This window comes from Thermodesulfobacteriota bacterium (assembly GCA_040755095.1).
Taxonomy (GTDB): domain Bacteria; phylum Desulfobacterota; class Desulfobulbia; order Desulfobulbales; family JBFMBH01; genus JBFMBH01.
Window position 1 is genome coordinate 1 of sequence record JBFMBH010000014.1, and the last position, 47,552, is coordinate 47,552.

40 protein-coding genes and 1 tRNA gene are annotated in these 47,552 nt (G+C 69.5%); 18 read left to right on the forward strand and 23 right to left on the reverse strand.

All coding sequences use genetic code 11. The features are described from left to right. Positions 1-399: LysM domain-containing protein (locus AB1634_04030; protein MEW6218689.1), on the reverse strand; the 399-nt coding region annotated here is incomplete at its 3' end. 208 nt (positions 400-607) lie between these two features. Here AB1634_04030 and AB1634_04035 point away from each other — a divergent pair. The 14 genes from AB1634_04035 to AB1634_04100 all read left to right on the forward strand — a co-directional run bounded on the left by AB1634_04035 (position 608) and on the right by AB1634_04100 (position 19,306). Further along, entirely contained in the window at positions 608-922 is a 315-nt protein-coding gene (locus AB1634_04035; protein ID MEW6218690.1) for a c-type cytochrome, read from the forward strand. A 176-nt stretch (positions 923-1,098) separates the two neighbouring features. Further along, complete coding sequence (locus AB1634_04040) at positions 1,099-2,223, forward strand: hydrogenase small subunit (GenBank protein MEW6218691.1); 1,125 nt, start codon at positions 1,099-1,101, stop codon at positions 2,221-2,223. A 2-nt stretch (positions 2,224-2,225) separates the two neighbouring features. Then, entirely contained in the window at positions 2,226-3,239 is a 1,014-nt protein-coding gene (gene hybA, locus AB1634_04045; protein ID MEW6218692.1) for a hydrogenase 2 operon protein HybA, read from the forward strand. Between the two features lie 19 nt (positions 3,240-3,258). Continuing rightward, entirely contained in the window at positions 3,259-4,959 is a 1,701-nt protein-coding gene (locus tag AB1634_04050) for a nickel-dependent hydrogenase large subunit (GenBank protein MEW6218693.1), read from the forward strand. A 14-nt stretch (positions 4,960-4,973) separates the two neighbouring features. After that, positions 4,974-5,495, forward strand: coding sequence for a HyaD/HybD family hydrogenase maturation endopeptidase (locus tag AB1634_04055; protein ID MEW6218694.1), 522 nt, complete (start codon positions 4,974-4,976; stop codon positions 5,493-5,495). A 74-nt stretch (positions 5,496-5,569) separates the two neighbouring features. Beyond that, positions 5,570-6,706 (forward strand): NrfD/PsrC family molybdoenzyme membrane anchor subunit, encoded by a 1,137-nt coding sequence (nrfD, locus tag AB1634_04060; GenBank protein ID MEW6218695.1) that lies wholly within the window; start codon positions 5,570-5,572, stop codon positions 6,704-6,706. Positions 6,707-6,932: 226 nt separating this feature from the next. Continuing rightward, positions 6,933-7,751 carry a PhnD/SsuA/transferrin family substrate-binding protein gene (locus AB1634_04065; protein MEW6218696.1) on the forward strand — a complete coding sequence of 273 codons (819 nt, stop codon included), beginning with the start codon at positions 6,933-6,935 and terminating at the stop codon, positions 7,749-7,751. Next, a complete protein-coding gene (locus AB1634_04070; protein ID MEW6218697.1) occupies positions 7,726-8,664 on the forward strand; it encodes an ABC transporter substrate binding protein in 939 nt (312 codons plus the stop codon). Before AB1634_04065 ends, AB1634_04070 begins: the two co-directional genes overlap by 26 nt. A 7-nt stretch (positions 8,665-8,671) precedes the next feature. Then, positions 8,672-10,429, forward strand: coding sequence for an ATP-binding protein (locus tag AB1634_04075; protein MEW6218698.1), 1,758 nt, complete (start codon positions 8,672-8,674; stop codon positions 10,427-10,429). 147 nt (positions 10,430-10,576) lie between these two features. Further along, positions 10,577-12,646 (forward strand): response regulator, encoded by a 2,070-nt coding sequence (locus AB1634_04080; GenBank protein MEW6218699.1) that lies wholly within the window; start codon positions 10,577-10,579, stop codon positions 12,644-12,646. A 78-nt stretch (positions 12,647-12,724) separates the two neighbouring features. Next, positions 12,725-14,938 (forward strand): TonB-dependent receptor, encoded by a 2,214-nt coding sequence (locus AB1634_04085; protein MEW6218700.1) that lies wholly within the window; start codon positions 12,725-12,727, stop codon positions 14,936-14,938. Positions 14,939-14,989: 51 nt separating this feature from the next. Then, positions 14,990-17,221, forward strand: a complete 2,232-nt coding sequence (locus AB1634_04090) for a TonB-dependent receptor (protein MEW6218701.1) — start codon at positions 14,990-14,992, stop codon at positions 17,219-17,221. Between the two features lie 130 nt (positions 17,222-17,351). Next, entirely contained in the window at positions 17,352-18,689 is a 1,338-nt protein-coding gene (locus tag AB1634_04095; protein MEW6218702.1) for an ATP-binding protein, read from the forward strand. A 155-nt stretch (positions 18,690-18,844) separates the two neighbouring features. After that, positions 18,845-19,306: a DsrE/DsrF/DrsH-like family protein gene (locus AB1634_04100; protein MEW6218703.1), complete on the forward strand. Its 462-nt coding sequence runs from the start codon at positions 18,845-18,847 to the stop codon at positions 19,304-19,306. Between the two features lie 32 nt (positions 19,307-19,338). Here AB1634_04100 and AB1634_04105 read toward each other — a convergent pair whose 3' ends face one another. The 7 genes from AB1634_04105 to AB1634_04135 all read right to left on the reverse strand — a co-directional run bounded on the left by AB1634_04105 (position 19,339) and on the right by AB1634_04135 (position 26,273). After that, a complete protein-coding gene (locus AB1634_04105) occupies positions 19,339-19,758 on the reverse strand; it encodes a type II toxin-antitoxin system VapC family toxin (GenBank protein ID MEW6218704.1) in 420 nt (139 codons plus the stop codon). Next, complete coding sequence (vapB, locus tag AB1634_04110) at positions 19,758-19,988, reverse strand: type II toxin-antitoxin system VapB family antitoxin (GenBank protein ID MEW6218705.1); 231 nt, start codon at positions 19,986-19,988, stop codon at positions 19,758-19,760. The genes AB1634_04105 and vapB overlap by 1 nt, the downstream gene beginning before the upstream one ends. 96 nt (positions 19,989-20,084) lie before the next feature. Beyond that, positions 20,085-22,295 (reverse strand): response regulator, encoded by a 2,211-nt coding sequence (locus AB1634_04115; GenBank protein ID MEW6218706.1) that lies wholly within the window; start codon positions 22,293-22,295, stop codon positions 20,085-20,087. Next, on the reverse strand, positions 22,292-22,942 hold the full coding sequence (locus AB1634_04120; GenBank protein ID MEW6218707.1) for a response regulator: 651 nt from the start codon (positions 22,940-22,942) through the stop codon (positions 22,292-22,294). The genes AB1634_04115 and AB1634_04120 overlap by 4 nt, the downstream gene beginning before the upstream one ends. Next, complete coding sequence (locus AB1634_04125) at positions 22,917-24,812, reverse strand: response regulator (GenBank protein MEW6218708.1); 1,896 nt, start codon at positions 24,810-24,812, stop codon at positions 22,917-22,919. The genes AB1634_04120 and AB1634_04125 overlap by 26 nt, the downstream gene beginning before the upstream one ends. 36 nt (positions 24,813-24,848) lie before the next feature. Further along, complete coding sequence (locus AB1634_04130) at positions 24,849-25,541, reverse strand: VTT domain-containing protein (GenBank protein MEW6218709.1); 693 nt, start codon at positions 25,539-25,541, stop codon at positions 24,849-24,851. Positions 25,542-25,646: 105 nt separating this feature from the next. Beyond that, positions 25,647-26,273 carry a V-type ATP synthase subunit D gene (locus AB1634_04135; GenBank protein MEW6218710.1) on the reverse strand — a complete coding sequence of 209 codons (627 nt, stop codon included), beginning with the start codon at positions 26,271-26,273 and terminating at the stop codon, positions 25,647-25,649. 234 nt (positions 26,274-26,507) lie between these two features. On the opposite strand from AB1634_04135, the gene AB1634_04140 reads away from it, so the two are divergent. Further along, positions 26,508-27,626: an RNA-binding domain-containing protein gene (locus AB1634_04140; GenBank protein MEW6218711.1), complete on the forward strand. Its 1,119-nt coding sequence runs from the start codon at positions 26,508-26,510 to the stop codon at positions 27,624-27,626. 38 nt (positions 27,627-27,664) lie between these two features. Here AB1634_04140 and AB1634_04145 read toward each other — a convergent pair whose 3' ends face one another. The 10 genes from AB1634_04145 to AB1634_04190 all read right to left on the reverse strand — a co-directional run bounded on the left by AB1634_04145 (position 27,665) and on the right by AB1634_04190 (position 36,015). Beyond that, the gene (locus AB1634_04145) at positions 27,665-27,874 is read right to left on the reverse strand and encodes a UPF0175 family protein (protein ID MEW6218712.1); all 210 of its coding nucleotides are present in this window, start codon (positions 27,872-27,874) and stop codon (positions 27,665-27,667) included. Positions 27,875-27,993: 119 nt separating this feature from the next. Next, positions 27,994-29,310: a V-type ATP synthase subunit B gene (locus AB1634_04150; protein MEW6218713.1), complete on the reverse strand. Its 1,317-nt coding sequence runs from the start codon at positions 29,308-29,310 to the stop codon at positions 27,994-27,996. Next, positions 29,310-30,938: a V-type ATP synthase subunit A gene (locus AB1634_04155; protein MEW6218714.1), complete on the reverse strand. Its 1,629-nt coding sequence runs from the start codon at positions 30,936-30,938 to the stop codon at positions 29,310-29,312. Before AB1634_04155 ends, AB1634_04150 begins: the two co-directional genes overlap by 1 nt. Continuing rightward, positions 30,935-31,249: an ATPase gene (locus tag AB1634_04160; GenBank protein MEW6218715.1), complete on the reverse strand. Its 315-nt coding sequence runs from the start codon at positions 31,247-31,249 to the stop codon at positions 30,935-30,937. Before AB1634_04160 ends, AB1634_04155 begins: the two co-directional genes overlap by 4 nt. After that, entirely contained in the window at positions 31,246-32,058 is an 813-nt protein-coding gene (locus AB1634_04165; GenBank protein ID MEW6218716.1) for a hypothetical protein, read from the reverse strand. Before AB1634_04165 ends, AB1634_04160 begins: the two co-directional genes overlap by 4 nt. Continuing rightward, positions 32,027-32,605, reverse strand: a complete 579-nt coding sequence (locus AB1634_04170; protein MEW6218717.1) for a V-type ATP synthase subunit E — start codon at positions 32,603-32,605, stop codon at positions 32,027-32,029. The genes AB1634_04165 and AB1634_04170 overlap by 32 nt, the downstream gene beginning before the upstream one ends. Before the next feature lie 20 nt (positions 32,606-32,625). Continuing rightward, positions 32,626-32,841: an ATPase gene (locus AB1634_04175; GenBank protein ID MEW6218718.1), complete on the reverse strand. Its 216-nt coding sequence runs from the start codon at positions 32,839-32,841 to the stop codon at positions 32,626-32,628. Between the two features lie 12 nt (positions 32,842-32,853). Then, positions 32,854-34,743 (reverse strand): ATPase, encoded by a 1,890-nt coding sequence (locus AB1634_04180; protein MEW6218719.1) that lies wholly within the window; start codon positions 34,741-34,743, stop codon positions 32,854-32,856. Beyond that, a complete protein-coding gene (locus tag AB1634_04185; GenBank protein MEW6218720.1) occupies positions 34,733-35,062 on the reverse strand; it encodes a hypothetical protein in 330 nt (109 codons plus the stop codon). Before AB1634_04185 ends, AB1634_04180 begins: the two co-directional genes overlap by 11 nt. A 140-nt stretch (positions 35,063-35,202) precedes the next feature. Further along, positions 35,203-36,015, reverse strand: a complete 813-nt coding sequence (locus AB1634_04190; protein ID MEW6218721.1) for a sulfite exporter TauE/SafE family protein — start codon at positions 36,013-36,015, stop codon at positions 35,203-35,205. Positions 36,016-36,040: 25 nt separating this feature from the next. Here AB1634_04190 and AB1634_04195 point away from each other — a divergent pair, with 25 nt between their 5' ends. Next, entirely contained in the window at positions 36,041-36,937 is an 897-nt protein-coding gene (locus tag AB1634_04195; GenBank protein ID MEW6218722.1) for a hypothetical protein, read from the forward strand. Positions 36,938-37,085: 148 nt separating this feature from the next. On the opposite strand, the gene AB1634_04200 is transcribed toward AB1634_04195, so the two are convergent. Together AB1634_04200 and AB1634_04205 are read right to left on the reverse strand one after the other, a co-directional pair. Then, positions 37,086-38,825: a methyl-accepting chemotaxis protein gene (locus AB1634_04200; GenBank protein MEW6218723.1), complete on the reverse strand. Its 1,740-nt coding sequence runs from the start codon at positions 38,823-38,825 to the stop codon at positions 37,086-37,088. Positions 38,826-38,838: 13 nt separating this feature from the next. Next, on the reverse strand, positions 38,839-39,738 hold the full coding sequence (locus tag AB1634_04205; GenBank protein ID MEW6218724.1) for a phosphate ABC transporter substrate-binding protein: 900 nt from the start codon (positions 39,736-39,738) through the stop codon (positions 38,839-38,841). A gap of 301 nt (positions 39,739-40,039) precedes the next feature. Here AB1634_04205 and AB1634_04210 point away from each other — a divergent pair. Further along, a tRNA-Lys gene (locus tag AB1634_04210) sits at positions 40,040-40,115 on the forward strand. A 128-nt stretch (positions 40,116-40,243) separates the two neighbouring features. Here AB1634_04210 and AB1634_04215 read toward each other — a convergent pair. From AB1634_04215 to AB1634_04225, 3 genes are all read right to left on the reverse strand, one after another. Beyond that, on the reverse strand, positions 40,244-41,365 hold the full coding sequence (locus tag AB1634_04215; protein ID MEW6218725.1) for a DUF2786 domain-containing protein: 1,122 nt from the start codon (positions 41,363-41,365) through the stop codon (positions 40,244-40,246). Positions 41,366-41,450: 85 nt separating this feature from the next. After that, on the reverse strand, positions 41,451-43,079 hold the full coding sequence (locus AB1634_04220) for a hypothetical protein (GenBank protein ID MEW6218726.1): 1,629 nt from the start codon (positions 43,077-43,079) through the stop codon (positions 41,451-41,453). A gap of 119 nt (positions 43,080-43,198) precedes the next feature. Then, positions 43,199-46,861 carry a DEAD/DEAH box helicase gene (locus tag AB1634_04225; protein ID MEW6218727.1) on the reverse strand — a complete coding sequence of 1,221 codons (3,663 nt, stop codon included), beginning with the start codon at positions 46,859-46,861 and terminating at the stop codon, positions 43,199-43,201. Between the two features lie 324 nt (positions 46,862-47,185). Here AB1634_04225 and AB1634_04230 point away from each other — a divergent pair. Beyond that, positions 47,186-47,552 (forward strand): nucleoside monophosphate kinase (locus AB1634_04230; GenBank protein MEW6218728.1); only part of this gene is annotated, 367 nt, incomplete at its 3' end.

The window sequence follows — 47,552 nt, forward strand, 5'->3', positions numbered from 1 at the left end:
CGCCGCAGCAGCCGCAGCCGCTGGTGCCGCCGGCTTGGCCGGAGCCGCCGGGGTGGCTGGTGCGGCCGGCTCGGCAGCCCGGGCTGGCGCCGCTGCCGCTGCTGCGGGGGGCGCCGGGCGCCCTGCCGCCATGCTGGGGAAGCGCAGCCTCTGGCCGACCCGGATGCGGTTGAGATCCATCAGCTCCGGGTTGGCGGCCTTGAGCATGGCCGCGATCTCCGCGTTGTACGTCTTGTACACCTTCAGGCTCAGGCTGGCCACCGTGTCGCCCTTCTGCACGATGACCTCCTTGACCTCGGCGGCCGCGGCGACACCGGCTACGATCAGGCCTGCCACCAGCAGCACCACCTGCACCAACGCCCGCCATCCTCTCCTCCTGCCCTTTCCCGCGCGCTCCATGACTCTCCTCCTTCTCGCAGCCTTGGCTCCCCGGTCCTCCGGGGCCTGGACGCGGACCGCGGCCAGTGCCCCACGACCCATGGGCGCCATTGTGGCACAGCCGGCGTCCCCATGTCCAGCCTCCCGTTCCTCTCCCCACTTGTCCGCCAAGCCCAGCCTGTGGCATCCTTGGCCGGTGCTCGGCCACATCCCAGGGAGATGCCGTCCCATGTCATCCTTGCCCCGTGCTGCCTGCCGGTGGGCGGCTGCCGCCCTGCTCCTGGCCCTTCTGGCGGCCGCCTGCGCGGTCCCGGACGGCGCGGCGGTCTATGAGCGGGAAGGCTGCGGCGACTGCCACAGCGTCGCCGGCCAGGGGGGCCGCCTGGGGCCGGACCTCACCGCCGTGGCCGGCCGGCTGCCGCCCGCCGCCATCCGGGCCTACATCCGGGATCCGGCGGGGCAGAATCCGGCAGCCCGCATGCCCGCCTACCCGCATCTGAGTGAAGCGGAGCTGCACGCCCTGGCCCGCTTCCTGGAGCGCTGATTCCCATTGGCCCGGCCCGGCCATCCCCAGCTGCTCTCCTTCAGGAGCTACGCGAAAAAGGGTCCTTGCCTTTTCTCGGCTGCGTTTCATACCATGTTGCTGGGTTCGCCGCCGGCTGCCAGAGGCTGGCCGGAGGCCCGATTGGCGACAACAACCCCAGTGCGGAGGAACGAGCCATGAGGTGGAAGGACGCATGCTTCCCTGCGGACCGATGCGGCGTGTCCCGGCGGGATTTCCTCAAGGTATGCACCGCGGCGGCGGTGTACATGGGCCTGCCGGCCAGCCTTGGCGCCACCATTGCCGAGGCGGCCACCTCGCCCAAGCGGCCGGTGGTCATCTGGCTGTCCGGCCAGGAGTGCACCGGCTGCACCGAGACGCTGCTGCGCGCCACCCATCCCACGGTGGAGCACCTCATCCTCGATCTCATCGCCCTGGACTACTCGGAGACCCTCAACACCGGTGCCGGCCACCAGGCGGAGGAGTACCGGGCCAAGTCCATCGCTGCCAACCGGGGCCAGTTCATCCTGGTGGTGGAGGGCTCCATTCCCACCAAGGACGGCGGCATTTACTGCCAGGTGGCGGGCCGGCCGGTGCTCCAGATCCTCGAAGAGACGGCGTCCCAGGCAGCAGCGGTGATCGCCCTCGGCTCCTGCGCCGCCTGGGGTGGGGTGCCGTCGGTGGGTCCCCACCCCACCGGCGCCACCCCGGCCTACCGGATCCTTCAGGCCAAGGGCATCGGCACGCCGCTCATCAACATCCCCGGCTGCCCGCCCAACCCCTACAACTTCCTGTCCACCGTCCTTTATTATCTGACCTTCGGCAAGCTGCCGGCCCTCGATGACAAGCTGCGGCCCAAGTTCGCTTACGGCCGGCTCATCCACGAAAACTGCGAGCGCCGGCCCCATTTCGATGCCGGCCGCTTCGCCCAGGCCTTCGGCGACGAAGGCCACCGCCAGGGCTGGTGCCTCTACAAGCTGGGCTGCAAGGGCCCGGAGACCTACAACAACTGCCCCACCCTCCTCTTCGGGGACGTGGGTGCCGGCGCCTGGCCGGTGGGCACCGGGCATCCCTGCTTCGGCTGCTCCGAGGAAGGGGTGGGATTTGCCGTGCCCATCCACGCCCCGTCCCGTCCCATCAACGTCACCCCGCCAGCCCAGTTCGTGACCTTGCCACCGGAGCCGGGCGCCGGGGCCTCGGCCCTGGCGGCCGGCGCGGCTGGCGCCGCCCTGGGTGCGGCGGTGGTGGCGGTGGCCATGAACATCGGCAGCCACGACGAGCACGATGAAGGCAAGGAGGGCTAGCCATGACGCTGTCACGACGAGACCTCTTGAAAGGCGCGGCCGGAGGCGGGCTCCTGTGGGCCGCCGGGGTCGGCTCGGCTGCCGCTGCCACCCGGGCGCCGCTGCCCCCCGAGGCGGTGGGCATCCTCTACGACGCCACCTTGTGCATCGGCTGCAAGTCCTGCATGGTCAACTGCAAGCGGGTCAACTCCCAGGAGCCTGGTGGCGCCCTCTACGAGGCGGGCAAGGCGCCGCCCTACGAATTCAACACCCCGGAACGGATCTACGATGCACCCCTTGATCTGTCCGACCAGACCCTGTGCATGATCCGGGCCTTCCGGCACGGCTCCGGTCTTGCCAAGGACCGGGCGGAGAACGGCTACTCCTTTGTCAAGAGCCATTGCCTGCACTGCCTGGACCCGGCCTGCGCCGCGGTCTGTCCGGTGGCCGCCTTCTCCAAGGATCCCAGGACCGGGGTCGTCTCCTACCGCCCGGAGCGCTGCATCGGCTGCCGGTACTGCCAGATGGCCTGCCCCTTCGGCATTCCCCGCTTCCAGTGGGGCAGCGCCAAGCCCAAGCTCGTCAAGTGCCAGCTCTGCCACCACCGGTATGGGACCGGCGGCTATGCCGCCTGCTGCGAATTCTGCCCCACCGGCGCCTCCATCTTCGGCCGGGTGGCCGATCTCCGGGCAGAGGTGCAGCGCCGGCTGGCCGCATCCCCCGGTGCCGACTTCGACTTCCCGGTTCAGACGGTGGGCTCGAGCTTCCGCCTGCGGCGGCCCCTGGCCTCCTATGTCAACCGCGCCTACGGCATGAGCGAGGCCGGCGGCACCCAGTACCTGCTCCTGGCCGGGGTGCCCTTCGACCTTCTGGGCTTCAACCCCCGCATCACCGATGAGCGCTATCCCGACTCCACCTGGGCCTATGTGGAGAAGGTGCCGGTGCTCATCGCCACCCTGCTGGTGGCCGGCACGGCCCTGCGCTTCTTTGCCACCAGCCGGGATGACAAGAGCCAACAGACGACCTCCAACACCTGAGACGGAAAGGAGCATGAACATGGGCAAGCGAATCACCATTGACCCGGTAACGCGCATCGAAGGCCATCTCCGGATCGACTGCGAGATCGATGGCGGCAAGGTCACCAATGCCTGGTCCTCCGGCCAGATGTGGCGCGGCTTCGAGGTCATCCTCAAAGGCCGGGATCCCCGGGACGCCTGGGTGATCACCCAGCGCTTCTGCGGCGTCTGAACGTCGGTCCACGCACTGGCTTCAGTGCGTTCGGTGGAGAATGCCCTGGGACTCGCCATCCCCAGGAACGCCCAGTACATCCGCAACCTCATCATGGGCGCCCATGCCGTCCATGACCATATCGTCCACTTCTACCATCTGTGCGCCCTGGACTGGGTGGACATCGTCTCAGCCCTGTCCGCCGACGCCCGGGCCACCGCCGCCCTGGCCGAGAAGCTCTCCGACTGGCCCAGGAATTCCTTTCAGGAGATCAAGGCGGCCCAGGAGCGCCTGCAGGGGCTGGTGGATTCCGGCCAGCTCGGCATCTACGGCTCCGGCTACTGGGGCCACCCGGCCATGAAGCTGGCCCCGGAGGTCAACCTGCTGGCCGCCACCCATTACCTGCAGGCCCTGGAGTACCAGCGCTCCATCAACCGGGTGGTCTCCATTCTGGGCTCCAAGACCCCCCACATCCAGAACGTGGCGGTGGGCGGGGTGGCCAATGCCATCAACCCGGACAGCCCCTCCACCCTGAACATGGAGCGGCTCTACTTCATCAAGACCATCATCGACGAGGTGGGGGCCTTTGTGGAGAAGGTGCTGCTGGTGGACGTGGCGGCGGTGGGGGCCATGTACGCCGACTGGACCGGCCATGGCGCCGGGGTGATGAACTACCTGTCTGCCCCGGACATGCCCATGGACGAACAGGGCACGGTCTTCGCCCTGCCCGGCGGCTACATCCCGGGCGGCGATCTCGACCGGTTCACCGCCATCAGGAGCTACCAGGACAAGTTTTTCGAGGGCAACGTCCAGGAGAGCATCAAGCACTCCTGGTACGACGGCGACTGGACCCGCCATCCTTATGAAGAGGAGACGGTGCCCAAGTACTCGAGCTTTGCCGACAACGGCAAGTACTCCTGGGTGAAAGCCCCCACCTTCCAGGACAAGCCGGCCCAGGTGGGTCCTCTGGCCAACATTCTGTGCATGCTGGCCGCCAAGCATCCCTCGGCAGTCAAGCACGCCACCCGGGTGCTGGACACGGTGAGCGCCCTGGCCGGCAGCACGGTGGGGCTTGCCGCCATGCACTCCACCATCGGCCGCATCGCGGCCCGGGCCATCCGCTGCGCCGTGCTCTACGACACCTTGAACGAGCAGTGGCAGGCCCTGGTGACCAACATCGCCAAGGGCGACGTCACCACCTTCAACCCGCCGGTGTTCCCCAAGGGCGAGCAGCGGGGCTTCGGCTTCCACGAGGCGCCCCGGGGCATCCTCTCCCACTGGGTCGTCATCGACAACGGCAAGATCAGGAACTACCAGGCCGTGGTGCCCTCCACCTGGAACGCCGGGCCCAGGAACGGCAAGGACGAGCTGGGGCCGTACGAGGCCGCGCTGCTCGGCAACCCGGTGGCCGATCCGGAGCGGCCCCTCGAGGTCTTGCGCACGGTCCACTCCTTCGACCCCTGCCTGGCCTGCGCCATCCATATGGTGGACAAGAACAAGGGGCCCATCGTCCGGGTCCGGGCAGTGTGATGGGGGACGCCGTCATGAGCGTCCTGGTCCTGGGGGTGGGCAATGTCCTGCTCACCGACGAGGGGGTGGGGGTGCATGCGGTGGAGGCCCTGGAGCGGCGCTATCTCTGCCCGCCCGGCGTGGCGATCCTGGACGGCGGCACGGCCGGCCTGGAGCTCCTGGGCCACATCCGCCTGCAAGACCAGCTCATCCTCATCGATGCCCTGACGGGCGGCGAGCCGCCGGGCACGGTGACCCGGCTGGCGGGGGAGGCGGTGCCGAAGGTCTTTCTGACCCGCATCTCCCCCCACCAGCTGGGGATCTCGGATGTTTTGGCCGCGGCCACCCTGGCCGGCGAGCTGCCAGGCCGTATCGTTCTCTTTGGGGTGGAGCCGGCGGATCTGTCCCCCGGCCTGGGCCTGTCACCACCGGTCTTGGCCGCCATGCCGGAGCTGTTGTCCGCCGTCCGTTCGGAGCTGGCGGGCCAGGGTCTGCCCCTGGTCCCCCGGTTGGAGCCGAGGCCGGCGGGCGCCAGCCTGTGGAGCCTCAATCTGTAAGAAGAGAGGGCGGCAAGCCAAACGATTTGGGACAGCGCCGGCCCCGCGGCGGGCCGGCCAAAGGGAGGAGAAGCATGGAGAGAAGCCAGGAGATCAAGACCTTCACACCCTCCACGGTGGGCCTTCTCCTTTGCATCGCCATCGGCGCCGGTGTGGCCCTCTACCGGATGATCCACGGTCTGGGCCATCCGGTCACCGGCCTCAACGACGTCTACCCCTGGGGCTTCTGGCTGGGGTTCGACGTCCTGGGCGGGGTGGCCATGGCGGCAGGGGGCTTCATCATCGCCTGCGCGGTCTACATCTTCAACTGGAAGAAGTACCGGCCCATCACCCGACCGGCTATCCTCACCGCCTTTCTTGGCTATCTCATGGCGGTGGTGGCGATCTTCTTCGACATCGGCCACCCGTTTCGCCTCTACCACCCGGGCATCATGTGGCAGTATGGCTCGGTGATGTGGATCGTGGCCATGCATGTCATGTTCTACACCACCACCCTGGCCATCGAATCGAGCCCGATGCTTTTTGAGAAGCTGCGCTGGGAGCGGGCCCGGGTCCTGGTGGACAAGATCCTGGTCGGCGCCGTCATCTTCGGCGTCATGCTCTCCACCCTGCATCAGGCCTCCCTGGGCGCGGTCTTCCTCATCGCGCCGCCCCGGATGTCGCCCCTGTGGTACACCCAGTTCATCCCGTACCTCTTTCTGATCTCGGCCGTGGCCATGGGGCTGGCCATGGTCTCTGCCGAGGCCTACCTGTCCTCCAAGGCCTTCCATCACGAGGTGGACCCGGAGATCTTCTATGGTCTGGCCCGGGGGATGGCCGTCACGCTGGCCATCTACCTGGGCTGCAAGCTCTACTTCCTGTTCACCAACGCCGGCCTGGCCGCGGCCTTCGACGGCTCGCTGGCCGCCAACATGTATCTTCTGGAGATGGGCATCGGCGTCATCCTGCCTCTGGCGCTGCTGGCGGTGCCCGCGGTGCGGCGCTCGGCCAGGCGGATCTTCACGGTGAACATCATCGTCATCTCCGGCATCCTCCTCAACCGGATCAATGTCTGTGTGATCTCCATGGAGGGGTACACCATCCCCCGGGGTGGCAGCTACCTGCCCTCTGTCCTGGAGCTGTTGATGTCGTTGGGCATCGTCTGCCTGGGTGTCTTTCTTTTCAAGATGGCTGCCAAGCACCTGCCGCTCTTCGCCCACGCCGAGCACTGACCTGGCCTTGCGGGCCGGGGGGAGGCCGCCCCCCCGGCCCGGAAGAAGCCAACGATCCCCCTGCCCGCGTCCCGCGTCCTGCCTGGCCTATCGGCTGGGCCTATCAGCTTGGGTCTTGCCTTTCCCTCCCGACTGTGGGAAGAATAGCCTGTCCGTTCTGTCTCCGGGCTTCGGCCCGGCGGGCAGCGGCGCCTGTCTTGTCACTTTCTCCGGGGGATCGACCGCGTTGACCCACCCGCCCCACAGATTCTGGCCCTGCCGCCTGCTGGCCGTGGCGCTCAGCCTGATCCTGGCGGTTCTCGCCATTGCCCGGCCCGGTGCTGCCCAGCCCTTCTATTACTTCTATCCCGACTCGCCCCAGAGCAACATCGGCCTCCTGAAGCGGGAGATGGACCGCTTCCTGGCCAGCGTCGATCCGCACCTCACCTTCCAGCCTTTCGTGCATCTGGTGGATCTGGAGCGGCAGCTGGCCGCGGCGCCGCCGGCGCTGGCGGTCATGCCCGCCTGGCTTCTCAGCCGCCACGGCGCGGCCCTGGGCCTGGTGCCTCTGTTGCGGCCGGTGCAAGACGGCGCCACCAGCTACCGCAAGGTGCTGCTGGTGGCCAAGGACGCCGGTCTCACCCCCGGGACCCTGGCCGGCCGCACCGTCGCCACCACCTCCCTGGGGGCGACCCCGGGCGACCTTCTGGAGGCGATGCTCCCCCCGGACAGCGGGGTTCGGGTGCGAGAGCTGCGGGTGGTGACCGTGCCCAAGGATTTCGATGCCCTCCTGGCCCTGGTGTTTCGCCAGGTGGATGCCGCCCTGGTGGTCAAGCACAACCTGGCGGCCATCAGCGCCGCCAATCCGACCCTGACGGCCAACCTGCTGCCGCTCCTGGAGACGGGGGAGATGCCGCTGCCGGTGCTCTGCTACCGGCACGGCATCCTGTCCGCCGACCAGCTGGAGCGCCTGCGGCATGCCCTGGCGGCCACGGAAGCCTCATCCTCCCGCATCCAGCTTCTGGAGGCGCTGCAGATCGATGGCTGGCAGACGATTGCTCACTAGCTGCCTGGTGCTTCTCGCCCTGGGACAGCTCCTCTGGCCGGCCGTGAGTCGGGCTGGGGGGGTGGCGGTGCTGCTGAGCGATGCGGAGGCCGCCTACCTCGCCCCGTTGGCTGCCTTCAAGAGCGAGATGCCGGTGCCGGTTCGGACCTTCGATCTGGGCGGCCGGCTGGACCGGGCGCCCCAGGTTATGGCCGAGCTCTTGGCCAGCGAGCCCCAGCTTGTCTTCGCCCTGGGCGCCAAGGCGGCCGCTGTGGCCAAGGCCTGGACCAGTGAGCGGCCTGATCTGCCGGTGCTTTTCGCCCTGGTGCTCAACTGGCAGCGCTACAGCCTGGGTGGCCAGGCCAACGTGGCCGGTATCGCCCAGGATGTCTCCCCGGGGGTGCAGTTTGCCAGCGCCACCCTGGTCCGGGCCGGCGTCCGGCGCCTGGGAGTGCTCTACAACCCGACGTTCTCCGCGGAAACGGTGGCGGCGGCCCAAGGCGAGGCCCAGGCCCTGGGCCTGCAGCTGGTGGCGCGGCCGCTGGCTGATCCGGCCCGTTTCCGCCAGGAGCTGCGCCGGCTGGCCGAGGAGGTGGACGCCCTGTGGGTGCTCCCGGATCCCATGCTCTACAGCCTGGAGCATCTGGCCCTCATGGAGACGGAGTGCGTGCGGCGGCGCCTGCCCTGTGTGGGGCCGAGCCGGCAGGCGGCCTCGGCCGGCCTGCTCCTGGCCCTGGATGTGGATGAGACGGGCGTCGGCTACCAGGCAGCGGCCCTGGCCAGGGATCTGTTGGCGGGCCGCGCCACCCCGGCCGCCATCGGCGTCCGGCCACCCCTGGCCACCCGCTCGGTTCTCAACCTGCGGACCGCCCGGGAGATGGGCCTCAAGCTCGATCCCGCGGTGATGGGCCTGACCAGTGAGATCATCGACTGAGGGCTTTGTGCCCTCGTTGCGCGTTCTCCTGGTGGCCATGAATTGCATCGTCCTCGGCCTGCTTTTCCCATCCTTGAGCCTGCTCTACATGCACAAGGAGAGCACGTTCCGGGACCAGGAGCTGGAGCGCAGCATCAGCCAGCTGCGGCAGGACCTCCGGGATCGGGGGGCGGCCCTGAGCGGGAGTGTGGCCATGGCCGCGGGCCAGGCCCTGGCCGGCTTCGACTACGCCTTCTTGAACCTCCTGCTGCGGCAGGTGGCGGAGGGTGATGATCAGGTGGTCTACTGCATCCTCATGCGGGCTGACGGCATGGCCGTGGGCCACAGCGATCCCGGCCTGGTGGGCCGTTTTCTGGATGATCCCCTGGCGCGGCCGGCAGCGGCCATCACCGCCAAGGGCCCGCCGGAGGGCGGTCCCGGCTTCGTGCGCCCCCGCTTTCTCGAAGGGATGGTGGCGGTGGGCGACCACCTGCAGCCGGTGCTGGAGGCCGTCATTCCGGTCTGGAGCGGCGCCCTGCCGGCCGGGGTGCTGCGCTGCGGCTTTTCCCTGGCGAGCATCAACCGGGAGATCGCCGCCGAACGGGCAGAGTGGGCGGCCAAGATGCGGGATCTGCGGAATTCCTTCCTGGTCCTTACCGCGGTCTTCACCTCCCTGGGGGTCCTGGTGGCCTTCTTCTGCACCCGCTATCTGCTGCGGGGGGTGGCGGTGCTGGCCGAGGGCTCCCGGCTGGTGGCCGGGGGCGATCTGGCCCAGGAGCTGCCGGTCGCCGGCCTGGGCTGCGCCGAGTATGCCCGTCTGGCCCGGGCCTTCAACCACATGACCGGCCAGCTGCGCCACAGCTACGCGGCGCTCGATGAGGCCAACCGGCAGCTGGAGGCGCGGGTGGTCGAGCGGACCCGGGAGCTGGCCGAGGCCCAGGAGCACCTGCTGCACCAGGCCCACGAGGCGGGGATGGCCGAGATGGCGGTGGGAGTGGTGCACAACATCGGCAATGCCATGACACCGGCGATCATCGCCGTCTCCGGCCTGTTGCGCCGGCTGCGCGGTGCGCCTCTGGCCGAGCGGGTGGCCCAGGCCGCCAGCGAGCTGGCGGTGGCGATCCGGGGGGGAGCCGATCTGCCGCCGGCGGAGCGGCAGCGTCTCCTCGATATCCTGGAGCTCCTGCCCGGCACGGTCGCCGAGGCTCTGGGGCAGGTGATCGTCGATCTGGAGCGGATCAACGAGCGGCAGCGCCACATCGAGGCGATCATCGCCCTCCAGCTCCGCTATGCCCGGCTGATCGGCGAGCGGGAGCCGGTGGATCTGGCCCGGCTGGCGGTGGACTCCCTGACCATGCTGGAGGAGTCCCTGGCCAGGCGGCAGGTGCGGGTGGAGACCCGGCTGGCCGCCACCCCACCGGTGGGCATGGAGCAGGCCAAGCTCATGCAGATCGTGGTCAACCTGATCAAGAACGCTTACGAGGCCATGGACCCGGTGCCGCCGGCAGACCGCTGCCTGACCGTCACCACCGGGGTGGAAAGCGGGCCGCCGGCCCAGGTCTTCCTGGCCGTCAGCGATACCGGCGTGGGCTTTACCGCCGAGGAGAGAAGCCGCCTCTTCCGCTTCGGGTACTCCACCAAGCCCCGGGGCTCCGGCTTTGGCCTGCACTCCTCGGCCAACTATCTCATCGCCAACCACGGCTCCCTGACCGCGGAGAGCCCGGGCCGCGGCCAGGGGGCCAGCTTCGTCATCCGGCTGCCGCTGGCCGATGGGCTGGCGACCTGAGGGAGGCATGGGCATCATGGCAGCCATGGGAGGGATGGCACCGGGAGCGCCCCGGCGAAGGGCGCCTCCATCCCTTGATTCCCAAGGGCTCCCCTTGTCGCCCCGTTGAGCCGGCACCCCAACCTCAACCCACGTTCACCCGAAGCCATGGACAACGCCACCCGCATTTTGATCATCGATGACGACCGGGATGTCTGGCAGGCCTTCCGGGATGTCCTGAGTCCGGAAGAGACCGAAGAGGGCACGGCCAGCCGGCGCATGGACAGCCTCCTGGGCCGGCGGCCGCCGGCGGTCGGCCAGGCCCCGGCCTTCGAGCTGGTCTTCGCCGACCAGGGCGAGGACGGCTACCAGAAGGTGGTGGAAGCCCGGCAAGAGGATCGACCCTATGCCGTCGCCTTTGTGGACGTGCGCATGCCCCCCGGCTGGGACGGGGTCAAGACCGCCACCGCCATCCGCGCCACCGATCCGGCCATCGAGCTGGTCATCGTCACCGCCTACGCGGACCGCAGCCGGGAGGAGATGGTGGCGGCCATCGGCGCCCCGGAGCGGCTCTTGTTCCTGCGCAAGCCCTTCGATGCCGACGAGCTGCTCCAGATGGCCCTGTCCCTGTCCAGCAAGTGGCGGTTGGCCCGCCAGGAGGAGGCAACCCGCCAGGAGCTGGCCTCGTCCCGGGCCCGCTTCCGGGATCTCGTGGAGACCATCAGCGATTTTGTCTGGGAGATGGACAGCCAGGGCCGCTACACCTACTGTTCCCCGGTCTGCAGCCGTCTGTTCGGCCGCAGTCCGGATGAGCTCCTGGGGCAGTTTTTCAGCCAAGCCCTGCTGCCGGAAGTGGATCGGCAGACCTGCCACCAGCATCTGCAGCACTGTGTCGCCACTGGCCGCGGCTATGCCGGGCTTGAGCGCAGCTGCCTGCACGCCGACGGCCGGACGGTGTTCGTGGAGTCCAGTGCCATGCCGGTCCTCAACGAGCGGGGGGCCCTGATCGGCTTCCGGGGCATCGACCGGGACATCACCGAGCGCAAGCGGGAGGAGATCGCCCGCGCCCAGCTGGAGGAGCAGTACCGGCAGTCCCAGAAGATGGAGGCCCTGGGCACCCTGGCCGGCGGCATTGCCCATGATCTCAACAACGTGCTGGCGCCGATCATCATGAGCGCGGAGCTGATCGCCATGGGACTCGGGCCGCAGGATCCGGTGCGGGATCGGCTGCGGGTCATCACCGAAAGCGCCCAGCGGGCCGCGGACCTCATCCGCCAGATCCTGGTCTTCTCCCGCAAACAGGTGCTGGAGCCCAAGGTGGTGGACCTCAACCGGGTGATCAACGCCTTTTTCAAGCTCCTGCGGCGGCTGATGCGCTCGGATCTGGAGATCGTCCTCGAGCTGGAGCCCGAGCTGTGGCCGGTGGATGCCGATGTCTCGATGATGGAGCAGGTGATCCTCAATCTGATGGTCAACGCCCGGGACGCCATCCACGGCCAGGGCCGCATCGAGCTGCGGACCCGCAACGAGACCGTGGAGCAGCCGATACCGGACGTGGAGCACCGGCTCTTTGCCGGCTCCTTCGTGGTCCTGTCGGTGACGGACGACGGCTGCGGCATGAATGAGGCGGTGCAGGCCCGGATTTTCGATCCCTTTTTCACCACCAAGGCTGCGGGCAAGGGCACGGGTCTGGGGCTGTCCACGGTCTACGGCATCGTCACCCAGCATGGCGGTCACCTGCGCCTGGTCTCCCGGCCAGAGGCCGGGTCCACCTTCTCCGTCTACCTGCCCCGCTCGGCCCACACCACCCAGGGCGCCGAGGCGGCCATCCACCAGGTGCCGCGGGGCGGCACCGAGACCATCCTCCTGGTCGAGGACAACGACGAGGTGCGGCGGATGGCCGCCTCCACCATGGAGGCCTACGGCTATCGGGTGCTCACCGCGGTCAACGGCGCCCAGGGGCTGGAGGTGTTTCGCCGTAATCCCGGCCTGGTGCACCTCTTGCTGACCGATATCGTGATGCCCCAGCTGGATGGCCGCAGCCTGGCCGACATGGTGCGCGCCGAGCGGCCGGAGCTGCCGGTGATCCTCATGAGCGCCTATCCGCCCGACTTCGTGGCCGAAAACGTTGCGCCCTTCCCCTTCCAGTTTCTCCAGAAGCCCTTCCGGCCCGCCGACCTGGCGCGGCTGCTGCGAAACGTCCTGGATCAGGAGCGCAAGGGCACTTGGATGGCGTAGGCGGGAAGGAGGAAGGAGGAAGGAGGAAGGCTGAAGGGGGAAGGATGGCCAGACCGTCAGACACCGGGGAGGCAAGCCATGATGGCACGAGGCGTTCGGTTCGGGCTGGCGGCTGTGGCCTGGGTGGGGGGGCTGGCCGGCCCCGTCCGGGCGACCACGGACGAGGAGCGGCTGCAGCAGGTGGAGGCCCTGTTTGCCTCCCCCTACAGCGAGGAGATGGTCTACCGCACCGACCGGCTCCTGGAGAGCAGCACCGGCATCCTGGAGTCGGTCCGCACCGCACCGTCGGTGGCCACGGTCATCTCGGCTGCCGATCTGCGGGATCTGGGGGCCACCACGGTGGAGGAGGCCCTGGCGATGGTGCCGGGGCTGCACGTCCTGCCCGGCTCCACCAACCTGTTGCTGCCCAGCTACAGCTTTCGCGGCCTGCTCACCGGCCTCAATCCCCAGGTGCTGGTGGCGGTGAACGGCCAGCCGATCAGCCTCGGCTATCACGGCGCCCGGCCCTATGTCGTCCACCTGCCGGTTGCCGCTGTTTCCCGGCTGGAGGTCATCCGGGGGCCAGGCTCGGCCCTGCACGGCGCCGATGCCTTTGCTGGCGTCATCAACATCATCACCAAGGCCGGCTACGAGATCGAGGGCAGTGAGATCGGGGCGCGCTACGGCTCCTTCGACACGGTCGAGACCTGGCTCCAGCACGGCGGCGACCACGGCGGCTGGGATCTGGCCCTGAATCTCGACCTGCGCCGCGGCAGCGGCGATCCCCACCGGATAGTGGAGCGGGACCTGCGCACCGCGATGGATGCCGTCTATGCCCCCTTTGGCCCGCCGGCCAGCCTGGCCCCCGGCGAACTGCCCACCGGCTACGAGAACCTCAATGCCTACCTGAGTCTGGCCCATGGCGGCTGGCAGGCCCGGCTCTGGGGCGGGCTCCAGCACGATCGCGGCCTGGGCAACGGCATCAACCAGGTCCTCGACCCCTATGGCTCGATGGACAGCCAGTGGCTGGCCCTGGATCTGGGCTACCGGCGGCCCCAGCTGCTGCCGGACCTGGATGGCGCCCTGCGGCTGACCGCTTTCCACCAGCGCGTTGACGGCTTCTACCGCCAGTTCCCGCCCGGCTCCATCCTGGCCATGACGGCAGACGGCAACATCTCCCCCAGCCCTGCCACGACCGTGTATCGGGTGCGCTTCACCGAGGGCCTCTTCGGCGAGCCCATCGTTGCCGAGGGCCAGGTCGGCCTGGAGGCCGTGGGCCTGTACTCCGGCTGGGCGAGCCATCGCCTGCGCTGCGGCGGCGGCCTGCGCTACCTGGCCGATCGGACCGACAATTTCAAGAACTTCGGCCCCGGGGTCCTGGACACCAGCGGCTTTCTGACGACGGCGGTGAACGATGCCGGCGGCACGCTGACCTATCTCAATGGCGACAGCCCGTACATCTTCATGCAGGACCAGGAGCGGCTGATCTGGTATGGGCTGGCCCAGGATCAATGGGCCCTGGCGCCGGCCTGGGAGCTGTCCGCGGGCCTGCGCCTGGACCACTACTCCGACTTCGGCCTCACCGCCAACCCGCGGCTGGCCCTGGTCTGGGAGGCGACGCCTGCGGCCACCTGGAAGCTCCTCTACGGCCGGGCCTTCCGGCCCCCTTCTTTTGCGGAGCTCTATCTGATCAACAACCCGGTCACCTGGGGCAGCCGGGACCTGGAGCCGGAGACCGTGGACACCCTGGAGCTGGCCTACGCCCTGGACCCGGGCCAGTCCTGGCGGCTTTCGACCAGCCTGTTTGCCTATCGGGCCAACGGCCTGATCGAGTTTGTGCCTGACCCGAAGCCGGCGGTCACCGCCACCGCCGCCAACTTCCGGGACATCGAGGCGTACGGCGGCGAGCTGGAGCTGGAGGTGCACCTGACCGGCGACCTCCGGCTGCGGGCCTCCTACTCGTACCAGCACGCCGTGGACGACGCCAGCAACCTGCCGGTGCCGGACACCCCCCGCCACCTGGTGAAGCTGAACCCGCACTGGGCCTTTCTGCCGGACTGGTCCCTGGATGGCCAGCTCCTCTGGGTCGCCGGTCGCTCCCGGGTCGAGACCGACACCCGGCCGGAGATGGACGACTATGCCCTGGTGCACCTGACCCTGCGGCGCCAGCGGCTTTTGCGCCACCTGGAGGCGGCGTGTGCGGTGCGGAACCTCTTCGACACCGGCGCCCGGGAGGCCACCGACGGCAAGATCCCCGGTGATATCCCTCTGGAAGGGCGGTCGATCTGGGTCGAGCTGCGGCTCGCCTTCTAGGCTTGGAGGACGCAGGGCGCCGCGGAGCCAACAATGGCAAGGAGGCTTGGGATGAGGAGACGGGGTGCTGCCACCCACCCGCTGTCGAGGAGTCTTTCCGCCGTCGCCGCCTGGGCCTGGGGCGGCGTAGCGGCCCTGGTCACGGGGCTTTTGACCGGCACCGCCGGGGCGGCCACCGACGAGGAGCTGCTGCAGCAGGTGGAGGCACTCTTCGCCTCGCCGTACAGCGAGGAGATGGTCTACCGCACCGACCGGCTCCTGGAGAGCAGCACCGGCATCCTGGAGTCGGTCCGCACCGCGCCATCGGTGGCCACGGTGCTCACCGCCGCCGATCTGCGGGATCTGGGTGCCACCACGGTGGAGGAGGCCCTGGCGATGGTGCCCGGGCTCCACGCCCTGCCCAGCTACGCCAACGTCCTTCTGCCCGGCTACGCCATCCGCGGTCTGTGGACCAGCATCAATCCCCAGGTGCTGGTGGCGGTGAACGGCCAGCCCATCACCTTCCACTACAACGGCACCCGGCCCCACGGCTTCAACGTGCCGGTGCCGGCAATCTCCCGCATCGAGGTCATCCGCGGCCCGGGCTCGGCCCTGCATGGCGCCGACGCCGTGGCCGGGGTGATCAACATCATCACCAAGGCCGGCTACGAGATCGAGGGCAGCGAGGCCGGGGCCCGCTACGGCTCCTTCGACACCGTCGAGACCTGGCTCCAGCACGGTGGCGACTACGGCGGCTGGGATCTGGCCTTGAATCTCGACCTGCGCCGGGGCAGTGGCGATCCCGATCGGGTGGTGGAGCGGGATATGGCCGCGCGGACTGGCGGCAGCCTGGCCCCCGGCGAGCTGCCCACCGGCTACGAGAACCTGAATGTCTATCTGGGCCTGGCCAACGGTGGCTGGCAGGCCCGGCTCTGGGGTGGCCTGCAGCACGACATGGGCCTGGGCAACGGCGTCACCCAGGTGCTGGATCCGTACGGCTCGGTGGACGCACGGTGGCTGGCCCTGGATGTGGGCTACCAGCGGCCCCGGCTGCTGCCGGACCTGGACGGCTCCCTGCGCCTGACCTTCTTCCACCAGAACTGGGATGCCTTCGGCCGCATGTTCCCGCCCGGTGCGGTCCTGGGCATCGGCGCGGACGGCAACCTCTGGCCAGACCCCCGCACGCCGCCCCCCTTCCTGGCACGCTTCACGGACGGCCTGTTCGGCGAGCCCATCATCGAGGAAGACCAGATCGGCCTGGAGGCCATCGGCCTCTACTCGGGTCTGCCGGGCCACCGCTTCCGCTTCGGCGGCGGCCTGCGCTACGTGGCCGACCATACCGACAATTTCAAGAATTTCGGCTACGGCGTCCTGAGCACCGCGGGCTTTGCACCCTTCCCGGCCCTGAACGACGTTGGCGGCGGCCTCACCTATCTCAATGGTGACAGCCCGTACATCTTCATGCAGGACCAGGAGCGGCTCATCGGCTACGGCCTGGCTCAGGACCAGTGGGCCCTGGCCCGGGATTGGGATTGTACCGCTGGCCTCAGGCTGGACCACTACTCCGACTTCGGCCTCACCGCCAACCCCCGGCTGGCCCTGGTCTGGGAAGCAACGCCGGCCCTCACCGCCAAGCTCCTCTACGGCCGGGCCTTCCGGCCGCCGGACTTCCTGAGCCTTTACGGCCGCAACAATCCCGCCTACCTGGGCAACGGGGATCTCGATCCGGAGACAGTGGACACGGTGGAGCTGGCCGGCGAGCTGGTCCTGGGCCAGGCCTGGCGCCTTACGGCCAGCACCTTTGCCTACCGGGTCAACGGCCTCATCGAGTACGTGCCGCCGGATGCTGCCACCAAGACCGCGTCCAATTTCCGGGATATCGAGGCCTATGGCGGCGAGCTGGAGGCGGAGGCGCACCTGACCGACAGCCTCCGGCTGCGGGCCTCCTACTCGTACCAGCATGCCGTGGACGACGCCAGCAACCTGCCGGTGCCGGACGCCCCCCACCACTTGGTGAAGCTGAACCCGCACTGGGCCTTTCTGCCGGACTGGTCCCTGGACGGCCAGCTCCTCTGGGTGGCCAGCCGCTCCCGGATCGAGAGCGACACCCGGCCGGAGCTGGATGACTACGCCCTGGTGCACCTGACCCTGCGGCGCCAGCGGCTGTTGCGCCACCTGGAGGCGGCGTGTGCGGTGCGGAACCTCTTCGACACCGGCGCCCGGGAGGCCACCGATGGCAGGATCCCGAACGACATCCCCCTGGAAGGGCGGTCGATCTGGGGCGAGCTGCGGCTGCGCTTCTAGGGATCTGGGGATCTGGGGATCTGGGGATCGGGGGGTGCTGGTCGAAGGCCGGCCTAGTGGAGCGTCTTGATTTTATCGCCCTGTCCAGCGATAATAGCATGCCGTTGAATCGCTCTGCCGGGAGGTAATCATGAACAAGGAGACCTTTTCCACCGTCCTCTTCGAGTGGCAAGGCCTGATCAGGAGGCGCGGCGGGGTCTGTCGCGACCTGGAGGCTGGGCTCCTGAGGGCCATGGGATCACGACCGATCAAGATCGTGACGGGGTTTCGCCGTAGCGGCAAATCGTTTCTGGTGCAGCAGGTGGCCAGGCGTCTTCTCGACGCCGGGCAGATTGAGCCGTCCAACCTGCTCTACCTCAACCTGGAAGACTTCCGGCTCATGGAAGTGACCAGCCCGGAACGGCTCAACGAGCTCTACGAGCTGTTCTTGAGCAGCTCGGCCAAGCCAGGAAGGAGGCTTCTCATCTTTGACGAGATCCAGAATGTCAGCGCCTGGGATCGTTTCATCCGCACCATCTATGAGCGGGACGGGGAGACCGTCGAAATTGTGCTGACCGGCTCCAACTCGGAGCTTCTTTCGTCGGAGCTGGGGAGCAACCTGGCCGGACGCTTCATCGAGTTTTCGCTGCTGCCTTTCAGCTTCAGGGAGTTTCTGGCCTACCGGGGGTTGCCGATCAGGGAAGAAGCGGACTATTTCCGTGCGCGTCAGGAGGTGAGCCGGCTTTTTTTCGAGTACCTGGCCCACGGAGGCCTTCCCGAGGTGTTCGATATCCCGGCGCCGGAGGCCAAGATCTCGTATCTTACCGGGGTCGTGAGCAAGGTCATCCTCGATGATGTGGTGCGTCGTTTCCGCGTCGACAATGTCTCCCTGCTCGAAAAGCTGTTTCATTATCTGATGGCGGGTGCGGGATGTGTCACCACCTACGCATCCCTCGCCCGGCGCGCCCAGGCCCTCGGCTTCCGGACCAAGCCGGAAACGATCATCGCCTACTGCGGTTATCTGCTCAAGACCTTTGCGCTGTGTGAGGTCAACCGCTTCAGCTGGAAGCAGAGCCGCGTCTTTGCCGACACCCGGAAGTACTTCAGCATCGACCCCGGACTCATCACCCTGTACCGCCCGCCGGAAGAGGGCCTGGCCCTGCGCCTGGAACATGCCGTGCTGCTGGAGCTGCGCCGGCGCGGCGCCAAGGTCTGTTTCGGAACGAACGATTCCGGCCGGGAGCTGGATTTCCTGGCCGCCACAGGGGGGAGGAGCTTTGACCGCTATCAGGTCGCGGTTAGGCTGACGGCGGATGACGAACGGCGGGAGCTGGGGGCCTTCGTGCTCGCCGACCCGTACCTGCAGGCGGGGAAGAATCTGCTGCTGACCCTGGACGAGGGCGAGGAGACCCGCAACTGGCAGGGAATCCCCATCCGGCGCTGCCACCTCATCCGCTGGCTTCTCGGCTTTCCGGACGTTGCGCCCTGAATGTTCCTGCTCTTGGCCCCGTACCCGTAGCGTGGCCCTGCCATCCGGCGCTTCTTGCCTTTGCCGGCGCCGCCGTGCGACAGTACCGGTAAGCCGGCCCCGGGAAGGGCCCCGGCCGGCCGCCCTGCTCGCACCGCATGCAAAGGAGGGAAGCCATGAGTCAGCAGCCGGAAGCCGCCGCCAAGCAGGAAACCGCCGCCTTCATCACCTCCCGGGACACCCTGGACGGGGCCTACCCGGGGCTCATTCTCGGCATCAATGCCCGGCGCCTGGGCATGGACGCCGTCGTCTTCTACACCTTCATGGGCATCAACGTCATCCGCAAGGGCTGGGTGGAACGGGCCAAGTTCCAGCCGCCCGGGTTCATGGGCGCCATCCCCGGCATGTCGGCAATCGCTACCTGGATGATGAAGGACCGGATCGCCAAGGCCAACATCCCCACCCTGGGCGACCTGCAGGAGATCGCCATCATGGAGGGGGTACGGTTCGTGGCCTGCAAGATGACCGTGGACATGATGCAGCTTTCGCCCGCCGACTTCGTCGAAGGGACGACCATCCAGACCGCCGAGGAGTTTCTGAAATACGCCAAGGACTGCAAGATCCTGCTCTTCACCTGACGGCTGGCCAGGGGAGGGGACGATCTGGAGGCTCACGGCCCGGGGGGCGCGGCCCAGTTTTCCCAGCGCAGGCCCGCGATGCGGGCGAATTCCCGCTCGTTGTTGCTCACCAGGCACAGGCCGGCGGCACAGGCGTGGGCGGCGATCCACAGGTCGTTGTTGCCGATGGGTTGTCCCATCCGTTCGAGGGCGGCGCGGATACGGCCATAGTGGCGACCGGCGTCTGCCGGCAGGGCCAGGACAGCCAGGACCTCGGTCAGGCCTTGCAGGGCGGCTCTCGCCCGCTCTGGGGCAAGGCTTTTTTCGGCCCCATGCCACAACTCCCCGCAAGTGACCACCGACATGGCCAACTCTCCGGCCGGGTGCCGGGCAAAACGCTCCCGGACCTGGGGAGGACGCTCCTTGGCGATATAGATGCAAATATCCGTGTCCAGCAGGAACAAAGGCTCCATCAGAGCGGCTCCCGCTCCTGGGGGGGTGCATCCTCTCTGCCGCAGGCCATGAAGTCCTCCGGCAGCGCCGTCAGGCGATCAAAGATCGCCGTGGCGCTGGCCGGGTGCTCCCGCAGCACAATCTCGTCGCCGCGACGGAAGATCTCCACCTCCCGTGCCCGGAGGCGGTATTCCTTGGGAAGACGGACGGCCTGGCTGTTGCCAGACTTGAAGACACGAGCGATAGCCATAAGAGCCTCCCTGAGGGTGAGTATACGGCCAGTATATACTCCTCGGACGGAACAGCCAAGGCTCCGGGCGAGGCCACAGTCTGTCCCGGTCTGCCATCAGGATGGCCCGCCGGGCGGAAAGGAGGCGGTGGGCCGGCAGCTGGTGGCGCGTGCCAGGGCTGCCAGCAGGTCCGGGAGCTGGAAGGGCTTGGACACATACCCATCCATGCCGCTGGCCAGGCAGGCCTCCGGATCTTCGGGCAGGGCGCTGGCGGTCATGGCGACAACAGGGGTATGGGTCATCCGGATCCGGTTGCTGAGCCTTGACAGCAGGTCGGCGTGGACATGGTCCCTGGGCAGGCTCCCCTCCTCGCACTGGCGGATGAGCCTGGTGGCCAGAAGGCCATCCATCTCCGGCATCCGCACATCCATGAGGATGGCATCCACGTGCCGCCGGGCGAGGATCTCCAGGGCCTCCCGGCCATTGCCGGCCAGGGTCACCCGATGGCCGGCCTGGGTCAGCACCGCCTGGACCAGCTCCCGGTTCATGATGCTGTCATCCACCGCCAGGACCTCCCAGGACCCTGCCGGAGGCCGGGAGGCCACAGCCCGTCCAGTCCATCCTGGATCCGGCCGGCCACCGCTCAGGACCTCTCGGAGCAGGGGCCACAGGGTCTGGGCCAGGATCGGCTTGTCCAGGCAGAAGCAGCCTCGGGCCCTGGCCCTGGACCGCAGCCTGGGATCGGTGCCGGTGACGGTGAGCAGGATCACCGGTGCCTGGCTCGCCGGCCGATCCTGGATGCGGGCCACAAGACCCAGACCATCCTCCCCCGCCAGCCCCTGATCCACCAGAAGGAGCCGGTGGGGCTCGCCCCGGCTGGCGGCCGCTGCCAGAGCGGCCAGGGCCTGGCCGCTGTCCGCAGCCGTCTCCGGCACCAGCCCCCGCCTCGCCAAGAGCTCCGCCAGGATCTGCCGGCTGCCGGCATGATCGTCCACCACCAGGACCGGTAGCCGGGTCAGCCAGGCCGGCACCAGACCAGGGGCCGGCGGCTGCCGGCGGCAGCGGGCCGTGCACCGGAAGATCGAGCCCTGCCCCGGCGCGCTGGAGACCTGGATCGTACCACCCATGAGGCCGGCCAGCCGCTGGCAGATGGTCAGCCCCAGACCGGAGCCGCCGTACAGGCGGGTCACCTGGCGATCCGCCTGGGTGAAGCTGTCGAAGATCCTGGCCTGGCTTTCGGCGGCGATGCCGATGCCGGTGTCCTGCACCGAGAACTGGAGAAGCACGGTCTCCCGGTCCTCGGCCCTGGTCTCCACCTCAAGGAGCACCGTGCCGACCTCGGTGAACTTGACGGCGTTGCTGAGCAGGTTGAGAAGGATCTGGCGCAGGCGAAAGGCGTCCCCCACCAGCCTGGTGGGTATGGTGGCCGGAAGGTGACAGAGGAGCTCCAGGCCCTTGCGGTGGGCCTCCAGGGTCACGGTCCGCATCGCCGTGGCCACGACCTCCGACAGATCGAAGGCCGCCTCCTCCAGCTCGATCCTGCCGGCCTCGATCCTGGAAAAATCCAGAATATCGTTGAGCAGGACCAGGAGGGACTCCGCGGCGGTGCGGGCGATCTCCAGGTGATGCCGCGCCTCCCGCTCCAGCTCGCTGTCCAGAGCCAGAGAGGTCATGCCGATCACCGCATGGAGGGGGGTGCGGATCTCGTGGCTCATGTGGGCCAGGAATTCGCTCTTGGCGCGGCTGGCAGCCTCGGCGGCCTCCTTGGCCTGGGCCAGGGCCTTTTCAGCCTCCTTGCGCTGGCTGATGTCCCGGAAATCCTCGATGATGCCGAGGAGCTCGCCCTCCGGCCCCCGGAACGGGGTGGCAGTGACGATGCAGGGCACGCGGCGACCGTCCTTCCTGGGCAGCTCCAGCTCGAGCTCGACCCGCTCCTCGCCGGCCACGATCCGGGCCAGCGGGCAGGCCTCTGTGCGGCAGCAGTCCGGACCGGGGCCCACCTCGTGGCAGGGCCGGCCGACCAGCTCGTCGAGGCTGCAGCCGGTGAGCTGCGCCAGGGTTCGGTTCGCCCGCCAGACCGTGCCATCCCGGGCCACCACCCGCATGCCGTCCGCGGCCCGGTTGAAGATCTGATCCAGCTCCACATGGGAGCGCTGGAGCGCCTTTTCGGCCTTCTTCCGCTCGCTGATGTCGGTGGCGATCTCCAGCCGCACCATGCGGCCGTCCCGCCAGGGGATGGCCTGGTCCCGGAGGTCGTACCAGCGGCCGGTGATCGGGTTCCCGTGCTCCCAGCGGATGATGCCGGCCGGCTCGCCCTCGGCCGTCAACAGGCGGGGGTTGGTGCAGAAGGCGCAGGGGCCGCTCTGATCCTGCTGCAGGACCTGCCAGCAGACCTGTCCGGTCTTCTCGCCGAACTGCCTGCGGCCCTGCTGTTGGCGTGGATCGCCCGGGCAAAGAGCTCCTTGCCGGTTCCGGTTTCGCCGGTGATGAGGACATTGGCCTCGCTGGCCGCCGCCTGGGCCAGAAGATCGAGGCAGCGCCGCATGGCGGGGCTGTTGCCGACGATGCCGTTGCGGACCAGGGCCACCGGCGGACTGGCCGCCCGCCGCTCCTGCCGGTACTGCAGGGCCCGGAGGATGGGCAGGGTCATGGCCTGGAGGGAGGCCGGCTTTTCGATGTAGTCCCAGGCACCGCTGGTGATGGCCAGCTCGGCCCCGGCCGGCTCGCCGCGGCCGGTGATGATGACCACCTCCGGCCCGCCGGGGGTCTGGCGGAGAAGGGGCAAGGCCTCCAGGCCGTTGCCGTCCGGCAGCCGCACGTCCAGGAGCACCACGTCGAAGGGCCGGGCCTCGGCCTGGGCCACCCCCTCCTTGAGGGTGGCAGCCGTGGCGACCTCATGGCCGAGCCGGGCCACCAGGCTGGCCAGGGTGTAGCACATGCTGGTGTCGTCATCGATGATCAGGATCAAGGCCATGGTCGAGGACCTGACGGATGGTGCGGGCGAGGTACGGGGTATCCACGGGCTTGACCAGAAAGGCGGCAATGCCCATGGCACAGGCCTTCTCCAGGCTCACCAGCTCGCTGAAGCCGGTGCAGAGGATGATCCTGGTCCCGGGCCGTGCGGCCAGCAGCCGGCGGGCCAGCTCCACCCCGGTCAGATCCGGCATGGCCTGGTCGGTGATGACGAGGTCGAAGCCCGAGGCCTGGTCACCAAGAAGCTCCAGGGCCTCCAGGCTGCTGGTGGTGCCCACCACCTGGTAGCCGAGGCGGCCCAGGGCCTGCATGAGGGACCAGACCAGGGCCTCTTCGTCATCCACCACCAGGAGGCGCTCCCGGCCCTCGGGCAGCTGCCGGAGGTCGGCCAGCTCCCCTTTGCCGGTCTCGGCGTCCGCGGCCAGAGGCAGAAGCACCTCGAAGAGGCTGCCCTGGCCAGGGGTGCTTTGGACCTTGATCCAGCCATCGCAGGCCTTGACAATGCCGTGGACGATGGCGAGGCCCAGACCGGTGCCGTCCCCCTGCTCCTTGCTGGTGAAGTACGGCTCGAAGATCCGATCCAGATGCTCGCAATGGATGCCCTCCCCGGTATCGGCCACCGACAGCCGCAGATAGCCGGTGCGGCTGGCCGGCAGCTGGGGCGGCAGCTCCGCGGCCTCTGCCGGGACATGGATGAGCCCCACGGTCAGGACGCCCCCGTGCTGCCGCATGGCATGGCCGGCATTGCTGCCCAGATTCATGACGAGCTGGCAGATCTGGCTCGGGTCGGCCAGGACCGTGTCCTCCTGGGTGTCCAGGTGCTGGCGGATCTCGATGAAGGAGGGCAGGGAGGCCCGGAGCATCGCCAGCACCTCCTCCACCAGGGGGGTGACCCGGATGGGCAGGCGCATCTGCTCGGTGCGGCGGCTGAAGGTGAGGATCTGCCGGACCAGGGTCTTGGCCCGCTGGCTGGCCTTGTGCACCTCCTCCAGATGGCGGTGGACCAGGCTGCCGGCCGGGGTGTCCAGGAGGGCCAGCTCGGTGCAGCCGATGATCGCCCCCAGAATGTTGTTGAAGTCATGGGCAATGCCGCCAGCCAGGGTGCCGATGGCCTCCATCTTCTGGGCCTGGCGCAGCTGCCTTTCCAGCATCTCCCAGTCGGTGATGTCCCGGGCATTGACCACGATGCCGACCACGGCGCCCCCGGCGAAGAAGGGATAGTAGGTGGCCTCGAGATGCTGCCGGCCGATGGCCGGGAAGGTGTACCAGAAGTCGCAATGGACCTCCTCGCCCGCCAGACATCTTTCCAGCCCCGGCTGGATCTCCTGGGCAAAGACGACGGGGTCGAACACCTCCGGCCAGCTGTGACCGATGATCTCGTTCCGCTTCTTGCCCAGGGCGGTGAGATAGGTGTCGTTCACCGCCTGGTAGACGTAATCCCGGTCCATGAAGGCCATGAGCTCCCGGGAGAGGGAGACGATCTGCTCGTAGCGTCGCAGCTTCTCCTCGACCAGCTTGCTGTCGGTGATGTCGACAGCCATCTCCGCCCGGACCATGCGGCCGCAGGTCCAGGGGATGGCCCGGTCGATGCACCGGTACCAGCGCTGCCGCCGCTGGTTCCTGTGCTCCCAGATATGGACCCGGCCGGTATTGGCCCCCAGGATCAGGTGGTTGGTGCAAAACGGGCAGGGCGCCTCCAGGCCCTGGAGGGCGGCGTAGCACTTCTGACCCAGCACCGCGCCGAAATGCTCCGTGACCGTCCGGTTGGCGTAGAGGATCTCATGGGAGTCGGGATCGCTTACATAGATGACCTCGGTGATGCCGTCGAGGATGGCCTGAAGCTGCTGCCAGCCCAGCGCGTGGTCCGCCATGGTCACGTCCCGGGGGCGCGCTTGGGGCCGCCAGGCCTAGCCGCGGCGCCGGCCCTTGAGCACGGCCAACAGCCTTTTCAGGCCCAGAGGCGCCAGCCCCAAGAGGGCAAAGGCGATGAGCAGCCGGGGGGAGAGGATGCCGGCCAGGGAATCCAGGCGGGCCAGTTCCTGGCCGGCGTTGATGTAGACCACCGTTGCCGGCAGCATGCCCAGCTGGGACACCCAGTAGAAGGTGCGCAGCGGGATCGGGGTGAGGCCCATGGCCAGGTTGATGACGAAGAACGGAAAGATCGGCACCAGGCGCAGGCCGAAGAGATAGAAGGCCCCCTCCCGGCGGATTCCCTCGTCCATGGCCGCCAGCCGGTCTCCCAGCCGGGCGGCCACCCAGTCCCGCAACAGGAAGCGGGCCACGGCGCAGGCCAGGGTGGCGCCGATGGAGCTGGCAAAGGAGACCACCAGGACGCCCGCCCCCAGGCCGAAGAGGGCGCCACCGGCCAGAGACATCGCCGCCGCTCCGGGCAGGGACAGGGCGGTGACCAGGATGTAGGCCAGGGCATAAAGGCCCAGGACCAGCCAGGGGCTGGCCTGATAGAGGGCAAGGAGTCGGGCCTGGGAGGCCTGAAGGGCGGCCAGGGACAGGTGCTGGTGCAGGCCGAGAACGAAGAACAGGCCGGCCAGGGTGGCGAAGAGGCCAACGATGGCCAGGCGGATCAGGTCGGGGCGGCGCATGGCTCCAGGGGGCAGGAAAGGTGAGCTGGGCTGCAACAAATTTTTACCATACCACAGTCCCCACCCGGCGGCACCGGCTTCGCGCCGGAATGGAACGGCCCGTTCTCAGCGTTCTTCCTGGGCCCGGCCGCGGCAGCGCTGGCGCCGGTACAGCTCCTCCCGCTCCCGTTCCCCCAGGGCCTGGCCGATGCCGCGGATCTCGGCCTGGACAGCGGGCAGGAGGCGCTCTTCCAGGACCCGCAGGCGGCGGGTGGTCCGGCCGATCTCCTCGGCCAGGCGGGCCAGCTTGTTGTCGTGGGCCGCGAACTCGATGAGGGCATCCACCACCGCCTCGAAGCGGTCGATGGCCGCTGCGGTGGCCGGTCCCAGGAGTCCCTCGTCGTGGCCCCGCCGGTCGGGCTGCCGGCGGGCGGTCTCCCGGGACTCGATCTCCTTCAAGCTGAGACCCCAGAGGCGCCGGTTGCGGACCTGCACCCGGAAATCCCGCCGGCAGGCCGGCACCAGGGAGGCGATCACCTCCCCCCCCTCCTGGCCGGTGGCCACGGCCAGGAGGCCAATGGCCTCGGCATAGAGTCGGCTGATCCCGTCCCGGGAGGCCAGATAGGCAACCGAGCAGGCCAAAAGCTCGTGGATCAGGGCCCGGCGCCGGGAGCGCAAGAGGCCGCGGCTGGACGCCACGGCGGCGGCCTTGTCCTTCAGGAGCAGCAGGTTGGCGCGGGTGGGGGGCAGCATGGGCAGGGCCTCGCCGGGAAGATCGACACCAGCACCGGCGTGCCTCCATCATAGCCGGCCGTTGGCCGGCCAAGTCAAGGCCGCGAGGATTGCCAGGGAACTGGCGCTGATGGTATGGTCGCAACACGTGCTCATCGTGGGCCGGTTCTTTGATCCGACCGGTCCGGCGCGCCCGCTGTGTCCACCATGCTCCCTGGGCCAGCATCCACCGTTCCCGTCATGACGGCATCGGCCATGAAGATCCCTGCCAGCGAAGGCCCCTATGTGGAATTCAAGTCCGAAAAGGTGCGGGCCAAGGAGCTGGCCGAGGAGATCGTTGCCCTGGCCAACGCCGAGGGCGGGGAGATCTGGCTGGGGGTGGATGACGACGGCCGGCCGAGCGGCCTTATGCGGTCCTACGAGGAGGACGTCATGGCCATCTGCCGCACGGCGGTGGTGCCTCCCCTGACTCCCTCCTATGAAGAGGGAGCCGCCGGCGGCCGGCGGGTTGCCCGGGTCATCGTGCCCAAGGGGGCGGATCGGCCTTACGCCACAACCTCCAACAAGTACTTCATCCGGGTCGGCTCCACCAAGCGAGCCGCCTCCCGGGAAGAGCTGGTACGGCTCTTCCAGGCCTCAGGGCTCTTCCATTACGACCTTGTGGAGCTGGGGCAGGCGACCGAGGCCCATCTGGATCTGTCCGCCGTGGATGCCTTCTTCCATCGCTACGATTTCCGGTTCTCCGGCGAGAAAGAGGAGGAAAAACGGCGGCTGCTCGCGGCCAGCGACATCATCGGCCGGGCCGGCCGGCCCACCGTGGGTGGTCTTCTGGTCTTTGGCATCGCCCCGGAGCGCCTCCTGCCCCAGGCCGGCATTGCCTTGGCCCATTTCCAGGGCCGGGAGCTGGACGCCGAGCTGTACGACAAGAAGTCTTTCGGCGGCAGCCTGCCCCGGCAGGTGGACAACGCCCTGGCAGCCATCCGCGCCAACCTGCCCACCCCGTCGGTGATCGAAGGGACCAGGCGCATCGATGCCCCCGGCTATTCGGATCGTGCCTTGCGGGAGCTCCTGGTCAACGCCGTGGTGCACCGCAACTACAGCATTACCGGCTCCACAGTCCGGGTCTTCCTCTTCGCCGATCGCCTGGAGATCGTAAGCCCCGGCCGACTCCCCAACACGGTCACCATCGACAAGCTCCCGGTGGGCACCAGCTTTGCCCGCAACCCGCTCATCGTCCGCCTCATGGAGAACCTCGGCTACATGGACCGCCTGGGTCGAGGCCTGCCCATGGTCTGCCGGGAGGCCCAGCGCCTGGGCAAGGCCATCGCCTTCCAGGAATGGGGCGAGGAGTTCCGGGTGACCTTGGAGCGGTAGGGGTGCGGGGAAAGCCTTATCCTCGTCTCAGCTCCTTCTCAAGGGAAAGAGTCCAAACCCGCCCGGGCCAGCGCCAGGAGGAAGTCGGTCCGGTCAAGGCCGGCGATTCGGGCAGCCACCTCCTGGGACACCCTCCCCTGCTCGTACCATCGAGCGGCCGCCAGGAAGAGCACCTGGCGGATGAAATCCTCGGGCTCGGTCCTCAAGGCCGCCAGAGCGGCATCGGGAACCTCCACGCATACTTGCATGCCGTGCACCTCCTCTGCTCTGCCTTCACACCAGGGTTGATAGTCCGGACCAGCTCCCTGACCACCATAGCCCACCGGCCCCTCTTCCTCAACGGGATTCCCCCGGTCGCCGCGGGCTGTTACCCGTGCGACCACACCCCGAACCGCTCCAGGAGTCCCCGGCCCAGGTCCAGGGTGCAGCCTACGGCCCGGCGCTCGTCGCCCTGGTGGATGAATTCGGCCTCGAAGGCGGCAGCGAAGTCGAGCAGGGACTGGTCGCGGGCGGCCAGGCCCTCCCGGCCGACGATGGCGGCCAGGCGCCGCAGCTCCCGGCCCCGGGCATAGCTGCTGTACAGGCTGTCGGCGATGGTCCGGTGATCCTCCCGGGTGCGGCCGGCGCCGATGCCCTTGCCCATGAGCCGGGAGAGGCTGGGCAGGATGTCGATGGGCGGGTCGATGCCCCGGCGCCAGAGGTCCCGGGACAGAACCAGCTGGCCCTCGGTGATGTAGCCGGTGAGGTCGGGGATCGGGTGGGTGATGTCGTCCTCGGGCATGGTCAGGACCGGGATCATGGTCACGGAGCCGGGACGGCCCTGGAGGCGGCCGGCCCGCTCGTACAGGGCCGCCAGATCGGAATAGAGGTAGCCCGGATACCCCCGGCGGCCGGGCAGCTCCTCCCGGGTGGAGGAGATCTGGCGCAAGGCCTCGCAGTAGCTGGTCAGGTCGGTGATCACCACCAGCACATCGAGGCCCAGGTCGAAGGCCAGATACTCGGCGGCGGTGAGGGCCAGGCGGGGGGCCAGGAGGCGCTCCATCACCGGCTCGTCGGCCCGGTTGAGGAAGGCGACGCAGTCGGCCCGGGTTCTGTCCAGGACCGCCAGATAGTACGACAGCTCGTGGAAGGTCAGGCCCAGGGCGACAAAGACCAGGGCAAAGCCGGGACCGGCGCCGTGCAGGAGGCGGCCCACCAGCTCCTTGGCCGGCAGGCCGGCGCAGGAGAAGACCGGCAGCTTCTGGCCCTTGACCAGGGTGTTGAGGCCGTCCACGGCCGAGATGCCGGTCTCGATGAATTCCGCTGGCGCGGCGCGGCCGGCCGGGTTGATGGGCCGCGGGGTCACGGCCCGCCAGGCCTGGGCGAGATAGCATGGCCGGCCGTCGATGGGCTGGCCGGCGCCGTTCAGGGTGCGGCCCAGCATGGCCCGGCTGACCGGCATCTTCTGCACGGCGCCGGTGAGCTCGATCTCGGTGGCGGCCAGGTCGAGACCGGCGCTCTCCCCATAGAGCTGCACCAGGATGGTGTCCCGGTCCAGGGCCAGAATCTCGCCCAGGATGGCGCGGCCGTCCGCAGAGCGCACCGTCACCAGCTCGCCGACCCGGGCGGCCAGGATGCGGTTGGCCACCAGAAGCTCGCCGGAGAGCCTCGTGACCGTGCGGTAGCGGTGGCGGGCCAGGCGCATCACGGGATCTCAAGGAGGGCGGCGGCTTCGGCCAGCGGCCGGCCGGCGGCACTGGCCGCCAGGGCGGCGTCGCCGGCCTCCAGCAGCCGGCGGGCCAGGCCGGCGGTGGCGGCGAGCGAGCTGGCGGTCTCGGTGCCGTACGCGCTTTGGGCCAGGAACCGGCGCCGCAGGAGCCGGGCGGCCTCCATGGTCAGCCGGTCCCGGTCCTGCAGCCCATCGAGGCCCACGATCTCCGCCACCTCGGCCAGGGATTCCTCGGCCCGCAACCGGGCCTGGCAGCGCTGCCTGAGGGAGGACCAGTCGGCGGCCACCGTCTCCTGGCAGAAATCGCGCACCTCGGTCTCGAAGAGGGAATAGCTGGCCTGGGGGTTGATGGCCGGGAAGTGGCGGCTGTGGGCCAGGCGGGTGTCCAGGATCAGGCTGGCGCCGCAGGCCCGGGCCAGGGCCTGGGTGACCGGCTCGGTGCAGTCGCCCCCCGGCGGGGAGACGGACAGGATCATGGACAGGGATCCGGGGCGGCCGCCCAGGGTCTCCACCGCGCCGGCCCGCTCGACAAAGGCCGCCAGGCGGCCGGCCATGGCCGTGGGGTAGCCCTCCTCGCCGGGCATCTGGCCGAGGGCAGCACCGATCTCCCGCAAGGCCTCGGCCCAGCGGGAGATGGAGTCGGCCAAGAGCAGCACGTCCAGGCCCAGGTCCCGGTAGTACTCGGCCACGGTCACCGCCGTGTAGATGGAGGCCTCCCGGGCCGCCACCGGCATGTTCGAGGTGTTGGCCACCAGCACGGTGCGGTCCAGAAGCGGGCCGCCGGTGCGGGGATCCGCAAGGCCGGCGAAATCGGCCACCAGCTCCGCCATCTCGTTGCCCCGCTCGCCGCAGCCGCAGTAGACGACCACATCCACCGCCGCGTGCCGGGCGATGGCCTGCTCCAGCACCGTCTTGCCGGTGCCGAAGCCGCCGGGGATGATGGCCGCTCCCCCCAGGGCCAGGGGAAAAAGGAGATCGATGATCCGCTGGCCGGTGACCAGGGGCCGCCGGGCGGCGAGCTTTCGGGCATAGGGCCTGGGCCGGCGCACCGGCCAGCGCTGGCCCAGGGGGATGGCGGTGCCGTCCGCCAGCCGGGCGACCGTGGCACCGGCGGTCAGGGATCCGCTGGCCAGCTCGGCGAGGACGCCGGATCGTCCCGGCGGCACCAGGATGGGATGGCGGAGCCGGCCCTCGCTCACCCAGCCCAGCTCGTCGCCGGCCGTCACCGTCTCGCCGGGACGGCGACCGGGGGTGAAGGGCCAGCACCGGCGGTCATCCAGGGCCGGCAGCGCGCCGCCGGCCTCCAGGAACGGACCCTGGCTGGCCAACAGGCGGTCCAGAGGCCGCTCGAGGCCGTCCAGCATCCGGCCCAGAAGGCCTGGCCCGAGGACGACCTCCAGGCTGCTGCCGGAGCCGGTCACCGGCTCACCCAGGGCGAGCCCCCGGGTTTCCTCGTAGACCTGGATCACCGCCCCTGCTGCCTCCAGCCGCACCACCTCGCCGGTCAGGCCCTGCCGCCCCACGGCCACCCGTTCGTGGAGGGCCAGACCGGCGGCGTCGCTCCTGACCGTCGGCCCGCAGACTCCACTCACCCGGCCGCTCATCGGGCGAGCCTCACCGCGTAGCCGATGGCACGCCGCAGCAGGCGCTCGACATAGCCCTCCCGGGGCCGGGCGGCCAGGGCTGGCGCCGGCAGCACCACCAGGGCGCCGGCAAAGGGGAGGGTAGGCAAGGATTCCTCCAGCGCCGGGTCCAGAAGCCGTTCGTCCACGGCCACCAGGCCGGCCGCAGGATCGGTCACCGCCTGGGCGAGGAGGGCGGCGGCCTCGCTCCGGCTGCCGGTCTTCTGGCCGACCCCGGCCAGGGCAAAGCCGGGGCTGGCATCCGCGGGCGTGAGCACGGTCACAGTCTTCATCGCAGGAGCAGGGCCCCCACCCGCTCCGGCGCCACGGCAGCCGCGGCCAGGATCAGGCCTAGGTTGTGGCGGTACCGGAAGAGGGTCCACAGGTAGTGGAGGAGAAAGCCGACCCCGCTCCCCTCGGAGCGCTGGCGCCGGAGCCAGACCGTGATGGCGGCCAGCCCGGCCGCCTCGGCGACACCGCCGTCTGCCGGATCAGCCCGTTGCCGGGTGTGCACCAGCACCCCGGCCAGGCGGTCGAGCCAGGAGGCGACCAGCGGCTGCCCGGCCCGGCTGGCCATGAGCTGCCACCAGAGGTCGGCCAGCCGTCGCTCCGCCCCCCGGCCGCCCTCCCGGCCAAAGGCCGCCGCCAGACCGCCCAGGCCAGGGGCCAGGCCGGCCAGGTACCGGTCCAGCCGGGCCAGCATGGCCGCCGGCTCGCCCGGCTGCGCCAGAAGGCCGGTGAGGTCCGGGTCCAGAAGTCGGCTGCCAGTCGCCGGTGCCAGGCCGGCCAGGCGCAGGCGGAAGGTTGCGGCCAGCTCCGGCAGGGCCAGCCACAGGAAAACCGGGGCCAGGCAGCGGCGCAGGCCGAGGCTGGCCCGCCGGTATACCCAGAGCGCCTCCTGCCGGCAGAAGCGCCCCACCCCGGCAGCGCCTGCCTGGGCCGCCAGGGCCGCGGCCGGCCCCCGCAGCTGCCAGGGGACCGTGCTGGCGGCGAGGTCCCACTCGGTCCAGTCCACAGCCAGGGCCGGCAGCCGGCCGTGGAGCCGGGCGACCAGAAAGTCCGCCGGCAGGCTACGGTCCGGCAGGGGGGCCAGGGGCCGCATGGGCACACCTCTCCAGGATCTCCGCCGCGGCCCGGGTCAGGATCTCGGGCCAGAGGGCGGCCAGACGGGTGGCCAGGGAGTTGTCCACCCGGATGCAGCCGTCAGCGCTTACCGCCACCAACCCGCCGGCCAAGGCCGGGTCCATCTCGATCCGCGCCGCCGGGAACAGCTCCCGGGCCAGGCCGGCGTCGGCCGGCGCCACCCGGATGACGGCCCAGGGGGCAGGGGGCAGCTCGGCGGCCAGGCACTGGAAGGTCTGCCGGTCATCGTCGTCCCGCAGCCCGGCCAGGAGCTGGCCAGCGGCAGCCCACAGGCGGGCGGCCAGGGCCGCGACGGCCTCCAGCTCCTGGCGGGCCGCGGGCCGCTCAGCATCGGCCAGGATCCGGTCGTGGGCCTGGCGGCAGAACACGGCGGTCTGCCGGTCATGCTCCTCCTGCCAACAGGCCAGCTCAGCGGCCAGCTCCCGGCGGAGCCGCTCCCCTTCTGCCTCGGTCTCCCGCCACAGGGTACGGACCTCCTCCTCGTGCCGCGCCCGGAGGCTGGCCAACAGCGCATCCAGGCCCACCGCTAGCCCCCGAGCAGGATCATCACCGCCACCACGAAGCCCAGGATGACCATGGTCTCCGGGATGGCCACCAGAAGGATCATGGTGCCGGACAGCTCCGGCTTTTCCGCCAGAGCGCCGGCGCCAGCGGCGCCGATCCGGGACTGGGCCCAGGCGGTGGCCAGGGCCGGCAGACCGATGGCCAGGGCAGCGGCGAAGGCGATCCAGATCTTGTCCATGGCATCATCTCCTCATGGTCCCGGGGGGTGGTGGTCGGCCTGGAGCGGCTCGTAGCGGCGGCCGCCGGTGTGCAGGAACTTGTCGAAGAACTCCACGTAATGGAGGCGCAAGGAATGGATGGTGGGGGAGAAAAGGCCCAGGAAGAGGTTGACCAGATGGAGGAGGCTCGCGGCCACCACCCCCAGCACCAGATCGCCGGTCAGGCCCGCCATCTGGTTGGCCACCGTGGCCAGGAGGGCGGAAGTGAGGCCGATGGCCATGATCCGGGCATAGGAGATGATGTGGCCCACGGTCTTCAGCAGCTCCAGGGGGGCCAAGAGACCGCCGCTCCACAGGAGGAGGGGGGCCAGGAGCAGGGCCAGGGCCAGAGCCGGCCGGGCCAGAATCTGGGGATAGAGGCCGAGCCCGGAGAGGATGAGGGCGGCCAGGGCCGCGATGAGGCCAATGGTGACCAGATCCGCCACCGCCTTGCGGCCGGTACGGCGGCGTACCGCGGCAATGGCCGACAGGGCCAGGCCGCAGAGGATATGCATGCAGCCCACCGCCACGGCAAAGAGCAGCATGGGCAGGATGGCGGTCTGCCGCTCCACCAGAAAAGGGACGAGGCCGAACAGCCGGTGGCCCAGGTCGCCCAAGAGCTCGCCATAGGCCAGGCCGAAGAGGATGGCGTAGGCCGCGGCCACCCCCAGAATGCGGCCAGCATCCCGGAGGCTGCCGGTCCGGCCGCGCCAGACCAGGCCGGCCGCCACCCCGGCGAAGATCACGCCGTAGCCCACATCCCCCAGGATCATGCCGAAGAAGAGCGGAAAGAACAGGCCCACGAACGGCGTCGGGTCGAAAGAGGCGTAGCTGGGCAGGGGCAGGAGCCGGGTCAGGAGCTGGAAGGGCCGGAAGTAGGCGGGGTTTTCCAGGAGCACCGGCACCTCGTCCAGGTCCTGGTCCGCCACCGCCAATTCCGACACCAGGATCTGGCCACCGAAGCGGGCCTCCAGGAGCGCGCGCAGGTCGGCCAGCCGGCCGGCCGGCATCCAGCCGTAGAGGAAGAAGCACAGCTGGCTGGAGAAGACCGCTGCCGACGCGGCCAGGAGCCCCAGCCGGGAGCGGATCCAGGAGGCCGTCTGCCGGTAGATGGGTCCCCAGCGCTGGGCCAGGAGCACTGCCTGCCGGTCGAGCCCCTCCCGGGTACGGGCCAGGGCGGCCAGCCGCTCACGAAGGGCCGGCAGGGCGGCGGCCAGGGGCAGGCCTTGCAGCGCCGGCGGCAGGGCGTAGGGCGCCACCCCCTGGCCGGTCAGCTCGCGGTCCAGGCCGAAAGGCGTCTTCTTCCCCAGCACCAGGAGGCCCACCAGAATGCCGCCGGCGGCCCGGCGGACGGCGAGGGTGAAGGCGCCACCGGTCAGCCGCTCCAGTTCCCGGCGCAGGATGGCGGCTGCCCGTTCGTCCCGGAGCACCAGCCCCATGATCTCCAGATCCGGCGCCTCCGGCAGGCCGGCCAGCATGTCGGCCACCGCTTCCAGAAACTGGCCATGGCGCTCCAGCTCTGCCGACTCCTGGGCGGTGGCCTCCTGCCGGCGGGCCAGCTCCTGGGCCGTGGCCAGATGCCGGTCGACGCTGCGGCTCAAGGTGGCCAGGATCGGCTGTGGCGAAAGCAGGCTCTGCCGGACCGGCACCGCCGGCAGCAGCGCAAAAAGGGCCTGGATGCGGCCGGCCAGATCCTCCAGGAAGAGGGCCTCGAAGAGCTGCTCCGGGGGCAGGAGCTGCCGGCGGAGGCGGTCCGGCTCCTGGCTGGACCGCCCCTGCCTGGGCTCCAGGTGGACCAGCCCTGCGTCCCGCACCAGGCTGAGGACCGGGGTGAGGAGTGCCTGGGGGCCGGCGATCTCCACCTTGGCCATTCTAACGATCATGGCCAGCCTCCGGCAGGATGGCGGTCAGGTGGCGCCGGAGAATGGCTTCCAGCAGGGCCTGGGGCAGATCCCGCAGCCGGGCCGCCAGGCCTGCCGCCTGCTCCAGGCGCCAGGCGGCGGCCCGGGCCGCTTCCTCTTCGCTGCCCGCGATGGCGGCGGCCCGGCCGGCGGCCTTGCGGGCCGCCGCCTCCTGCCGCTGCCGCTCGCCGTCCAACCGCAGGCCATCGAGCCACCGGCTGGCCCGCTGGCGCTCGGCGGCCAGCTGCTGCCGGATGACCTCTTCCGCGGCCAGGATTTGCTGCAGGGCCTCTTCGTCCATGGGCTGCCCCCGAGCCTTCCAGCGCCCTGCCCGGCCCAGGCGGCCCCGGGCCGGCTGAGCACCAGGCCTCTGTGGCTTACCCTTAGCATGGGCCGCGCCGGCAAATCCAGCCCTTTGCCGGCCCGGACCGAAAGGGGGGGTCAGGCCCGGGCCGAGGCCAGCATGGCCAGTCCCATGACGAGGAGCAGCACCAGGAGGGCGCGCAGGAAGGCGGTCTGGTCCAGGCGGCGGGAAAGCCGGGCGCCGGCGAGCACCCCAAGGGTGACGGCGGGCCAGGCTACCGGCAGCAGGGCCAGCACCTGGCTGGTGATGAGCCCTGCCAGCGCATGGCCGGCGATCACCATCAGCCCGCCCAGCAGGAAAAAGGCGGAGAGGGTGGCCTTGATCTCGTCCTGGGACCAGCCGGTGAGGGAGGTGTAGATGACGGTGGGCGGGCCGCCGGTGGAAAAAGCGGCGCCGATGACGCCGGTGGCAAGGCCGGCCCCGTACGCCCAGAGGGGGTGGAGCGGGCGAGCGGGCCGCGGCCGGGCCGCCAGGCGAAAGCCGGCATAGAGCACCAGGAAGAGCCCCAGAGCCAGGCGAAAGATCCGGTCGTCCACGCCCTTCAGAAACGCCGTCCCCAGGACCACCCCGGGCAGGCAGCCCAGGAGCAACGGCCGGATCCGGGTGAAGGTCAGGTGCCGCCGCAGCTGCCAGGAGAGGATGCCGGTGATGGCCAGGCCCGCCAGGGAGCACAGGGGCACAGCGGTGCGGGCCTCCACCAGGAGCGCCAGCAGCGGGATGGCCACCAGGGCCGAGCCGAAGCCGGTGAGGCCCTGGACCAGTCCGGCCAGAAAGAAGACCACAGCGATGGCAGCGAGGGTGAGCATGTCGGCGGGACGAGGTTTCGGGAGGGTGACCAGGGCCTGGTGGACGACCGCCCGATACTGGGTCACAATGGGGTGGTCTGTCAAGCCCTGCTGGGCCCGAGGAGGAGCCATGCCCCGCCGATTGCCGCCCCCCACCGTTGCCCTGGCCCTGACCGCGATCCTGGTGGTCGGCAGCCAGGTGGCCATCATCGCCGCCCAGGGGGAGGCCCTTTGCCTCAACACCGGCTGCCGGATCGTGGAGGGGCTGACCGCAATCAGCCCCCTGGCCTTCAATCTGCTGGGACTGGCCTACTTCGCGGCAGTCCTCGGCCTGGCCCGGATGGGGGCCGGCTGGGCCGGGGAGCTTCTGGGTCCGCTGCTTTTCGCCGGTGCCGCGGTGGAGGGGGTGTTGACCGCCTACCAGGGTCTGGCCGTGGGGGTCTGGTGCTCGTACTGCCTCCTGGTGGCAGGCCTGGTGGTCCTGCTCAATCTCAGCCAAGGCTGGCGCCACGCCCTGGCCGCGGCCTTTGTTCTGGCTGCTCCGGTTGCCATCATGGCGGCGCTCTCCTTCGGCCCTGGCCTGACCATGGCCCGGTTGGGTGCCGTCCCCGGGGTGGCGGCGGTGCGGCCGGCCGCCGCTGGCCGCCCCCAGGCCGACCTCTTTGTGGCGGCCAGCTGCCCCCATTGCGAGAAGCTGCTGCAGGACCTGCCAGCCTTTCCCGATTGCACCATCCAGCTGCGGCCGGTGGACCAGCTGGCCGCTCTCCCGGCCGGACTGGCGGCGGCAGGCCCCTGGCAGCCGGAGGGCAACCGCCTGCTCCTGGCCCTCCTGGGCGTGGAGACCGTGCCGGCGTTGCTGGTGCAGGAGGAGGAGGGGATACGGCTTCTCAAGGGCCGCCCTCGCATCGAGGCCTGGCTGGCCGCCGCCTGCCAGCCGCCACCGGCCGCCGGCGAGGCCGGCCAGTCGCTCATGGATCTCGACGAGGACGGCGAGTGCCCGGTGGCGGTGGAGTGCCCACCCCCCTGACGGGAGCCGGGCGGGTCAAAAGGGGGGGCCGGCTCGCGGGGCCCCCATGAGGCTTGCAGGTGTCACAGGTCCCATAGGTCCTATAGGACGTATGGGACCTATAGGACCTGTGGGCGTGGCGCCGCGATGCGGGCCGGGCTCGGACCCCTCAGCCGGCCTTGCCGGCTGCCACCAGGGCGGTGCTGCCGGCGCGGCGGCCGCTGCCGCCCACCAGGGCCTGCAGCTCGTGGATGGAGCTGTCCAGGCGCTCCACCTGTTCTTTCATGACCGTGGCGGCGGAGGCGGAGTCCTCGGCGGTGCCGGCGTTGCGCTGGGTGACCTTGTCGTTTTCGACGATGCCCCGGCTGACCTGCTCGATGGCCCGGCTCTGCTCAGCCGAGGCGGCGGCGATCTCGGCCACCAGGAGGCCAGCCTTCTCGGCGACACCGGTCACGGCCTGGAAGTCCCGGCCGGTCACCGTCACCAGCTGGCTGCCATCGGCAACCCGGCGGGCGGTGTTGTCGATGAGGGTGGCGGTGCTCTTGGCTGCCTCGGCCGCCCGTCTGGCCAGGCTCCTCACCTCGTCCGCCACCACCGCAAAGCCTGCTCCGGCCTCGCCGGCCCGGGCTGCCTCCACCGCGGCGTTCAGGGCCAGGAGGTTGGTCTGGAAGGCGATCTCGTCGATGGTCCGGACGATCTTCCGGGTCTCGGCGCTGGCCCCCGCCACCTCGTTCATGGAGGCCGTCAGGCGCTCCATGTTGTCGAAAGCCCGCCCCACCGCCTCGTTGGCCTGCCGCATCAGGCCGTCGGCCTCGCCGGCGTTGTCGGCGTTGTTGCGGGTCATGGCGCCGATCTCCTCCATGGAAGCAGACATCTGCTCCATGGCAGCTGCCTGCTGGGCGACGCCGGCGGCCAGGGCCTGGCCAGCGTCGTTGACCTTCTGTGCCTCGCTGGTGAGCACGGTCGAGGCCTGCTCCATGTCCGTGATGGCCTGCTGCACCGGCCGGGTAATGCCGCGGACCAGGAGCCACAGGGCGCCGCCCGCCGCGGCCAGGGCCGCCGCCAGCACCAGGACGGCGGTGAAGAGCATGCGGCGGAGCACGGCAAAGGCCTGGGCCTCCTCGATGCCCAGGGTCAGTTGCCATCCCAGGCCAGGCAGCTCCTGGCCGGCCACCAGCCAGCCGGCCGCCTGGCCAGTGCCGAGGGCGGCCTGCGCTTCGGGGGCCAGGTCCGGCGAAGCGGCTACCGGCCGGCCGCCGCTGTCCTGGATCACGAAGGCCATGCCCGCAGCCTGGGCCCCATTGGCCAACGCCGCCAGGGCCGGGGCCAGGGGCTGGCGCAGCCAGATGAGGCCCTCGGTCTGGCTGTCCACCACCACGGCGAGGGCCGACACGAGCGCCCAGCTGCCGTCCTCCTGCTGGCTGGCTTGCAGGAAGAGGGGGGCCGCGCCATCCGCACCGCTCTTGCCCTGGAGCGCCTCCAGGGCCGCCGCCTGGGGAAAGGCCACGAAGGTCTCCACCCGCTGGCCTTCCTGAATCTGCAGGACCGGCCGGCCATCGGCAGCGGTGATCTGGATCACCTCATACTGGGGCTTGGCCGCGCCGAGATTGCGGAAAAAGAACTCCAGGCTGCCCTCGGCCGTGGCCATGCCGTCCGCGTCCTCGAAGAAACGGGCGGTGAAGTAGTCATCCAGGGCCTTGTGGCTGCGGAAGACCGGCAGGTCCTGGCCGGTGACGGTCAGGATGTCTGCCAGGACAGCCGCCTGGTCGGCGGCTGTCCTGGCCAGCTGGCGGGTCGCCTCGCCCTGGAGGGCACCGGAGACCATGACCTGGTTGACCCCGGCCTGCGCCACCAGGACCACCAGGATGAGGGCGGAGACCGCCAGGAAGATGCGGGTGCCGATGGTCATGAAAGGCTCCTTCCTAGAGGCCGAGGTCCTTCTTCTTCTGCTCCCACAGGGCGGCGATGGTCTTGCCCTCTTCCAGGTTGACCGTGCCCTGCTGCGAGATGATGGCCTGGCCTTCCGGGGAGAGCATGAAGGCCAGGGCCTTTTGCACCTCCTCCGCGGGGTTGGTGTGGTGAGTGATGTACAGGGGCCGGAAGAGGGGGTAGGTGCCGGAGGCGATGTTCTCCTTGCTGGGTGCGACGCCGTCCAGGGACAGGATCTTCACGGCCTGCTTCTTGGCCGAGGAGACGCCATCCAGGCCCAGGCCGGTGCCGGTCTTCTCCACCTTCTCCTCCACCGCGCCGGAGGCCTTGACCTCCAGGGAGCGGGCTTTGAAATCGTAGTTGGGGTCGCCAAAGACCAGCCGCCGGAACATATGGCCGACCCCGGACTCCTTGCCTTCCCGATCGATGAAGGCGATGCGCTTGTCCTCCCCTCCCAGTTCCTTCCAGGAGGTGATCTGCCCGTCCACCACCTTCTTGAGGTTGGCGGTGGAGATGTCGGAGACCGGGTTGTCGGGATGCACCACCACCACGATGGCGTCCCAGGCCACCTGCACGAGCACGGCATCCTTTTCCTCCGGATGCTTCTGGCCAGCGGCGTCGTAGAGCCAGTGCCGGCAGGTGCCGCCCATGTCGCTGGTGCCCGCCGACGCGGACCGGATGCCCTTGGTGGCGCCGCCGCCGGACAGCACGATCTTCGTCCCCGTCTTGGCCTCATAGGCCTTGGCGATTTCGTCCATGAAGGCGTTCTTGGTGATGCCGCAGCCGGTCCAGGTGAGGTCCGCCGCCTGCCCGCTGCCGGTCACCAGCAGCATGGCAGCGCCCACCGTCATCCCTGCCAGCCGCCAGCCCCATCTCTTCATCGTCGCTGCCATCTGCCACCTCCTTTCCTGGGTTGGGAATAGGGGGACCGCTCCCCCTCAGAAAAAGGCCCCGCGCCGGACTAGGCCGTCGCCGGCCATCTCGGCCAATAGACGAGAGTATAGCATGACGACACAGCGCGGAACAGTCCCCCCGCCGGCCTGGACTGGGGGGCCGGCGCGACTGCTAGTCGCGACGGCCGGATCCGAGGCGGCATCGCGTAGCGGCTGTGTTCTTCCCCTTGACGCTCGGGTCCGGGGTGTGCTACTTTACGGCCCTCGATGCCACCGGCCGGCCGGCCGCTGGCATCGCCACGGGCCGTTAGCTCAACTGGTAGAGCAACTGACTCTTAATCAGTAGGTTTGGGGTTCGAGCCCCCGACGGCCCACCAGGAAGAAGAGAAAGGGGGCCAGACAGCAATGTCTGGCCCCCTTTTTGCGCTGTTCGGGGCCTGGGGTGCGCGCTTGCCTGCCAGCCAGGAGCAGGAGTGCCGTCCCGGGGGCAGCGCGCTCCTGGTCCTCATCCCTCCGGCAGTAGCCGGCCGCCGGGACCCTGGCGGGTGATCCCCCGGTGCAGCGTGAGCTCTCGGCCGGCGGCAACCCCGGCCGTATAGCCGGCGGCGTCGAAAAGGGCCGGGCCGGAGCGACGGCGGACGAGGTGCGGATGCCGCTCCCGGACCAGGGCCTGCAGGCGGGGATCCTGGGCGCAGACCACCAGACTGGTGCTGGACTGGCCGGCGCTGCGGGCGGCGGACCCGGGGGGCTGGGCCTGGCTCATCAGCCGTTCCCGGAAGCCGTTCAGCACCCCCAGCTGAAAGGAGCGTCGCGCCCCGCCCGGGCAGCCGCTTTTCCGCCGGTGCCCCTGCCAGAGCCCGTCCAACTGGCGGATGAGAAAGGCGTGCACGTACTCGGCCACCTCCAGGTTCTCCTGCCGGCCCAAGAGCTCCAGGGTCCGCACCGACTGATCCAGGGCCGGATCGTAGATGGAGGAGAGCACCACCTGCACGAAGAAGAACTCGGTGAGCAGCGAGGCCACCCCCTTGTGGACCCGGTCCACCCGCTGGCCGCCCAGGCGGATGATCCGGTAGTCGTAGGCGCCGTCGCCGGTCTGGGACTGGCCCTCCAGGTTGTAGCGGGCCACCAGGGCGTTGGCCTTGGCCATGGCCAGGCCGGCCTCGTGCTCGTTGTCGGAGCCGGCCAGGGCCAGGAGCTTCTCCAGCCGGGCCAGGTGCCGGACGGCAGCCGGGTCCAGCGCGGTGCTCGGGGCCAGGCCCTGGCAGTCCAGGGGACCGGTGGCCCGGCGGAACCGCTCCGGCACCCCCAGCAGGCGGCAGGCCGTTTGAAAGCTCTGGTCATGGCCGGCCGGCATCCGGAAGAGGTCGGTGACCGCCTGGTGGGCCATCTCGTGCCGGAGCACCCCCACCAGGACGTCCCAGGACTGCTCCGCCACCAGCCGGACGGCCAGGCGGATGGTGCGGCTTACGGCATCCCAGCTGCCGACGACGCTGGCCAGGTCCGCGAGCTCAATGAAGGGGGTCCGGAGGGGCACCCCATGGTCGCGGCAGATCTGGGCATGCTCGTAGTAAAGCTGCCGGGTCCAGGCCCGGCGGCGATTGGCCTCGTCGGCGATGTGAAGGCTCATGGTTGGTCCTGTCTGTCCGGCGGCCGCCCAGGGGGGCGGTCGGGCTGGAGTTGGCGGGGTGGCTGCGGAGAGGATCTCGCAGGCTTCAGGCCAGGGACAGATCGGCCAGCTGCTGGCGGCAGGCAGCGGCGAAGTCTTCCGGGAAGTGGCCGACGATGAAGCGCAGCTGCGTCTCGGAAAAGGCCCCTGGCGACTGGGGCAGGCGGGGCAGCAGGCGGTAGAGGAGGGGCTGGTCCGCCTCGCCGCCCACGAAGCGCTTCCCGAGCTCGACGCCGGTCACCATCCGCGCCCCCAGACGGTCGAGGATGCGCATGGCCAGATAGAGCGCCCGGTCCAGGGCGGCCCGGCAGGCCTGGTCCGCCTCCAGGATGTTGCCCACCCCGCCGCCGCACATCACCTGCAGCTCCCAGCCCGAGGTCTGGGCCTTGGGCACGAAGAGCAGCACCCCATCCTCCTCCCAGACCACAAGACTGGCCGGCCGGTCGTTTCGGCCGTCCAGCCGCCGGTTGGCGCGTATGGCCGCAAGGTAGCACGCGGCAAACGATTGCCCGGTCTCGGCCCGGAAGCGGCGGCAGACCGCGGCCAGCTGATCGCCATAGGCGTAGGGGGTCAGATCGTCCTGGCCGTCTGCGGCGGCCATCCGGGCTGGCACCAGGGCGAACTGCTGGTGGATCTGCTGGTGCGAGGCGTGCAGGCGGTAGCCGCTGGGGGCGAAGTCGAAGCCGTAGTTCCAGCCCCAGAGGGAGGCGGCAAAGGGAAGGGTGTCGGCAGCGGTGGGCTCGGCCAAGGCGGCCAGCACCGCCCGCCGCAGGGCCTCCAGCTCAAAAGGCGCCAGCTGGCGGCCAGCCGGGGGCAGCGGCAGGGCCAGGGCCGCGGCCAGCCGCAAACAGGTGCGCTGGTAGTAGAGGTGGCGCAGGCCGCCAAATTCAGCAGCCGAGAGGGCCGCCACCCGGTAGCGCACCACCTCATGGGCCATGTTGGAGGCAAAATGGCCCCAGGGGATGTAGGAATTGCGGCGCAGGTACTCGAAGGCCAGGGTCCGGCCCTCCTGGTCCGTCCAGTCGCCCACGATCTCGTTGGCGCCCTGGGCTCCGGGATTGAGGACCATGGCCCGCTTGTAGTCATCCGGCAGATGCGGGTTGTTGGCCACCGCCTCGAAGAGATCGTGGCTGTGGATGACCGGCCGCAGGCCCCTTGGGGTCCGGCGATAGCGCAGCCCCACCGGCCGGCCGCTGGCCGCATTGATCTCCAGGCAGCAGGCCAGCCGCGCCAGGGCGACGAGATCGGCCGGGTCGGTGGACACGGTGGCCAGGGCCAGGAGAAGCGGCGCCGGCAGCTCGGCCAGAAGGCCGGCCGGATCGTCCCCCGGCGGCAGCAGGCGCCAGCGATCCAGGAGCGCGGTCAGGGAGACGGCGGGCGGGGAAGGCAGCCGGAAATGCTCCGGCGTGCTGGCGGCCGCCTCGGCCCAACCGGCGGTGATGTAGGTGGTGCCCAGGAAGGGCAAGGGGTTCGGGATCTCGTAGACCGGCTCCCCGGGCGCGACGGGCAGGTCGCCGCACGGGAAGTTGGCCGCGTTGCCCAGACGCTGGCCCTCTTCGTCCCGTCCCAGCTCCAGGGGATGCACCCCGGCCCGCTGGCTCCTCACCCCGAAAGCCGGCCGATGGACACCGCAGACAAAACGGCCGTCCGACCCCACGCACGACGGCAACGTCATGGGTCCTCCTGGCAGACACTCGCAAAAGCACGTTGATGGACGAGCGAAGGCGCAAGGATCTTCCGGCCGGCCGTGCCCAGGAAGATACCGTGGCTGGCTATTCTACCGCGGGGCAGGCGCTACGCAAGAGGGGGCTCTTCCCAGCGCAGGATCTCCATGATCTCGGCCCGGGTCAGGCGCTTGATGATGCTGGCATCGTCTTCCCGGACCAGCTCGTTGGCCAGGCTGCGCTTCTTGTCGATGAGCTGGTGGATCTTCTCTTCCACGGTGCCGGTGGTGACCAGCTTGAAGACCTGCACCACGTGCTTTTGGCCCATCCGGTGCACCCGGGCGGTGGCCTGGTCCTCCCGGGCCGCGTTCCACCAGCGGTCGTAATGGATGACCACCTGGGCGCCGGTGAGATCGACCCCCACGCCGCCAGCCAGGAGGCTGGCCAGGAAGACCCGGCAGCGGGGATCGGTGTTGAAGCGGGCGATGAGCTCGCCCCGGCGGTAAAGGGGCATGTCGCCGCGGATGCCGGCGTGCCCCACCCCGGCGGCCCGCAGATGGGCAGCCATGATGTCCAGCATCCGGGTGTACTGGCTGAACACCACCACCTTGAGGCCGTTGTCGAGACACTCCTCCAGGAGGGCGGCGAAGAGCTCCCACTTGCCGCCGCCGACCCCGGCCAGCTCCGGATCGTCCGCCACCAGAGAGGGGTGGTCGCAGATCTGCTTGAGGTAGCTGATCACCGCCAGGATCTCGATGTAGGGCAGGCGATCGTCCCGGCGGGCGGCGGCGATCCGGTCCAGGAGGCTGGCGCCGTCCCGGGCCAGAATCTGCCGGTAGAGGGTCTCCTGCTCCGGGGCCAGGCCGCAGTAGCGCACGTCCTCGATGACATCCGGCAGCTCCTTCAGGACCTGGGTTCGGGTACGGCGCAGGAAGAAGGGGCTGATGAGACGGGCCAGGAGACGCTTGGTGCCCTGGCGATCCCCCTCTTCCAGAGGATCGATGAAGCGCCTTTTGAACCAGGCGTCGGTGCCCAGAAAGCCCGGGTTGCAGATGTCCAGGAGATTCTTGAGATCCGCCACCGAGTTCTCGAGGGGGGTGCCGGTCAGGCCGATGATCACCCGGCCGCGCAGGATGCGGGCAGCGCCGTGGGCGTCGGTCTTGCGGTTCTTGATGTACTGCATCTCGTCCAGGAGGATGCAGTCGAAATCGATGGCGGCCAGCTCCTCGATGTCCCGGCGCAGAATGCCGTAGGTGGTGAGGATGAGGAAACGGCCGCCGGCGTCCTCCAGGTCACGCTTGTTGCCGTGGTAGACGTAGGCGGACAGGCTCGGGTAGAAGGATTCGATCTTGCTCGCCCAGTGGGAGACGACGGTGGCAGGGCAGACCACCAGGAAGCGGGCCGAGCTGCCCTTGGCGGCCCGGACCGCGGCCAGGAGGGCCAGGGCCTGGTGGGTCTTGCCCAGGCCCATGTCGTCGGCGAGGATGCCGCCCAGACGATGCTGGTACAGGTGCCACAGCCAGGACAGGCCGTTGCGCTGGTACGACCGCAGATGCTCCGGCACCGCCGGGATGGCCTCCTCGGCCCTGGTGGCGTCGAAATGGAGGAAGCGCTTCAAAGGCTGGTGCGCCGTGCCCCGCCCGGCCGGAAAGATGACCTTGGGTCCCAGGGCATGCAGCCGCAGCAGCTCCTGCCGGTTGAGGCGGATGCCGGTCTCCCGGGTCTCGGGATGGCGCCAGCTGTGGGTGGAGATGAGCTGGTAGAGCCATTCCGACTGGTGGGCCGCCAGGTTGATCCAGCGCTTCTTGCCCGGCAGATAGGTACGGCCGGCGGCACAGGCGTCCCGGAGGAGATCGAAGGAGACCTTGCGGTCGCCGAAGCGCAGGTTGCCGGCCAGAAAGCACCAGTCCTCGTCCAGGCTGCCGGCCGTGATCTCCAGCCGATCGGCGGCCTCGGCGATCTCGAAGTGCCGCAGGCTCTCATCAACATCGTTGTCCGGTGCCGCCAGGGCTGCCTGGTGGACAGCCACGAAGTCAGGCACCTTGTCGGCAGGCAGGACGGTCTTGCAGTACCAGTCCAGGTCCGGGATCCGGGCTGCTCCCTCCTCCGCCACCGGCAGGAAGCCCTCCTCGGGCAGCCAGTAGAGGTCACCGTAGCGGCAGGGCTCCAGCGCCGCTCGCTCCAGCACCCGGCCGTCCGCCAGGCGCAGGCAGGGCGAGATCTCCAGGCTCGCCCCGTCGCCCGCAAAGCGCACCCGCAGAAAGGTGCTGGCCGGCGGCAGGGTTGGCCAGCCGATTCCCAGGCTGGACAGCCCGGCCAACAGGCCGGCGCCTCCCTCCCGGTCGACGACCAGATGGAAGATGGGGTAGGCGGCGGTGACGCCAGCCACCTTGCACTCGAACAGCCCATCGCTGGCGCGGCGGCCCAGGGTGAGGCCGTCATTGGCCGCGGTCATGAACAGGTGGCGCGCCAGCCACAGCCACAGGCTCTCGTCCCGCTCCTGGCCCCGGCTGCGCCGGCCGGCCGCGTTGAGCTCGATCTCGCTCTCCAGCCGGCAGCGGGCCATGAGCCGGGTGGACAGCTCCCAGACCTCCTGGTCGAAACGGGGCGGTGGCGTCTGGCCGGCCAGGGCTGGTGCCGGCCGGGCAAAGAGATCGGCCATCTCCCGGCGGCCCTGGTCGGAAAGCAGGCAGGACAAGACGGTCTGCCCCTGGCTGTCGGCGGCAGACACCCGCCAGCGGCCTTCGCCGGCCGGATGCACGGACAACGCCTCCAGGCTCTGGCTGCCGAAGACCTGGAACAGGTAGGAGCCCACCAGCCGCCAGGGGCCCTGATCGAAGAGCAGGGGCAAGGGGGTGGGCGCCGAGGCCGGATCGCTCATGCTGCGGATCAGGGCGTGCATGGCCACCGCGGCCGAGTGGACGCAAAGCCCCCGGTCCTGGGCGCCGATGCCGCACCGGTAACAGCGGGCCTGGCTGATCTCAAAGCCGGCGGCGCTGCCGGGCGCGCGGTCGAAGTGGACCAGAATCTGGCCGCTGGCCGCCCCTTGCAGAAGACCGGCCACGCCGTTGCGGAAGATGATGAGCCGGCGCACCGCTCCCGCCAGGAGCAGCTTTTTGGCCTCGGCCATGGTCTTCCGGGAGAACCAGGGGATGAGAAAAAGGTCTGCCCGGCGGAGCGCCATCTCCGGGATGGGCCGGGCCTCCTCCTGGACCGGCGGCGGCGCCTCGGCAGGAGGGAAGGGGTCGTTCTTCAGAAACAGGTAGTCGAAGGTGAGGGCCAGGGTGTCGCCCAGAAGCTTGGGGCCGATGCCCCGGCAGTCCAGGAGCTTCTGCATGGGGTAATCCAGAAGCTCCCCCACGGTGGTGATCTTGAGCTCACCGATGATGTTATGGATGCCGGTGGGAAAGAGAATCTTGCGGATCGAGCGCTTGCGGAAAGAGGACGGCAGCTGCACCGGCCGGCCGAAGAGCTTCCACAGGGCATCCCCCACGGTCTCTCGCTCGTCGGCTGGCAGACAGTGGCGGAAATAGGCGCGGTTGAATGGCGGATGGCCCAGAAGGCTGCAGCCGAGATCCAGGACCTCCTTCTCCGCGCCTTCGCGCTCCTTCTCCTTGATGGAGAGGCGGCCGATAAGGCAGGCCCGGAAGGCCCCCCGCAAGGTGGTGTAGCCCATCTCGGTGAGGACCCGCTTGGTATCCTCCGAGATTTTGAGGGACGCGACCGGCGAGCCCAGGATCTGCTGCCGGGGCGTTTCCTTCTTGCTGGTCTCGGACAAGACGGCCTGTGCCATGCTCCTGGTTCCGGTGTCGGGGTCTGGCGCCCGCAGGGTGTTGCCGACCCGTAAGTGTGTGATGATAAACGATGTCGGTTCCCCGAGGGGAGACATCCAGGAAAGAGAGTCGATGAACTACCAATCATAGTCGCAGTGAGGCAATCGTGCAAGGCTGTTCTGGCGTGCCGGACAGCCGCATCGCCCTGGCCCGGCGACCGCCGGTGTGCCGCGGCGGCAAAATGGGGTATAGTGCCGCACCGGCGCCGCCGCGGCCGGCGCCGCCGCGGCCAAGCCAACCGCCATTGGTGCGCACATCATTATTCAGAGGAGGAACGAACAGTCATGCGACTCATTCTGCTGGGGGCTCCCGGCGCGGGCAAAGGCACGGTGGCCAAGATGCTCACCGCCATCGACAGCTCGGTCCAGATCTCCACCGGGGACATCCTGCGGGGGGCGGTGCAGGCCGGCACCGAGCTGGGCCAGCAGGCGGACGCTTTCATGAAGCGGGGCGATCTGGTTCCTGATGCCCTCATCATGGGCATTATGGAAAAACGCCTCCAGGAGCCCGACTGCCAGCAGGGCTTTCTTCTGGACGGCTTTCCCCGCACCATTCCCCAGGCCGAGGCCTTGAAGGAGCTGTTGGCCCGCCTGGGCATCCGTCTCGATCTGGTGGTCAACATCGACGTGCCCCGGGAGACGATCCTCGACC

Bases quoted from the DNA above. Each gene is read 5' to 3' on its own strand.
- AB1634_04175 (MEW6218718.1), bottom strand. From the start codon at position 32,841: ATGGACAAGATCTGGATCGCCTTCGCCGCTGCCCTGGCCATCGGTCTG.
- AB1634_04080 (MEW6218699.1), top strand. From the start codon at position 10,577: ATGGACAACGCCACCCGCATTTTGATCATCGATGACGACCGGGATGTC.
- AB1634_04125 (MEW6218708.1), bottom strand. From the start codon at position 24,812: ATGGCGGACCACGCGCTGGGCTGGCAGCAGCTTCAGGCCATCCTCGAC.
- AB1634_04040 (MEW6218691.1), top strand. From the start codon at position 1,099: ATGAGGTGGAAGGACGCATGCTTCCCTGCGGACCGATGCGGCGTGTCC.
- AB1634_04055 (MEW6218694.1), top strand. From the start codon at position 4,974: ATGAGCGTCCTGGTCCTGGGGGTGGGCAATGTCCTGCTCACCGACGAG.
- AB1634_04220 (MEW6218726.1), bottom strand. From the start codon at position 43,079: ATGACGTTGCCGTCGTGCGTGGGGTCGGACGGCCGTTTTGTCTGCGGT.
- AB1634_04140 (MEW6218711.1), top strand. From the start codon at position 26,508: ATGAAGATCCCTGCCAGCGAAGGCCCCTATGTGGAATTCAAGTCCGAA.
- hybA (MEW6218692.1), top strand. From the start codon at position 2,226: ATGACGCTGTCACGACGAGACCTCTTGAAAGGCGCGGCCGGAGGCGGG.
- AB1634_04035 (MEW6218690.1), top strand. From the start codon at position 608: ATGTCATCCTTGCCCCGTGCTGCCTGCCGGTGGGCGGCTGCCGCCCTG.
- AB1634_04200 (MEW6218723.1), bottom strand. From the start codon at position 38,825: ATGACCATCGGCACCCGCATCTTCCTGGCGGTCTCCGCCCTCATCCTG.
- AB1634_04150 (MEW6218713.1), bottom strand. From the start codon at position 29,310: ATGCGCCTGGCCCGCCACCGCTACCGCACGGTCACGAGGCTCTCCGGC.
- AB1634_04145 (MEW6218712.1), bottom strand. From the start codon at position 27,874: ATGCAAGTATGCGTGGAGGTTCCCGATGCCGCTCTGGCGGCCTTGAGG.
- AB1634_04105 (MEW6218704.1), bottom strand. From the start codon at position 19,758: ATGGAGCCTTTGTTCCTGCTGGACACGGATATTTGCATCTATATCGCC.
- AB1634_04135 (MEW6218710.1), bottom strand. From the start codon at position 26,273: ATGCTGCCCCCCACCCGCGCCAACCTGCTGCTCCTGAAGGACAAGGCC.
- AB1634_04070 (MEW6218697.1), top strand. From the start codon at position 7,726: ATGGCTGGCAGACGATTGCTCACTAGCTGCCTGGTGCTTCTCGCCCTG.
- nrfD (MEW6218695.1), top strand. From the start codon at position 5,570: ATGGAGAGAAGCCAGGAGATCAAGACCTTCACACCCTCCACGGTGGGC.
- AB1634_04160 (MEW6218715.1), bottom strand. From the start codon at position 31,249: ATGAAGACTGTGACCGTGCTCACGCCCGCGGATGCCAGCCCCGGCTTT.
- AB1634_04165 (MEW6218716.1), bottom strand. From the start codon at position 32,058: ATGCGGCCCCTGGCCCCCCTGCCGGACCGTAGCCTGCCGGCGGACTTT.
- AB1634_04085 (MEW6218700.1), top strand. From the start codon at position 12,725: ATGATGGCACGAGGCGTTCGGTTCGGGCTGGCGGCTGTGGCCTGGGTG.
- AB1634_04195 (MEW6218722.1), top strand. From the start codon at position 36,041: ATGCCCCGCCGATTGCCGCCCCCCACCGTTGCCCTGGCCCTGACCGCG.
- AB1634_04100 (MEW6218703.1), top strand. From the start codon at position 18,845: ATGAGTCAGCAGCCGGAAGCCGCCGCCAAGCAGGAAACCGCCGCCTTC.
- AB1634_04095 (MEW6218702.1), top strand. From the start codon at position 17,352: ATGAACAAGGAGACCTTTTCCACCGTCCTCTTCGAGTGGCAAGGCCTG.
- AB1634_04120 (MEW6218707.1), bottom strand. From the start codon at position 22,942: ATGGCCTTGATCCTGATCATCGATGACGACACCAGCATGTGCTACACC.
- AB1634_04180 (MEW6218719.1), bottom strand. From the start codon at position 34,743: ATGATCGTTAGAATGGCCAAGGTGGAGATCGCCGGCCCCCAGGCACTC.
- AB1634_04205 (MEW6218724.1), bottom strand. From the start codon at position 39,738: ATGGCAGCGACGATGAAGAGATGGGGCTGGCGGCTGGCAGGGATGACG.
- AB1634_04090 (MEW6218701.1), top strand. From the start codon at position 14,990: ATGAGGAGACGGGGTGCTGCCACCCACCCGCTGTCGAGGAGTCTTTCC.
- AB1634_04155 (MEW6218714.1), bottom strand. From the start codon at position 30,938: ATGAGCGGCCGGGTGAGTGGAGTCTGCGGGCCGACGGTCAGGAGCGAC.
- AB1634_04225 (MEW6218727.1), bottom strand. From the start codon at position 46,861: ATGGCACAGGCCGTCTTGTCCGAGACCAGCAAGAAGGAAACGCCCCGG.
- AB1634_04130 (MEW6218709.1), bottom strand. From the start codon at position 25,541: ATGCGCCGCCCCGACCTGATCCGCCTGGCCATCGTTGGCCTCTTCGCC.
- AB1634_04185 (MEW6218720.1), bottom strand. From the start codon at position 35,062: ATGGACGAAGAGGCCCTGCAGCAAATCCTGGCCGCGGAAGAGGTCATC.
- AB1634_04215 (MEW6218725.1), bottom strand. From the start codon at position 41,365: ATGAGCCTTCACATCGCCGACGAGGCCAATCGCCGCCGGGCCTGGACC.
- vapB (MEW6218705.1), bottom strand. From the start codon at position 19,988: ATGGCTATCGCTCGTGTCTTCAAGTCTGGCAACAGCCAGGCCGTCCGT.